At 71.3% G+C, this 55,268-nt stretch carries 51 protein-coding genes (2 of these 51 only partly in view); 24 read left to right on the top strand and 27 right to left on the bottom strand.

All coding sequences use genetic code 11. The features are described 5' to 3' along the window. The 3 genes from ACQPWZ_RS07490 to ACQPWZ_RS07480 all read left to right on the top strand — a co-directional run. Positions 1–1,358 carry the 3' portion of a DNA polymerase III subunit alpha gene (locus ACQPWZ_RS07490; RefSeq protein WP_433570939.1) on the top strand. 2,074 nt of this gene lie to the left of the window's left edge, so 1,358 of the gene's 3,432 nt are visible here — the last part of the coding sequence; its start codon lies beyond the left edge, outside the window; it ends in the stop codon at positions 1,356–1,358. After that, a complete protein-coding gene (locus ACQPWZ_RS07485; RefSeq protein ID WP_340472297.1) occupies positions 1,355–2,410 on the top strand; it encodes a DNA polymerase Y family protein in 1,056 nt (351 codons plus the stop codon). The genes ACQPWZ_RS07490 and ACQPWZ_RS07485 overlap by 4 nt, the downstream gene beginning before the upstream one ends. A gap of 351 nt (positions 2,411–2,761) precedes the next feature. Further along, on the top strand, positions 2,762–3,649 hold the full coding sequence (locus ACQPWZ_RS07480) for a lipase family alpha/beta hydrolase (RefSeq protein ID WP_433570938.1): 888 nt from the start codon (positions 2,762–2,764) through the stop codon (positions 3,647–3,649). Between the two features lie 47 nt (positions 3,650–3,696). Here ACQPWZ_RS07480 and ACQPWZ_RS07475 read toward each other — a convergent pair whose 3' ends face one another. Then, a complete protein-coding gene (locus ACQPWZ_RS07475) occupies positions 3,697–4,743 on the bottom strand; it encodes a lytic polysaccharide monooxygenase auxiliary activity family 9 protein (protein ID WP_356704894.1) in 1,047 nt (348 codons plus the stop codon). Between the two features lie 508 nt (positions 4,744–5,251). On the opposite strand from ACQPWZ_RS07475, the gene ACQPWZ_RS07470 reads away from it, so the two are divergent. Then, entirely contained in the window at positions 5,252–5,884 is a 633-nt protein-coding gene (locus ACQPWZ_RS07470) for a hypothetical protein (protein ID WP_433570937.1), read from the top strand. Positions 5,885–6,104: 220 nt separating this feature from the next. Continuing rightward, complete coding sequence (locus ACQPWZ_RS07465) at positions 6,105–6,533, top strand: pyridoxamine 5'-phosphate oxidase family protein (protein ID WP_340472293.1); 429 nt, start codon at positions 6,105–6,107, stop codon at positions 6,531–6,533. 202 nt (positions 6,534–6,735) lie between these two features. On the opposite strand, the gene ACQPWZ_RS07460 is transcribed toward ACQPWZ_RS07465, so the two are convergent. Continuing rightward, on the bottom strand, positions 6,736–7,422 hold the full coding sequence (locus tag ACQPWZ_RS07460) for a response regulator (protein ID WP_433573779.1): 687 nt from the start codon (positions 7,420–7,422) through the stop codon (positions 6,736–6,738). A gap of 127 nt (positions 7,423–7,549) precedes the next feature. Here ACQPWZ_RS07460 and ACQPWZ_RS07455 point away from each other — a divergent pair, with 127 nt between their 5' ends. Genes ACQPWZ_RS07455 through ACQPWZ_RS07445 form a run of 3 tightly spaced genes read left to right on the top strand, consistent with a single transcriptional unit; the run spans position 7,550 to position 10,557 of the window. Next, positions 7,550–8,533, top strand: a complete 984-nt coding sequence (locus tag ACQPWZ_RS07455) for a Bug family tripartite tricarboxylate transporter substrate binding protein (RefSeq protein ID WP_340472292.1) — start codon at positions 7,550–7,552, stop codon at positions 8,531–8,533. Then, positions 8,530–9,060, top strand: coding sequence for a tripartite tricarboxylate transporter TctB family protein (locus tag ACQPWZ_RS07450; protein ID WP_340472291.1), 531 nt, complete (start codon positions 8,530–8,532; stop codon positions 9,058–9,060). Before ACQPWZ_RS07455 ends, ACQPWZ_RS07450 begins: the two co-directional genes overlap by 4 nt. Then, positions 9,061–10,557 (top strand): tripartite tricarboxylate transporter permease, encoded by a 1,497-nt coding sequence (locus ACQPWZ_RS07445; RefSeq protein WP_340472290.1) that lies wholly within the window; start codon positions 9,061–9,063, stop codon positions 10,555–10,557. It begins immediately after the preceding gene. Between the two features lie 57 nt (positions 10,558–10,614). Here ACQPWZ_RS07445 and ACQPWZ_RS07440 read toward each other — a convergent pair whose 3' ends face one another. Both ACQPWZ_RS07440 and ACQPWZ_RS07435 read right to left on the bottom strand, forming a co-directional pair. Further along, positions 10,615–11,112, bottom strand: coding sequence for a DUF402 domain-containing protein (locus tag ACQPWZ_RS07440; protein WP_340472289.1), 498 nt, complete (start codon positions 11,110–11,112; stop codon positions 10,615–10,617). Then, positions 11,093–12,013 carry an N-acetyltransferase family protein gene (locus ACQPWZ_RS07435; protein ID WP_433570936.1) on the bottom strand — a complete coding sequence of 307 codons (921 nt, stop codon included), beginning with the start codon at positions 12,011–12,013 and terminating at the stop codon, positions 11,093–11,095. Before ACQPWZ_RS07435 ends, ACQPWZ_RS07440 begins: the two co-directional genes overlap by 20 nt. Positions 12,014–12,084: 71 nt before the next feature. Here ACQPWZ_RS07435 and ACQPWZ_RS07430 point away from each other — a divergent pair, with 71 nt between their 5' ends. After that, positions 12,085–12,459, top strand: a complete 375-nt coding sequence (locus ACQPWZ_RS07430) for a GntR family transcriptional regulator (protein WP_340472287.1) — start codon at positions 12,085–12,087, stop codon at positions 12,457–12,459. A 43-nt stretch (positions 12,460–12,502) separates the two neighbouring features. Here the strand turns inward: ACQPWZ_RS07430 and ACQPWZ_RS07425 are convergent, their stop codons facing one another. From ACQPWZ_RS07425 to ACQPWZ_RS07405, 5 genes are all read right to left on the bottom strand, one after another. After that, positions 12,503–13,594: a DUF5925 domain-containing protein gene (locus ACQPWZ_RS07425; protein ID WP_340472286.1), complete on the bottom strand. Its 1,092-nt coding sequence runs from the start codon at positions 13,592–13,594 to the stop codon at positions 12,503–12,505. A gap of 86 nt (positions 13,595–13,680) precedes the next feature. After that, on the bottom strand, positions 13,681–14,460 hold the full coding sequence (locus ACQPWZ_RS07420) for a polysaccharide deacetylase family protein (protein ID WP_356704949.1): 780 nt from the start codon (positions 14,458–14,460) through the stop codon (positions 13,681–13,683). A 20-nt stretch (positions 14,461–14,480) separates the two neighbouring features. Then, the gene (locus ACQPWZ_RS07415; RefSeq protein WP_433570935.1) at positions 14,481–15,638 is read right to left on the bottom strand and encodes a glycosyltransferase family 2 protein; all 1,158 of its coding nucleotides are present in this window, start codon (positions 15,636–15,638) and stop codon (positions 14,481–14,483) included. Next, a complete protein-coding gene (locus ACQPWZ_RS07410) occupies positions 15,635–16,474 on the bottom strand; it encodes a glycosyltransferase family 2 protein (protein WP_340472284.1) in 840 nt (279 codons plus the stop codon). The genes ACQPWZ_RS07415 and ACQPWZ_RS07410 overlap by 4 nt, the downstream gene beginning before the upstream one ends. A gap of 336 nt (positions 16,475–16,810) precedes the next feature. Next, positions 16,811–17,356, bottom strand: a complete 546-nt coding sequence (locus ACQPWZ_RS07405) for a hypothetical protein (RefSeq protein ID WP_433570934.1) — start codon at positions 17,354–17,356, stop codon at positions 16,811–16,813. Between the two features lie 84 nt (positions 17,357–17,440). On the opposite strand from ACQPWZ_RS07405, the gene ACQPWZ_RS07400 reads away from it, so the two are divergent. Then, positions 17,441–18,250 (top strand): SGNH/GDSL hydrolase family protein, encoded by an 810-nt coding sequence (locus tag ACQPWZ_RS07400; RefSeq protein ID WP_356704902.1) that lies wholly within the window; start codon positions 17,441–17,443, stop codon positions 18,248–18,250. On the opposite strand, the gene ACQPWZ_RS07395 is transcribed toward ACQPWZ_RS07400, so the two are convergent. From ACQPWZ_RS07395 to ACQPWZ_RS07380, 4 genes are all read right to left on the bottom strand, one after another. Continuing rightward, positions 18,234–19,991 (bottom strand): serine/threonine-protein kinase, encoded by a 1,758-nt coding sequence (locus tag ACQPWZ_RS07395; RefSeq protein ID WP_433570933.1) that lies wholly within the window; start codon positions 19,989–19,991, stop codon positions 18,234–18,236. The two genes, ACQPWZ_RS07400 and ACQPWZ_RS07395, sit on opposite strands and share 17 nt — an antisense overlap. A 43-nt stretch (positions 19,992–20,034) precedes the next feature. Continuing rightward, positions 20,035–21,600, bottom strand: coding sequence for an urease accessory protein UreH domain-containing protein (locus ACQPWZ_RS07390; RefSeq protein WP_433570932.1), 1,566 nt, complete (start codon positions 21,598–21,600; stop codon positions 20,035–20,037). After that, positions 21,597–22,937 carry a tetratricopeptide repeat protein gene (locus ACQPWZ_RS07385; RefSeq protein WP_433570931.1) on the bottom strand — a complete coding sequence of 447 codons (1,341 nt, stop codon included), beginning with the start codon at positions 22,935–22,937 and terminating at the stop codon, positions 21,597–21,599. Before ACQPWZ_RS07385 ends, ACQPWZ_RS07390 begins: the two co-directional genes overlap by 4 nt. 198 nt (positions 22,938–23,135) lie before the next feature. Next, positions 23,136–24,677 carry a DUF4331 domain-containing protein gene (locus ACQPWZ_RS07380; protein ID WP_433570930.1) on the bottom strand — a complete coding sequence of 514 codons (1,542 nt, stop codon included), beginning with the start codon at positions 24,675–24,677 and terminating at the stop codon, positions 23,136–23,138. A 244-nt stretch (positions 24,678–24,921) separates the two neighbouring features. Here ACQPWZ_RS07380 and ACQPWZ_RS07375 point away from each other — a divergent pair, with 244 nt between their 5' ends. After that, positions 24,922–25,185 carry a hypothetical protein gene (locus ACQPWZ_RS07375; RefSeq protein WP_313947246.1) on the top strand — a complete coding sequence of 88 codons (264 nt, stop codon included), beginning with the start codon at positions 24,922–24,924 and terminating at the stop codon, positions 25,183–25,185. 38 nt (positions 25,186–25,223) lie between these two features. Here ACQPWZ_RS07375 and ACQPWZ_RS07370 read toward each other — a convergent pair whose 3' ends face one another. The 4 genes from ACQPWZ_RS07370 to hmgA form a co-directional block, all read right to left on the bottom strand. Then, positions 25,224–26,420: a CaiB/BaiF CoA transferase family protein gene (locus ACQPWZ_RS07370; protein ID WP_433570929.1), complete on the bottom strand. Its 1,197-nt coding sequence runs from the start codon at positions 26,418–26,420 to the stop codon at positions 25,224–25,226. Positions 26,421–26,514: 94 nt separating this feature from the next. After that, positions 26,515–27,678: a type ISP restriction/modification enzyme gene (locus tag ACQPWZ_RS07365; RefSeq protein WP_433570928.1), complete on the bottom strand. Its 1,164-nt coding sequence runs from the start codon at positions 27,676–27,678 to the stop codon at positions 26,515–26,517. A 71-nt stretch (positions 27,679–27,749) separates the two neighbouring features. Then, positions 27,750–28,499: a GntR family transcriptional regulator gene (locus tag ACQPWZ_RS07360; protein WP_340472276.1), complete on the bottom strand. Its 750-nt coding sequence runs from the start codon at positions 28,497–28,499 to the stop codon at positions 27,750–27,752. 12 nt (positions 28,500–28,511) lie between these two features. Continuing rightward, positions 28,512–29,831: a homogentisate 1,2-dioxygenase gene (hmgA, locus tag ACQPWZ_RS07355; RefSeq protein ID WP_340472275.1), complete on the bottom strand. Its 1,320-nt coding sequence runs from the start codon at positions 29,829–29,831 to the stop codon at positions 28,512–28,514. 90 nt (positions 29,832–29,921) lie between these two features. Between hmgA and ACQPWZ_RS07350 the strand changes: the two genes are divergently transcribed. From ACQPWZ_RS07350 to ACQPWZ_RS07315, 8 genes are all read left to right on the top strand, one after another. Then, complete coding sequence (locus ACQPWZ_RS07350) at positions 29,922–30,536, top strand: TetR family transcriptional regulator (RefSeq protein WP_433573778.1); 615 nt, start codon at positions 29,922–29,924, stop codon at positions 30,534–30,536. A gap of 125 nt (positions 30,537–30,661) precedes the next feature. Next, positions 30,662–32,923 (top strand): molybdopterin oxidoreductase family protein, encoded by a 2,262-nt coding sequence (locus ACQPWZ_RS07345; protein ID WP_433570927.1) that lies wholly within the window; start codon positions 30,662–30,664, stop codon positions 32,921–32,923. A 120-nt stretch (positions 32,924–33,043) separates the two neighbouring features. Then, entirely contained in the window at positions 33,044–34,486 is a 1,443-nt protein-coding gene (locus tag ACQPWZ_RS07340; protein ID WP_340472272.1) for a CitMHS family transporter, read from the top strand. Then, positions 34,483–35,763: an MFS transporter gene (locus ACQPWZ_RS07335; protein ID WP_433573777.1), complete on the top strand. Its 1,281-nt coding sequence runs from the start codon at positions 34,483–34,485 to the stop codon at positions 35,761–35,763. Before ACQPWZ_RS07340 ends, ACQPWZ_RS07335 begins: the two co-directional genes overlap by 4 nt. A gap of 52 nt (positions 35,764–35,815) precedes the next feature. After that, entirely contained in the window at positions 35,816–37,156 is a 1,341-nt protein-coding gene (locus ACQPWZ_RS07330) for an ABC transporter ATP-binding protein (RefSeq protein WP_340472271.1), read from the top strand. 200 nt (positions 37,157–37,356) lie between these two features. Next, positions 37,357–38,751, top strand: a complete 1,395-nt coding sequence (locus ACQPWZ_RS07325) for an aldehyde dehydrogenase family protein (protein WP_356704914.1) — start codon at positions 37,357–37,359, stop codon at positions 38,749–38,751. A gap of 16 nt (positions 38,752–38,767) precedes the next feature. Continuing rightward, entirely contained in the window at positions 38,768–39,856 is a 1,089-nt protein-coding gene (locus tag ACQPWZ_RS07320) for a Zn-dependent alcohol dehydrogenase (protein WP_313947254.1), read from the top strand. Between the two features lie 192 nt (positions 39,857–40,048). Continuing rightward, entirely contained in the window at positions 40,049–41,383 is a 1,335-nt protein-coding gene (locus ACQPWZ_RS07315) for an MFS transporter (protein ID WP_433570926.1), read from the top strand. On the opposite strand, the gene ACQPWZ_RS07310 is transcribed toward ACQPWZ_RS07315, so the two are convergent. From ACQPWZ_RS07310 to ACQPWZ_RS07300, 3 genes are all read right to left on the bottom strand, one after another. Continuing rightward, positions 41,346–42,347, bottom strand: coding sequence for a DMT family transporter (locus ACQPWZ_RS07310; protein ID WP_356704915.1), 1,002 nt, complete (start codon positions 42,345–42,347; stop codon positions 41,346–41,348). The genes ACQPWZ_RS07315 and ACQPWZ_RS07310 overlap by 38 nt on opposite strands. A 32-nt stretch (positions 42,348–42,379) precedes the next feature. Further along, positions 42,380–43,078 carry an ArsR/SmtB family transcription factor gene (locus ACQPWZ_RS07305; protein WP_433570925.1) on the bottom strand — a complete coding sequence of 233 codons (699 nt, stop codon included), beginning with the start codon at positions 43,076–43,078 and terminating at the stop codon, positions 42,380–42,382. Positions 43,079–43,321: 243 nt separating this feature from the next. After that, positions 43,322–43,966, bottom strand: a complete 645-nt coding sequence (locus tag ACQPWZ_RS07300) for a TetR/AcrR family transcriptional regulator (protein ID WP_340472265.1) — start codon at positions 43,964–43,966, stop codon at positions 43,322–43,324. Between the two features lie 64 nt (positions 43,967–44,030). Here ACQPWZ_RS07300 and ACQPWZ_RS07295 point away from each other — a divergent pair, with 64 nt between their 5' ends. The 3 genes from ACQPWZ_RS07295 (at position 44,031) to ACQPWZ_RS07285 (ending at position 46,262) form a co-directional block, all read left to right on the top strand. Next, a complete protein-coding gene (locus tag ACQPWZ_RS07295) occupies positions 44,031–45,182 on the top strand; it encodes an acyl-CoA dehydrogenase family protein (protein WP_433570924.1) in 1,152 nt (383 codons plus the stop codon). A gap of 86 nt (positions 45,183–45,268) precedes the next feature. Next, positions 45,269–45,556 (top strand): YiaA/YiaB family inner membrane protein, encoded by a 288-nt coding sequence (locus tag ACQPWZ_RS07290; RefSeq protein ID WP_340472263.1) that lies wholly within the window; start codon positions 45,269–45,271, stop codon positions 45,554–45,556. Positions 45,557–45,638: 82 nt separating this feature from the next. After that, on the top strand, positions 45,639–46,262 hold the full coding sequence (locus tag ACQPWZ_RS07285; protein WP_340472262.1) for a TetR/AcrR family transcriptional regulator: 624 nt from the start codon (positions 45,639–45,641) through the stop codon (positions 46,260–46,262). A 58-nt stretch (positions 46,263–46,320) separates the two neighbouring features. Here the strand turns inward: ACQPWZ_RS07285 and ACQPWZ_RS07280 are convergent, their stop codons facing one another. Continuing rightward, complete coding sequence (locus ACQPWZ_RS07280) at positions 46,321–46,782, bottom strand: MaoC family dehydratase (protein WP_313947262.1); 462 nt, start codon at positions 46,780–46,782, stop codon at positions 46,321–46,323. Positions 46,783–46,888: 106 nt separating this feature from the next. Here ACQPWZ_RS07280 and soxR point away from each other — a divergent pair, with 106 nt between their 5' ends. Beyond that, complete coding sequence (gene soxR / locus ACQPWZ_RS07275) at positions 46,889–47,365, top strand: redox-sensitive transcriptional activator SoxR (RefSeq protein ID WP_340472261.1); 477 nt, start codon at positions 46,889–46,891, stop codon at positions 47,363–47,365. Positions 47,366–47,533: 168 nt separating this feature from the next. Here soxR and ACQPWZ_RS07270 read toward each other — a convergent pair whose 3' ends face one another. The 6 genes from ACQPWZ_RS07270 to ACQPWZ_RS07245 form a co-directional block, all read right to left on the bottom strand. After that, positions 47,534–48,601, bottom strand: a complete 1,068-nt coding sequence (locus ACQPWZ_RS07270) for an RNA ligase (ATP) (RefSeq protein WP_433570923.1) — start codon at positions 48,599–48,601, stop codon at positions 47,534–47,536. Positions 48,602–48,692: 91 nt separating this feature from the next. Continuing rightward, positions 48,693–49,424, bottom strand: a complete 732-nt coding sequence (locus ACQPWZ_RS07265) for a 3-keto-5-aminohexanoate cleavage protein (RefSeq protein ID WP_433573776.1) — start codon at positions 49,422–49,424, stop codon at positions 48,693–48,695. A gap of 75 nt (positions 49,425–49,499) precedes the next feature. Next, positions 49,500–50,111: a hypothetical protein gene (locus tag ACQPWZ_RS07260; RefSeq protein WP_340472259.1), complete on the bottom strand. Its 612-nt coding sequence runs from the start codon at positions 50,109–50,111 to the stop codon at positions 49,500–49,502. A 267-nt stretch (positions 50,112–50,378) separates the two neighbouring features. Beyond that, positions 50,379–51,722, bottom strand: coding sequence for a serine-threonine protein kinase (locus ACQPWZ_RS07255; RefSeq protein WP_433573775.1), 1,344 nt, complete (start codon positions 51,720–51,722; stop codon positions 50,379–50,381). A gap of 140 nt (positions 51,723–51,862) precedes the next feature. Beyond that, positions 51,863–53,206: an erythromycin esterase family protein gene (locus ACQPWZ_RS07250; protein ID WP_433570922.1), complete on the bottom strand. Its 1,344-nt coding sequence runs from the start codon at positions 53,204–53,206 to the stop codon at positions 51,863–51,865. Positions 53,207–53,341: 135 nt separating this feature from the next. Then, positions 53,342–54,595: an exo-beta-N-acetylmuramidase NamZ family protein gene (locus tag ACQPWZ_RS07245; RefSeq protein WP_340472257.1), complete on the bottom strand. Its 1,254-nt coding sequence runs from the start codon at positions 54,593–54,595 to the stop codon at positions 53,342–53,344. Between the two features lie 178 nt (positions 54,596–54,773). On the opposite strand from ACQPWZ_RS07245, the gene ACQPWZ_RS07240 reads away from it, so the two are divergent. Continuing rightward, positions 54,774–55,268: the 5' portion of an SDR family oxidoreductase gene (locus tag ACQPWZ_RS07240; protein ID WP_356704923.1), read on the top strand. It continues 270 nt past the right edge of the window; 495 of the gene's 765 nt are visible here — the first part of the coding sequence; its start codon is at positions 54,774–54,776; its stop codon lies off the right edge, out of view.

Raw genomic sequence — 55,268 nt, 5'->3', positions numbered from 1 at the left:
ACGGAGTCGTCGTCTTCCACGAGCAGATCATCGAGATGCTGGACATCATGACCGGCTGCGGGCGGGACGAGGCCGACCGGGTGCGGCGCGGGCTGTCCCACCCCGAGTCGCAGGGAGCGATCAAGGTCTGGTTCGCCCGGCAGGCGGCGGCCAGGGACTACACCCCCGACGTGATCGCCCGCACCTGGGAGATCATCGAGGCCTTCGGCTCGTACGGCTTCTGCAAGGCGCACGCGGTGGCCTTCGCCGTGCCGACCTATCAGTCGGCATGGCTCAAGGCGCACCACCCGGCGGCCTTCTTCGCCGGGCTGCTCACCCATGACCCGGGGATGTACCCGAAGCGGCTGCTGCTGGCGGACGCACGGCGGCGCGGAGTCCCCGTACTGCCGTTGGACGTGAACCGGTCGGCAGTCGCTCATCAAATCGAACTGGTGTCTGAAGAGGGGCGGGAGGCCTGGGGGTTGAGGCTCGCCCTCTCGGACGTCCATGGCATCAGCGAGGCCGAGGCGGAGCGCATCGCGAACGGCCGGCCCTACTCCTCACTGCTGGACTTCTGGCAGCGCGCCCGCCCGGGCCGCCCGGTCGCCGAACGGCTCGCCCAGGTCGGCGCGCTGGACGCCTTCGGCGCGAACCGGCGCGACCTGCTGCTGCATCTCGCCGAACTCCACCGCGGACAGCGCGGCAAGGGGTCCTACGGCAGTCAACTCCCGCTCGGGCAGGGGGAGAAGACCGCCCCCGTCGGGCTGCCCGACCTCGGTGACGCGGAACGCCTCAGTGCTGAGCTCGGCGTCCTCGGCATGGACGCCTCCCGGCATCTGATGGGTGATCACCACTCCTTCCTGAAGGAGCTGGGAGTGCTCTCGGCCCAGCAACTGCGCTCGGCGAAGCACGGGCAGACCGTGCTGGTCGCGGGCGCGAAGGCGGCCACCCAGACACCGCCGATCCGGTCCGGGCGCCGGGTCATCTTCAGCACGCTCGACGACGGCACCGGCCTGGTCGACCTCGCCTTCTTCGACGACAGTCACGCCGCATGCGCCTACACCGTCTTCCACTCCTGGCTGCTGCTGGTGCGCGGGGTGGTGCAGCGGCGCGGTCCGCGCAGCCTCAGCGTGGTCGGCGCGGCCGCCTGGAACCTCGCCGAACTGGCGGAACTGCGGCGCACGGGAGGGCTCGACGCGGTCGCGGCACGGCTGACCGCTCCCGTGGAGGGCGACGGGGCCCCCGCCGACAACGGGCGCCGGATCCAGCTGTCGACGGGCTACGAACTCAACCCCTGGGCGGACCTTCAGCCGCCCGGTGAGCAACAGGCGGCAACGGGGAGGAAGTTGTGGCACCAGAGTCCCGGGAGCGCCGGATGAACCAGAATCCCCCGAGCCCCGACCGGCCGGATGCAGGACGGGGAGCCGGAGCCGGCGGACTGTACGACCGTGCGGCGAGCGTCCTGCATGTGCGCTGCGCCCCGGCGCTTCCCGAGGACGAGTACCGGGCGGTGCTGGAGCTGCTGCGGGAGTTCTCTCCCGTCGTCCAGGCCATCCCGCCCTCGGCCGCGCTGGTGCAGGCCCGGGGAGCGCAGCGGTACTTCGGCGCGGACGCCGTGCGGATCGCGGAGATCGTGCGGTTGCGCGCGGTGGCCCGGCTGGGCACGGACGTACGGATCGGGGTGGCCGGCACCTGGGCGGTGGCGGCGATGGCCTCAGCCCGGGTACCGGAACCCGGCGGCATCGTGGCCGTGCCCGAGGGCGCGGTGGACGACTTCCTCGCGCCGCTGCCGGTGGAGGCGCTGCACGGCATCGGCTCCCGGCAGGCCGAGGCGCTGCACGCGTACGGCCTGCACACCGTCGGCGCACTGGCCGCCGTCCCGCAGGGCGTCGTCGAACGGATCCTGGGCCGGCGGGCGGGACGGCAGGCCGCGGAGCGCGCCCGCGGTGTCGACCCACGTCCCGTCACGCCCAAGGATCTGCCGCCCGCGGCCGCCGTCCGGCACCGGTTCACCGGGCACGAGCTCGACGGTGCCCTGGTCAGGGCCGCGCTTCTCGATCTGGTGGTACGGCTGGGCGCGACCCTGCGCGACCGCCGTCAGGCCGCCCGGGCGCTGTCCTTGAAGCTCCAGTTCGCCGGTGGCACGCACTGGGAGAAGACCCGGCGGCTCCCCGAGCCGTCCGGCCACGACGAGGATCTGCGGACCGCGGCGTACCGGATGATGGACGCCGCCGGACTCCAGCGGGCCCGGCTGACGGGCATGGTGCTGCGCGCCGAGGACCTCACCGCGGCCGAGCGGGTGTCCCGGCAGATCTCGCTCGACCCGGTGCGGGAATCCCGTCTCACGGCGGAGGTGGCTGTCGACCGGGCGAACGCGCGGTTCGGCGCCGGCACGGTGCGGCCGGCGGCCACGTTCCGCAGGGCGTCGTAGGGGCGAGCGGGGAGCGCGGGGCGTCGTAGCGGCGGGCCGGGAGCGCGGGGCGGAGCGGGTGCCGGCGGGCAACCTCCAGCGCTGACAGCGGACTTCTCCGCGCTGCCCGTGCCCACCGACCCGGACCCGGGCCCCGGGCGGCTCGAAGGTGCCGCCGGAGCGGATGGTGTACACCGCTGTGCCCGCCCGCCGTGCCGCGTGCCGCCGCTGACCGGCGGAGATCGCCTATTGACACAAGTTCAGTTTTTACCGACGCGTAACTTCCCAGTCGCGGTTACTCGTGCGTAGTTTTGTCGTGGGCACCACAAATCCAGCCATCGCTACTCCCTTGAGCCGCAAGGAGATTGCCCGATGCTGCCCTGGAAACGTGCACTGAGACCCCTTGCCGCCCTGCTGTTGGCCGCCGCCGTCAGCCTGACTCCCGCAGCCGCCGCTCACGCCGATTCGGTCACCGCCGACACCGCCACCGCATCGGCACCCCACAGCGGTTGGAACAACTACAGCTGCAAGCCCTCCGCCACCCATCCCCGCCCCGTCGTTCTCGTCCACGGAACCTTCGGGAACTCGATCGACAACTGGCTCAGCCTCGCTCCGTACCTGGTCAAGCGTGGCTACTGCGTCTTCTCACTCGACTACGGGCAGCTCCCCGGCGTGCCCTTCTTCCACGGCCTCGGCCCCATCGACAAGTCCGCGGAGCAACTCGACACCTATGTCGACAAGGTGCTCGCCGCGACCGGCGCGTCCGAGGCGGACCTCGTCGGCCACTCCCAGGGCGGCATGATGCCGCGCTACTACCTCAAGTTCCTCGGCGGCGCCGACAAGGTGAACGCCCTCGTCGGCCTGGCGCCCGACAATCACGGCACCACGCTGTCCGGCCTCACCGCGCTTCTGCCGTACTTCCCCGGAGCCGAGGACCTGCTCAGCGCCGCCACCCCGGGGCTCGCCGACCAGATCGTCGGCTCCGCCTTCCTGACCAAACTCAACGCGGGCGGCGACACCGTGCCCGGCGTGCGCTACACCGTCATCTCCACCCGCTACGACCAGGTGGTCACGCCCTACCGCTCGCAGTACCTGGACGGCCCGGGCGTCAAGAACGTCCTGGTCCAGGACCTGTGCCCGGTGAACCTGTCGGAGCATCTCGCCATCGGGCTGTTCGACCGGATCGCGTACCACGAGGTGGCCAACGCCCTTGACCCGGCGAACGCCCGACGCACGACCTGCGCGTCCGTCTTCAGCTGACACCGAAGAACGGACGCGCAGTTTCGCCACCCGGCGACGAGGGTTGCTCAGCGGCCGTGACGGCCGCCGGCCGTCGCCCTGCGCCGGGCCGTGCCGAACAGTGCGGCCGCACCGAGAGCGAGGGCGGCGGCACCCCCGATGGCGATGTACGGGGTGCTGCTGTCACCACCGGTCTCGGCGAGGTTCTCGCTGCCCGAGGTGCCCGGGGCAGCGGCGCTGTTCGGCTCGGGGGCGTTGTCCCCGGCCTGCTCGGCCTCCTCGCCGGCGGCCTGGTCCGCGGGCTTTTCGCCGGCCTCCTCGCCGGCCGCTTCCGTGCCCTTCTGCTCGGAGCCCTTGCCCGCCTCGTCGTGCCCGTCGCCGCCGTGACCGTTGTGGTCCACGGTCGACTGGTCGGCACCGTCGGCTATCTCCTCCTCGGAGGGCGCAGCGGCGGTCGGGGCGTTGCCCGCGCCACCGTTGTCCTGCCCGAACACCACGTCGGAACAGGTGTAGAAGGCCTCGGGGGAGTCCGAACGCTGCCAGATGGAGTAGACGAGGTGGCGGCCGGACTTGTTCGGGACGACACCGTCGAAGACGTACTCACCGTTGACCAGCTTCGGGTCGGTGACCTTCGCGAACGGCTTGGCCTCCAGGTCCGACCACTTCAGCGGCTTCGTCGGGTCGTACCCGTCCTTGGTCAGGTACAGCTCGAAGGAACCCTTGTGGGGCGCGGTCGCCTTGTAGTGGAAGGTGCGGTTGCCGGCCGACATCTTGCTGGAAGGCCAGTCACCACGGGGCAGATCGAGCCCCTTGTACTTGTCGCGGCCCGCGCTGCACAGCTTGCCGTCCGGGATCAACTGCTGGTGATTGCCCGCGGCGTTGGCGATGTTGACTTCGTTCCAGTCGTACAGGGGCTGCGTACCGCCGGCCGCGACCGCAGCCTTGCACGCCGCGGAGACCGGACTCTCCGGCCCCTCGGCGAAGCAGGCGGACACCCGGCTGACCGGGTCCGTCATCGAGCCGTGGGCGAAGGCCGGAGCGGCGGAAAGCCCGGCGATCACGATCGGCGCGACGCCGAGTGCGGCGAGCGTGGTGACCTTACGGCGAGCGGTCATGGTGACGTTCTCCTCAAGACGGACACATGGGGGGATCCCAGGGCGGGCCCGAACGGGCGGCACAACCCCCCGTGGCTCAGCGGCACCGACAGTCCGAACCAGCCCCGGCGATCAGCAAGCTAGCCCTTCGACGAGCCGAAATCGCCTGCTGGGAGGGGATGGAGGGCATCCTTATGCTCGCTTTAAGGGCGGGGTAAGGGGGAGCACAGGAAGGCTGCGGAGCGCGCATGGCCGAGCACCTGTTTCCTCCACACGCGCACGAGGTGTTCGTGCAGTTGCGTCCCTCAGGGCCGCTCGGGACGACAACAGGCTTCACGTCTGCGGACCGCGACGGCCGTACTACGCCGAGCGGACTGCTCTGCGCGGCGATCGGGTGACGTGGCCGTTCCTTCCGTAATCCGGCCACCCGGCCAGGCGTTCCCCGGTGAGCAGCCGCATAGGTGGTGCTTCGGCGTTCCTGCAGGGAAGCCCATCCACGTGGCGATTCACCGACGCAACAGGAGAATCAATGGCAAAGCAGCGGTTGAGGCGGCGGGTGGCCACATGGGCCGCAGTGATCGGAACGGGTGTCGTGCTGCCGTTCGCTTCGGGCGCGACGCCGGCGTTCGCCGCGCCGGTCCTCTCCCTCGAGAAGTTCCACTCGGGAGACTTCGCGCAGGGTGAGCAAGGCGAGTACCAGTTCCAGGTGACCAATCAGGGTTCGGACCCGACCACCGGCACGGTGACCCTCACGGACGTCGTGCCCGCAGGGCTCACCGTGGTCGGTACCTCGGGCCACGTCTCGTGGGACTGCACCGTCACCACAGCGTCCATCTCCTGCACAAACGACACTGCGGTGGGGCCGATCGAGAGCTACCCGGCCCTGACCCTGATCGTGCAGGTCGCCGAAGACGCCCCGTGCACCGTCACCAACAGCGCCACCATCTCCGGCGGTGGCAGTCTGGTCGACTCGGACAGTGACCCCACGACCATCACCGGCGGTGACTGCGACGACAACGGAGGCGGCGGCGGGGGTTCGATTCTGCCGATCAACCTCAACGGCGTCATCCCCCTGTTCAACAACATCAGCACCCAGAGCAACATCCACAGTCCGGGCGCCATCAACACCAGCACCCAGGACTTCGGGCTGAACGCGCCCTGAACCCGCGTGCGAGCGGTGCGGGCCACGTGCATGGCCCGCACCGCTCGCACATGGCGCCGGCCATGCGGCGTGACCAGCGGCCGTCGGCGGATCATGGGCGAGGGGATCCGGACAACCCGGTCCTCGTGCCCCGACACCCCGCGCGAGTGCCATCCCGCAGACGGTCCCGGCGTCCTAGGCTCGGGCAGCAGGAGTAGACGCCGAGCAGAAGGAGCCGTCCGTGGCCTTGAGCCGTGAAGAGCGTGAGCAGTTCCTCGCCGAGCCCCATGTCGCGGCGCTGGCCGTGGACGAGGGGGAGAAGGGGCGGGCGCCCCTGACCGTGCCGATCTGGTACCAGTACGCGCCCGGTGGTGACCTCTGGATCATGACGGGGCGCGACTCCCGGAAGGGGCGGGCCATCGCGCAGGCGGGGCGGTTCTGCCTGATGATCGACCGCTTGGAGCCCACCATCCGGTACGTCTCCGTCGAAGGGCCCGTCACCGAGACGATCCCCGCCACCCGGGAGCTTCTTCAGGAGATCTCGGCACGTTATCTGCCGGCCGACAAGGTTGACGCCTACGTCGACATGGCCTGGAAGAGCCACGGCGAGCAGGTGGTCATCCACATGCAGCCGCAGCGCTGGGTCAGCTCGGACCTCGGCGCACTCTGACCGATCGGGCGGAGGACCCTCGGGTCCCCCGTCGGCGGGATCGCCTGCCCGGGCGCGCATCGTCCGGGCGGGCGAGGTCCCGCGCAGAGTCCGCGCGGGCGACCGGCGCACGGTCCGGGCAGCGGCCCCGGCCTCAGCCGCCGGTCAGGCGGTACCGCCGTCCAAGCCTCAGCCGCCACTCCGCCTCAGCCGCCACTCCGCCTCAGCCGCCGGTCAGGCGGTACCGCCGCTCCGGGCGCCCCGTGCCGCCGTAGCGCAGCGTGACCTCGGCCCGGCCGACGGCGGCGAAGTACTCCAGATACCGGCGCGCGCTCACTCGCGACAGCGAGCCCGCCTCCGCGCACTCGGACGCCGACAGATCGCCCGCGTGCTCCCGCAGGATCCGCTCGACCAGTTCGGCGGTGTGCGGGGCCAGCCCTTTGGGCAGTTCGCGTGAACCGGGCGGCCGGGTGCCGAAGATCTGGTCGACGTCCTCCTGCCGCGCCTCGCCCAGCCGGTCGAAGCGGGACCGCAGCGATGCCACGTGCCGCAGCTGCTCCTGAAGTGCCGCCTGGTTGAACGGCTTGATCAGATAGTGCAGCGCCCCCGCGCGCAGCGCCGCCCGCACCAGACCGGCGTCCCGGGCGGCCGTGATGAACAGCGCGTCCACGTTTCCCCGCGTCTCGTCCCGTTCCTCGGCCGCCCGCAGCTCGCGCAGCACCGTGATCCCGTCCATGTCCGGGAGATAGATGTCGAGGAGCACGAGTTCGGGCCGCAGACGCTCGGCCGCGCGCAGCGCTTCGGCGCCGCTGTGGGCCACACCGACGACCGTGAAGCCTTCCGTCGCGGACACATAGCGGCTGTGCAGCTTGGCGACCATGAAGTCGTCGTCCACCACCAGCACGTTCATCACGCCGTCACGGTAGGACGTGACCACAAGGACCACAACGTCCGTTGATTGCGGAAGGGAGACAGCTTCTCAACGCGCAGGCAACATGTGGGCCACTTCACACTCCCACCACCGAGAGGCGGCTCCCGTGCGATTGCGCACTCCCCTCGCCCTGCTCGGGGCAGCGTTGCTGGTGCTCGTGGGGCCGCCGCTGCTCTCCGCCGGGAAGGGTTCCGACACCGGTACCCACATCCCGGGCCTGCGCTTCATGGTCCCGAACACACCCGGCGGCGGTTACGACATCACTGCCCGTACGGCGGCCAAGAACGCCGAGGACGCCGAACTCACCCACAATGTCGAGGTGTTCAACCTGCCCGGCGCGGGCGGCACGGTCGGACTGACCCGGCTCGTCGGCGAACGCGGCAACGGCAGGCTCGCCATGTCCATGGGCCTGGGCGTCGTCGGCGCCGTTCACACCAACAAGTCGCCCAAGACACTGGCCGACACCACCCCGATCGCCCGGCTCACCGAGGAGCCGGACATCGTCGTCGTCTCCAAGGACTCCCCGTACAAGACGATCCAGGATCTGCTCGCCGCCTGGAAGAAGAACCCGGGCAAACTGCCGGTCGGCGGGGGTTCGTCTCCCGGCGGACCCGACCATCTCGCGCCGATGCTGATGGCGCAGGCGGCCGGGATCGCGCCCCGGACCGTCAACTACGTCCCCTTCGACGGCGGCGGCGAACTGCTCGCCTCGATCCTCGGGAACAAGGTCGCCTTCGGCGTCTCGGGTGTCGGGGAGTACCTCGACCAGATCAAGGCCGGTGAGCTGCGGCTGCTCGCCGTCACCGGACCGAAGCGGGTCCCCGGACTGGACGCGCCCACGCTGCGCGAGGCCGGACTGGACACGGAGTTCACCAACTGGCGCGGCATCGTCGCCCCGCCCGGCCTGTCCGACGCCGAGCGCGACAAACTCGTCGCCCTGATCAGCGAACTCCACGACTCCGAGCAGTGGAAGGAGTCGATGAAGAAGAACGGCTGGGACGACGCGTTCCTCCCCGGGGAGAAGTTCGGCGACTTCCTCGACGCGCAGGACAAGAGCGTCGATTCGGTGCTGAAGGAGCTGGGACTGTGACCACCACGGACACCACACAGGCACCGGAGCCCCGCCGCTCCTGGCTGCGCGATCACTCCGAGCTGGGCGTCGGCGTCCTGCTGCTGGCCATCGGTGTGCTCGTCCTCACCGACGCGCTGACCATGGACGTCGACATCGCCCAGCGCGGACCCGTCGGACCCAAGACCGTGCCGCTCGTCGTCGGCATCGGCCTGGTGCTCGTCGCCGTACTGCTCACCGTCGACGTCCTGCGCGGCGGACGCGGGGAGGCGGAGGGCGGCGAGGACATCGATCTGAGCGAACCGAGCGACTGGCGCACGGTACTGCTGCTCGCGGGAGTCTTCCTCGCCTTCGCCGTGCTCATCGGGCCGATCGGCTTCCCCATAGCCGGAGCACTGCTGTTCTGGGGCGCCGCTTTCGCCCTCGGCAGCAGGCACCTCGACCGCGACCCGCTGATCGCCGCGGTCCTCTCCCTCCTCACGTACGTCGTGTTCAACAACATGCTCGGTGTCCCGCTGCCGGGCGGTCCGCTGATGGAGGTGCTGTAGATGGACTCCCTCAACTCGCTCCTCGACGGCTTCGGCACCGCGCTCACCCCGATCAATCTGCTCTGGGCCGCGATAGGCGTGCTGCTCGGCACCGCGATCGGAGTGCTGCCCGGCATCGGACCGGCGATGGCGGTGGCCCTGCTGCTGCCCGTGACGTACGGGCTGGAGCCCACCGGCGCGTTCATCATGTTCGCGGGCATCTACTACGGCGCGATGTTCGGTGGCTCCACCACCTCGATCCTGCTGAACACCCCCGGCGAGAGCGCCGCCGTCGTCGCCGCCATCGAAGGCAATCCGATGGCCAAGGCGGGCCGCGGCGCACAGGCACTGGCGGCAGCGGCCGTCGGCCACTTCGCCGGCGGCATGATCGGCACCATCCTGCTCGTCGTGCTCGCGCCGACCGTCGCCGAACTCGCGGTGGACATCGGCGCACCCGACTACTTCGCCATCATGGTGCTGGCGTTCATCGCGGTCACGTCCGTCCTCGGCTCCTCCCGCATCCGCGGTCTGGCCTCGCTGCTGATCGGCCTCACGCTCGGACTCGTCGGCCTGGACCAGATGACCGGACAGCAGCGGCTCACCTTCGGATCGCTCCAACTCGCCGACGGCATCGACGTCGTCATCGTCGCCGTCGGACTCTTCGCCATCGGCGAGGCCCTGTGGGTCGCCGCCCATCTGCGCCGCAGCAGCGGCGAACCCATCCCGGTCGGCCGGCCCTGGCTCGGCAGGTCGGACGTCCGGCGCACCTGGAAGTCATGGCTGCGCGGACCCGTCATCGGCTTCCCGTTCGGTGCGATCCCGGCCGGTGGAGCGGAGATCCCGACCTTCCTGTCGTACGTCACCGAGAAGCGGCTGTCCCGGCACAAGGAGGAGTTCGGCAAGGGCGCCATCGAAGGTGTCGCGGGGCCGGAGTCGGCGGCCTCGGCGTCGGCCGCGGGCACCCTGGTGTCGATGCTGACGCTGGGCCTGCCGACCACCGCGGTCGCCGCCGTGATGCTGGCCGCGTTCCAGCAGTACGGGATCCAGCCCGGCCCGCTGCTCTTCGAGCGTGAGCCCGACCTGGTGTGGGGTCTGATCGCCTCGCTCTTCGTCGGCATGGTGCTGCTGCTCGCGCTGAACCTGCCGCTGGCGCCCCTGTGGGCGAAGCTGCTGCGCATCCCGCGCCCGTACCTGTACGCCGGCATCCTGTTCTTCGCCGGTGTCGGCGCGTACGCGGTCGGCGGCGAGGCACTCGACCTGGTCATCCTGCTGATCATCGGCCTGATCGGCTTCGGGATGCGGCGGTACGGACTTCCCGTGCTGCCGGCGGTGATCGGTGTGATCCTCGGCCCGGCCGCCGAACAGCAACTGCGCCGCGCGCTCCAGATCAGCGACGGCAGCGTCACCGGCCTGGTCAACACGCCGTTCTCGGTGACGGTGTACGCCGTGATCGTGATCCTGCTGGCGTGGCCGCTGATCAGGAAGGTGATCCCCGGGCGCGGTCGCACGACGGCATGACGGAACGGATGCGCCCCGCCCCAGCCGTGTCGACGGTGGGGCGGGGCGCATCGCCGTTCACACCTCGCCGTACCGGGCCGACAGCTCGGCCAAAGCGCCCTGCCGCGCGAGGAGTTCGAGCTCGTCGAGCGCTCTGACGGCCTGCGCGGCGGCCTCCGGGTCGCTCTCGGTGAGCCCGCTCTCCGCGAACTCGTCCTCGTCCAGCCGCAGAATCGCCGATCCGTCGGCCGACACCCACAGGTCGAGATCCAGGTCCTCCACGCTCAGCTCGCCGCCCACGAGCCGTGCGGGCCTGGTCACATCGCAGTACCAGCCCTTGAACGCGCCGTCGCCGGTGCGGACCTCCTTCACCGCGTACCACCGGTCGCGCCAGTAGTGCTCGGTGAACACGTCGCCCGGCTCGAAGCGGATGAAGCCGAAGTCACGGACCCCGCTGGAAACGTAGTCGGCGCGGACCACGAGATGGGTGCCGTCGTCGGCGATCACGTCCGCCGGGTAGCGCATCTTGGTCGCACCCGCCTTGATGAGCCGTACCTCAACCGAGCCCTCGGACATGCCGTACCTCCGTCGCACAGATCTCATAGCCGAACCAGGTGTTGACCGCCAGCATCGGTCCGTTGCCGGCGTCGTTGCTGGTGAACGCCTCCGTGTAGCCCGCGGCCAGGGCCCTGCGCAGCGAATCGGACTTGGCGAGCTTGGCGAAACCGCGCCCGCGGTGGGCGCGCAGCGTGCCGGTCATGCCGGAGAGATAGCGCGTACCGCCGTCCGACTGGGCGGCGGTGAACGCGGCGACCTCGCCGTCCACCATCACGACCGTGCTGAGCTCGTGGTCCAGCAGCGGATGGTGCCAGGTGTGGTTGAGCCAGTCGTCGTAGTCGTCGAAGTCGACGGAGACGTCGCCCGGCTCGTCGGATGTCGTCTCCGCGTCGGCCCGGAACATCGGCCGCGGGTCGGCCGCGAAGTCCGCGACCGTACGCAGCTCGACGCCCGCCGGCAGCGGGGGCAGCGGCGGCAGTGTGCCGTTCGCCAGGTCCAGCCGCTGGAAGTGCGCCGAGCGGGACGGCCGGTAGCCCCGTTGCTCGGCGAAGGCGCGCGAGGCAGCTTCGTCGGCCACCCAGGCGTACACCGTGGCCGCGCCGACGCCGGCCAGATGCTCCTCGGCGGTGCGCAGCAGCAGGCCCCCGACGCCCTGACCACGGTGCCCGGGCAGGACCAGCGGCGCGACGGACGACACCCCCGGCTCCGTCGCGTCGTACGCCACGGCCGCCGAAGCCGTGCCGACGAGCTCGCCGTCCCGCTCGGCGACCAACAGCCGGTGATGCTTCGCGGGATTGGCCCTCTCCACGTCGAACACGACGGCCTCGGGTGTCGTCACCTCGTACGGCAGCACTCCACGCGCCACCCGGCACACCGCGGAGGCGTCCTCGCGGCGGAAATCACGGACGATCACAGTCATGGTCGCCGACGCTACGCGCGGACCCGGACGTGTCGCCTCCCCATTTCCGCCGGTGGGGGAGAATCGGAAGGGTGACCTTGAAGATCGCCATCGACGCGGACTCCGCGACCGCCCCGTACGAACAACTGCGCGCGCAGATCTCTGCCCGGGCCCGGTCCGGGCGGCTGCCCGTCGGGTACAAGCTGCCCACCGTGCGCGGGCTGGCGGAGGAGCTGGGGCTGGCGGCGAACACGGTCGCCAAGGCGTACCGCGCGCTGGAGGGGGACGGGGTGATCGAGACGCGCGGGCGGAACGGGACGTTCGTGGCGGCGGCGGGGGACGCCGCCGAGCGGCGGGCCGCCGTGGCGGCGGGGGAGTACGCGGCGGAGGCACGGCGCCTCGGACTCACGCGGGCCGCGGCGGAGGCCGCCGTCGCGGACGCACTGCGCGCGGCGTACGGCAACTGAGGACCGCGGCGGCGCGTCCGCAATGTCCGCGACGCCGGTCCGGCTACAGGTACAGCCCCGCGTCCACGCCCTGCTGGGTCGGAACCGACGCCGGGCTGTGACCGCGGCGCAGGGCGTACAGCTCGGCCAGGGTCGCGCCCTCGCGGCCCACGCCCTCTTCCGTGCCCAGCCAGTTCACCGCCTCCTTGCGGGTCAGCGAGCCCACCTCGATACGGGCCAGACACCGGCCCGGGCGGACCACCGCCGGGTGGAGGCGTTCCAGGTCCTCGTTGGTCGTCACTCCCACCAGGACGTTCCGGCCCTGTCCGAGCAGCCCATCCGTGAGGTTGAGCAGCCGGGACAATGCCTGGCCCGCCGTGTGCTTGGCCTCGCCGCGGATCAGCTCGTCGCAGTCCTCCAGGAGCAGCAGCCGCCAGCGTCCCTTGGCGGTGCCGTCGTCCTCGCCGATCGCGATGTCCATCAGATAGCCGACGTCGTTGAACAGCCGCTCCGGGTCCAGCACACAGTCGACCTGGCACCAGTCCCGCCAGGACCGGGCCAGCGTGCGCAGCGCGGACGTCTTGCCCGTGCCCGGCGGGCCGTGCAGCAGAAGCAGCCGGCCCGCGATGTCGTCGGGCGTGACCTTCATCAGCCGGTCCATCGCGTCGGCCACCGGCGCCGTGTAGTTGGACCGCACCTCGTCCCAGGTGCCGGCGGCGATCTGGCGGGTCGTGCGGTGCGGGCCGCGCCGCGGGGAGACGTACCAGAACCCCATCGTCACGTTCTCCGGCTGCGGCTCGGGCTCGTCCTCCGCGCCGTCCGTCGTCGCCTTGAGGATCTTCTCCGCCAGCTCTTCGCTGACCGCGGTCACCGTGACATCGGCCCCGCGGTTCCAGCGGGACACCAGCAGGGTCCAGCCCTCGCCCTCGGCGAGCACGGCACTGCGGTCGTCGTCGCGGGCCGAGCGCAGCACGGTGGCCGACGGCGGCAGGAGGGTGGCCCCGGACTTGACGCGGTCGATGGAGGAGCTGTGGGAGTGCGGCTGCTCGCCCGTCGCGAAACGGCCGAGGAACAGCGCGTCGACGACATCCGACGGCGAATCGCTGTCATCGACGTTGAGCCGGATCGGCAGTGCGTCTTGAGGCTGTGCGGACATGGGGCCCATGATCCGTCACCGAACCTGTCCGCGCACGGTGTTTTGACCGGTGGCGCGTCCCGGTGGGGCCGCGCCCGGTGGTGGCATCAGGTGCGGGCCTCCCGCAGCAGTGTCACGGCCCGGCGTGTCCTGCGCACGACGGCGTAGCCCTTGGTGAGGGCACGGTCCCTGGCGAAGTTCCTGGCGACGGCCCGCCCTTCGATCAACTGCTCGAACTCCGCGATGTCCGTGCTGCGCCGTACGGTCACGCGTTCCAGGGCGTACGGCCCCTGGGCGCGGCGGGCGAGTGCGTTGCCCACGGCGAGCGACTGGGTGAAGCCCACCTCCCGGACCGTCCGCCGTACCCGGCGGCTCGAGTAGCCGTACGGGTAGGCGAAGGAGACGGGCGGCTCGCCCAGTTCACCGGCGATGATGTCGCGGCACCGGACGGTCTCGTACCGCAGCCGCTCGTCGTCGAGCTGGTCCATCTGGGGATGGGTGTGGGTGTGGCCGCCGATCTCCGTGCCCGCGGCGGCCAGTTCACGCACCTGGTCCCAGTCGAGCATGGTGTCGAGCGCGCCGCCCTCGTCGTGTTCACCGCGCAGCCAGCCGGTCGAGACGAACAGCGTCGAGGTGAATCCGTGTCCGGCGAGGACGGGAAGGGCGTGCCGGTGCACGCCCTCGTAGCCGTCGTCGAAGGTGATCAGCACCGGCCGGTGCGGCAGCGGACGGCTGCCGCCCGACCGCCAGGCACCGGCCAGCTCCGACGTCGTCACCGGCGTGAACCCGCGCTTGTCGAGCAGGTCGAGCTGCTCGGCGAAGGCGTCGGGGGTGACCGAGAGACCGAGCGTCTCGTCGGCCGGCCGGTGCGCGACGGCGTGGTACATCAGGATGGGGACGGGCCGGTTCAACCGCTGTGACCTCCTGCCGTGGAGGCCGCGGAGGCTCTGGACACGGACGGCGCGGGTGACTCGGACGGTACGGGTGACTCGGACGGTACGGGCGCCGCGAGCGAAGCGTCCGGCACGGGTGACTCTCCCGGCACCGGCCCGCTCGACACGGGCGCGATCGGACCCGACGAGAAGGTGACTGTGCCGCGGCGGGCCCGGGCGCTGCCCACGGCATAGCCGCCGGCCGCCGCCGCGACACCGGCGACGATCGCGCCGGCCCGGCCCGCGCCACCCGGCCGGCCGAGCACGGCGTCCCGCAGTCCGCGCACCACTCCCGCGGGCAGAACCCGTGTGGTGTAACGGCGTTCGGACTCCAGTCCCTTGCCCGCGCCCACACTCCGGGCCACCAGCGCCTTGGAGAGCCCCTCGGCGTAGGAGCGGGTACGGAAGTAGGCGAATCGTTCGCGGACGGCGGGGACCTTGTGGTGGATCACCGCGCGGTCGTCGATGAGGAGGACCGCTTCCGGCAGCGCTTCGGCGAGCCGGATGCAGAGCTCGGTCTCCTCGCAGCCCAGCGGCCGTTTGTCGCCGTCGCGGCCGATTCCGGTGGCGAAGCCGCCGGAGGCGTCGAACGCGCCGCGCCGGAACGAGGCGTTGCCGCCCAGCACGTTGCGGACCCGCACCTTGCCCGGCGGCAGCCCGCGGTAGGTGCAGCCGACGACCCAGTCGAACTCCTCCGGGAACCACCGCGGCCTGCGTCCCGACGCCCAGGCGGCCGTGGTCCGGCCACCGACCGCCATGACCCGCGGGTCGTCGTACCCCTCGGCGAAGTACCGCAGCCAGTCGCGCTCGGCCACGGCGTCGTCGTCGAGGAAGGCGACGAACTCACCGCGGGCCACGGCGATGCCGGTGTTGCGGCCCGCGGAGAGGCCGCGGGGGCCCGCGTTGGCGAGCACCCGCACCTCCTCACCTTCCGCGGCGGACCCGCCGTGCGCGCCGAACTCCTTGTACTCCTCGGAGAGCCGGTCGAGCAGGGCGGGATTGTGGTCCACCACGAGCAGCGTCTCGAGAGCCGGCAGCGACTGCGTCCGCACCGAGTCGACGGCCGCGAGGATGTCCTCCCAGCGGTCCTCGGTGTAGACGCAGATCACCACCGAGAACCGACGGTCGCTCAAGACGTCTCTCCCCGGGGGACCGTCGCGTCGGGCGCCGCCGCGTGGCGGGTGCGCTGCGCGCGGCGCGCACCCTTCTCCTTGAGGATCACCTTGAGCACACGGAGGCCGTCCCGGACGGCGCGCAGATTGCTGACGCCGTGGATGCGCAGGTACTCGTGGCTGGGAACCTCCTGGACCCGCAGACCGGCCTTGACGACGCGGATGTTCATCAGGGTCTCGATCTCGAACCCGGTGCAGTCGAGGTCGATGTCGCCGAGGCAGTGTTTCCAGAAGGCGTTGTAGCCGTAGCAGAGGTCGGTGTATCTCGCCCCGAACTTGGCATTGACGACGGCGCACAGGATCCGGTTGCCGAGCTTGCGGATCGGTGTCATGTCGTCGGTGCCGCCGCCGTTGGCGAAACGCGAACCCTTGGCGAAGTCGGCTCCCGAGACGAGCGCCGAGACATAGGAGACGATCTCGTTTCCGTCGGCCGACCCGTCCGCGTCGACCATGACGATGATGTCGCCGGTGCAGGCGGCGAATCCGCTGATCAGGGCATCCCCTTTGCCCTTGCCGGCCTGTTTCACGACCTTGACGTCCGGCCACAGTTCGCGGGCGACCTCGACGGTGTTGTCACTGGAATTGCCGTCGACCAGCACGACTTCGTGAATCCAGTGCGGAAGTGTCTTGAAGACGTACGGCAGATTCTCCGCCTCGTTCATTGCGGGAATCACGACGCTGACCGGCGGTGTGATGGCGAGATGGGACGAGATCGGCCGGTAGACGGCAGATATGCGGCTCACTTCGTTCACCGACGGATCTTGCCCCGGAGCGGCCGGGTGCAGGACTGAGCTCATGATGCAGTTTTCCCTCTCCACCGGTGGACCGCCCGCCCCACGGGCGATCCGGATGAGTGTCCGGTTTGAAAGGGGGGTTTACTTCTCACCCGCCAATGCCGAATAACCCTCCGTACCTTTGGGTGAGTTGCAGAACATGGCCGCGCGGCAATACGACTCGGTTAAGAGCACGAAAACCGAGCACGGCACCCCCCTACCGCGCCTCCCGCTCCGAAGCCATCGCGACGCTTGAGCCCTCCCCTAGTGCCGCTTGCGTGATGGACCGTTGCGGGTGGATGTACGACGGTATTGATGAATAGGACTGTATGGCAAGACCTGGACCCCGGTCTCGCTTTTTTACTTTTTGGCACCGAATCGTATGGAGAACGCAGTGCTTCCTGATCGAATTTTCTTGATCGCTTTCAGGAATTGATCACTCGGTGTGCTTGACCCCGGATTCCGCATTCGGCGCGCGGGCGCCCACAGAAAGAGCAGGGCGGTGATCACCGCGACGGCGACGACCCCACCGCCGACGTCGAGGATGTGCAGGGACGAGGCCGGCAGGGCGGCGAGCAGGCCGATGCCGACGGCTCCGGCGGCGGCAACGGCCGCACGGACGGCGGGGTCGAACCCGGACAGTGCGGCGAACAGTCCGCAGGCGGGCCCCGCGAAGAGGAAGAAGAGCACGAACGGCGCGCGCAGCGGCGACTGGACGTCCGCGAGCGTCAGCACGACGCCCACACCCGACACGGCGAACGCCGCGCCGGCGAGCACCGGGAGAAGATCCGCCCCGGCCGGTGGTGGCTTGTTCTTGATGGTCTGCATGGCCGACTGGACCCCCCCAGGCGTCGGATGCGAGGCCCTCATGCTGACCAGCACGCATGGTGGCGTCAAGACGACCATAGGAATTTTTGGCATGGACACTTCCGGTGAAGTATGGGCCCTGCTACGAAAGTTGAGGCAGAGATCCTGCTAAAGGGAGGTTCCATGAAACTGTCCCGAATCGCGGCATTCTCATCCTCACTCCTCCTCGGCGCCGTTCTCGCTCTCACCGGAGCGGGCCAGGCGCAGGCCGACGACAGAGCCCTCGCCCTTGACTACGTGGCGCTGGGCGACTCCTACTCATCCGGACTCGGAGCCGGCAGCTACGACAGCGCCAGCGGCAACTGCAAGCGCAGCACCCGCGCCTACCCCAAGCTCTGGGCCGCCGCCCATTCACCCTCGTCGTTCGCGTTCACCGCTTGCTCGGGCGCTCGTACGGGTGATGTTCTCTCCGGTCAGCTCGCCCCCGTCAACTCCGCCACCGACCTGGTCTCCATCACCATCGGCGGCAACGACGCCGGCTTCTCCGACGTGATGACCACGTGCGTCCTCCAGTCGGAGGCCACCTGCATCAACCGCATCAACCAGGCACGCTCGTACGTCAACACGACCCTGCCCGGACAACTCGACTCCGTGTACACGGCCATCAGCTCCCGGGCCCCTTCGGCCCAGGTCGTCGTCCTCGGCTACCCCCGCTTCTACAAGCTGGGCGGCAGCTGCCTCGCCGGACTCAGCGAGAACGAACGGTCCGCGATCAACTCGGCCGCCGACTACCTCAACGCCGCCATCGCGAAGCGCGCTGCCGACCACGGCTACGACTTCGCCGATGTCGTCCCCGCCTTCACCGGGCACGAGATCTGCTCCGGCTCGGCGTGGCTGCACAGCGTGAACTGGCTCAACATCGGCGAGTCGTACCACCCCACCGCCGCCGGGCAGTCCGGCGGCTATCTGCCCAGCTTCACCTCTCGCGTGTGAGCCCGGTCCGTCCGACCGCGGCAGCAGCGCTGTCCACCGGGTCCACCGGGTCCGCCGTGTCCGCGCCGCCTCCGGTGTCGGGCGAGTAGGACTCCCCGTCCGGCGAAGAGTCCCCGCCCGACGGGGACTCCTCGTCGCAGGTGACCGAGAAGTCGACCCAACCGGACCGTGCCTCGACCGGTTTCCGGATCTCCACGCGGATCCGGTCGTGGTACGTGTCGCCCTCGGCGTAGTTCCGATAGTTCCGTTCGATGTGGTTGACCTCCCGCTGCTTTCCGTCCGCCGAGCCGAACCGCAGGGTCTTCCAGCCCGTGTCGGAACCCTTGCCGCTCTCGGTTGCCCAGCGGTACTCGACGGCGGCGGGCACCCGGCCGACCGTGATGGTCGCCCGGAAGGCCGGAGCCTCTGCTTCCGGCGGCGGGCAGGTGCCCTTGTAGCTGTCGTGCACGGTCCTGATGTGGACCGAGACGCTCTGCGGACGATCGTGCGTCGACGCGCCGTTGCCTCCCCTCGCACCGCCGTCACCGCCGCCGTCCGTCTCCGTGCCGGTGTCGCCACCGGTGTCGTCGGGCGAACTGCCGGTGCCCGCGGTACCCGCGGTCGCGGCGCCGGGAGTTGTGGTGCCGCCCCCGTCGTCGCCCGCGTTCGTGCCGTTGCCCTTGCCGTTCCCGACCAGCGCCCAGGCCAGGCCGCCGGCAGCGAGCAGCAGGACCGCGATGCCCGCGGCCAGCACCACCTTCGCCCGACGGGGATGGCCCTGCCGCGGAGCGGGAGTCGGCGCCGTGGTCCCCATGCCCGCCGTCGTCGTCGGCACCGGCCGTCCCGGTCCGGTGGGCGGGGGAGTGCCCGGCGACGTGGACGTCATCGTCGGGCTGTACGGACCGGACACCGGCGGTACGGACGTACGCGCCGTCCCGCCCGCGCCCACCACCCGCAGCATCCGCTCGGCCTCGTCCGCCGGGAGCCGGTCCGCCGGGTCCTTGCGCAGCAGCCCGGCGATCACCGGTGCCAGCTCACCGGCCCGGCGGGGCGGCGGCAACTCCTCGTCCACCACGGCCCGCAGCGTGCTCAGCGGAGTGTTCTGGCGGAACGGGGTGATGCCCTCGACCGCCGCGTACAGCAGGACGCCGAGGGACCAGAGGTCGGACTCGGGGCCTGGGTTGCGGCCGAGCGCCCGCTCGGGTGCGAGGAACTCGGGCGAGCCGATCAGCTCGCCCGTCATCGTGAGGTTGGAGGTGCCCTCGACCGTCGCGATACCGAAGTCGGTGAGCACCACCCGTCCGTCGTTGGCGACCAGGACGTTCCCCGGCTTCACATCACGGTGCAGCACCCCCGCCTCGTGCGCGGCACGCAGCGCGGCGAGCACCTCGGCGCCGACGTGGGCCGCACGCTGTGGGCTGAGCGGGCCCTCCGCATCCAGGACGTCGGACAGGGCGAGCCCGCGGACCAGTTCCATCACGATCCATGGGCGGCCGTCCTCGGTGGCCACGTCGTAGACGGTGACCACGTTGCGGTGCGAGATCCGGCCCGCGGCCCACGCCTCCCGCTCCAGGCGCTGGTAGAGCCGGCGTTCGTCCGCGGTGCCCAGACCGGCGGGCGCCCGCACCTCCTTGACCGCGACCTCGCGGGCCAGCACTTCGTCGCGGGCGCGCCACACCACACCCATGCCGCCTTCGCCCAGCGGGCTCAGCAGTCGGTAACGCCCGGCGATCAGTTGATTCTCGGGCACGCGAGCCCCCATCCGTTGCAGCACGGCATCTCGGTGGAAACCACTCAAAGCTAGCTCAACTCCAGGCTGCTGCGGCCCCCCTGAACACCAGTCCGCATCCCAGGACGAACACCACGCACGCCGTACCGAGGGGAGCGGCCCGATGGGCCAGGGCGAGGACCCTGCCGCCAGGGCGTCTGCGTTCCGCGAGACGCTTCGCCGCCCCCGCGCCGACGCGCACGACGAGGAATCCGGCGGCGGCCAGCGTCAGGGCGAGGCCCGCGCCATAGGCGAGGACGAGCAGGAAGCCGAACCAGGCATGGCCCAGGGCGGCCGCGCCGACGAGGACGACGACGGCGGAGGGGCTCGGCACCATGCCTCCGGCGAACCCGAGGAGCAGGGTGCCGCGCAGCCCGCGGCGCTTCTCGCCCGGCAGGCCGTGCGCGTGGTCATGGGAGTGGCTGTGGCTGTGATGTGCGTGGCCGTGTGAGTGCCCTGGGGAGTGCGCGTGCCCGTGGTCGTGGCCAGGTGCATCCGTGCCGCCGTGGTCATGCGCATGGCCGTGACCGTGGTGATGGTGATGGGGCGGTCCGCCACGGCGACGCCATGCCCGCAGGACGAGCGCGGCCCCGGCCAGCGCGACCAGCGCGCCGCTCGCCACACCCAGCCAGGCGACGACCGACGGCGCCGCCGCCGAGCCGGCCGCCACCAGCGCCCCCAGCGCGAACACCCCGAGGGTGTGGGTGACGGTGACCGAGATGCCGAGCGTGAGCACCTCACGTACCGAGTTGCGCCCGCCGGCCGCCGCCGCGGCGGCCATCAGCGTCTTGCCGTGGCCGGGAGCCAGCGCGTGCATCGCGCCCAGCGCGATCGCCGTCGCCAGAGCGAGGGCGGCGAACGGCAGGGTGAGATCGCGCCGCTCGACCAGCCCGGTCAGGGCCTGCGTCCACCGGTCCGCGCCCCGCGGCAGTACGGAGGCGGGGCCCGCGCCCCGCTCGTCGCCGTCGGCGGCCAGGGCGGGGCCACCGGGCACCACCCTGAGCGCGGCCTTCGTACGGTCCGGGGGAGACGCCAGCCGGTCCTCCGGGTACGTGGAGAGCCGCCGGGACAGCGACTCCCGCGGCGCGTCGGACTCCGCAAGGGTCATCCGGTCGCCGCGCGCCGTGACCTCCCGCCAGCCCGGCCCCCCGTCGCCGCCCGGGGCCCGGAAGGAGACGGCCGCTTCGCCGTCCGGCAGGGCGGCCGTCAGCTCGCACTCCAGCCGCAGCGTCGCCAGACCGGCCTGCCCGGGGCGTATTTCGGCGCGGCTCGCGCCGGCCCTGAGCGCCACCGCGCGGCCGTTCACCTCCGCGCGGCCCTCGCGCGCCGCGGTCGCACAGCGCGCATCCGCCCAGGCGGGAAGCTTCTCGGGCGTCCGCGCAGCCGGATCGATCTGGGCGGTCGGGATCTCCGCCAGGTCCTCGACGTGGTCGACCCTCAACTCACCCCGGGCGACCACCAGTCCGTCGTAACGGTTGACGGTGAAGTTGCCGAGCGGGTGGGCGGCTGCCGTCCCCGCGAAGACGAGGAACAGTCCGGCGACCAGCGTGCCGACGACGGCGATGCGCTTCCTCAGGGTCCGTGCGCTGCTCACCGTGCTCATGACGTCTCCTTGGCGCTGTTCTTCAGGGTGCGCCGGATCTCGGCCGGAGCGAGCGGCGAGAAACCGGGGTTGAGCGACAGGGCCCGGGTGAGGGAGCGGCGGGCGGGCGCCTTCGCACCGGCCGCCTGCTCGACCATCCCCAGGTGGTAGAGGAACACGGCGTTGCGGTAGCCGGTCGCCGTGGCCCTGCGGGCGTACGGCAGCGCGTCCTTCGCACGGCCGTTGCGGTACAGCGCCCAGCCGAGCGCGTCGGCCGTGTGCACGGTCCGGCGCCGCTGCCATTCGGCCTGCGCGGCCTTGAGGGCGACCGCCTTGTCACCGTGGTCGGCGGCGGCGAGCGCGGTGTCCAGATCCGGGTTCACCCCGCCCGCGCGGGCGAGCGACGTCCAGGTGCCGATCAGCGCGTACTGCCGGCGGGCCTCGGCGTCCTTCCCGGCGGCCTCGTACAGCTCGCCGAGCGCGACGAGTTGGCCGGGGAGCGGATAGCGGGCGACGATCGCCTCGTACTCACGGATCGCCTCGGCCGTCTTGCCCTGCGCCGCATGTGTCCGGGCCCGGCACTCCTGCGCCGCGATGTTCCTGGGCTGGGCGCGCAGCGCGGTGGCGCAGTGCTTCAGCGCGGTGTCGTACTGCCCCTGGGACCAGGTGAGCTGGCCGAGCGCGGTGGCGACGTAGGCGATGTCGCCGGGGGCGGTGGCGGACGTCATGGCCAGGGTCAGGACGCGGTTCGCGCCCTGGGTGTCGCCGCGCAGTTCGAGGACGTAGGCGAGACGCGTGAAGGCGGGTATGCCGGGACGCTTGAGGTCCGCCTCCTCGGCCGCCTTCAACGCCTGGTCGTAGCGGCCGAGTTCGACGAGCGCGTCGATGCGCACGGCCAGCGCCTGTTCGCTGTAGGGATTGACCGCCAGCGCCTGCCCGGCGTCCCGCAGCGCGCCGGTGAAGTCGTGCCGGGCCGCCGCCAGCGCGGCCCGGCCGGCGAGCGCCGCGTCATTGCCCTCGCGGCGCAGCTTCAGGGACCGTTCGAAGGCGTCGGCGGCGCGCGGGTAGCCGGCCGGGTCGCCGGAGGTCCGGGCCTCCTCGACGCGGGCCGAACCGAGCGTCGCCCAGCCCCGGTCGTCCTTGGGCCGGCTCTTCAGATGGGCTTCGAGGGCCCGTACGTCCGCCCCGATCACGGCGGCCCCGCCGAGAGGTGCCGCCGGCTCCTGCCCGTCGCCGCCCATCACGACGGCGCCCGCGCTGATCGCCAGCGCCACCCCGACGGCTCCCAGCCCGACGGCAAACCGCCGCCGGAGGCCGCCCCGGGGTGCCTGGGGGGCTTCGCTGGTCTGCTGAGACATCTTCGGTCCTCTCGGGGCCGGGCCCGGTGATGGGGGCCCTGATCTGATCGGTGGAGCGGACGGGGGCGGGGCACGGTGTGCCCGGCCCCCGTCTCGAAGGGCGGGTCGGGCCGCCTGGGGTCTTTCGTCCGGGTCAGGCCGGATCAGCGCGCGTGCCTGCCAGGGCACGCGAGCCCGGCAAGATCCAGACGAGAGGCCCTAGATGTAGCTCGTCGTCCGCCTGCGCCTGCGCCACCAGGTCAGGGCCGTGGCGATCAGCAGCACACCCGCCACGGCGCCGCCCGCGGAGGCGATCAGCAGGGTCCTGTTGTCGTCGGAGGAGGACGACAGGCCCGCTCCGCCGTTCAGCGCGTTGCGCGCCGTCGCGCCCTCGGCCGTGGGGCCGCGCGAGCCGGCGGTCGGCAGCGCGACGTAGGGGAAACTCGCCTCGAACTTCGCGTCGTTGGCGTCGACCGCGTCGCCCAGGTCGTTCTTCGAGCCGACGAGCTCGCCCTCGACCACCTGGAGCGCGATGTCCAGGACGTCGTCGGTCAGCCTGCGGCCGTTGGGGAAGCCGGCGTTGTCGCCGTCGAGTACGCCCAGCCTCTTCGGCTCGGCCGTGGGCTTGATGGACGTGTTCAGCCGCAGGGCCTCCGCGGGCTTCACCCCGGGCGGCTGGTTGAGGTCCTTCACACCGGTCAGGAAGACCGACACGAGGTCGTTGCGCGGCTCCGCCGGAGCCTTGATCTTGTAGATGCCCTCGATCAGCTTGGGCAGCTCCGGGTTGGTCACCGACGGCAGGAAGTCGGCGTCGTTCCACGGCGAGGACGCGTTGAACTTGTCCTTGTCCTTGAGGGGCAGGACGACCTCGTTGACCAGCGGCATCCCGAGTCGCGAGACCTGGGTCCAGTGGCCGCTCGCGCTCTTGCGCTGGGTCGTCGACCAGATGCCGACGACCGGCTGTTCGGCCGACTGCTGTATGTAGTGCGTCGGCACCTGGAGCGCGAGGGTGTTGACGTTGTAGCCCTTGAGCGTGTCGTTGCCGACCTCGGAGAGGTCACCGCCGTACAGCAGGTCGAAGACCCGCAGGTCCAGGAAGAACGGGTCGTCGGCCTGGCCGGCGAAGGTGGTGAGACCGCTCGGCAGTTGGTGCACCGCCTGCTTGCGCAGCACGCTGTAGTCCGGCATGGACGCCTTGCCCACGTTGGACGGCGCCACCGGGACATCGTCCGCGATCTTGTGGGTGGAGGCCACCTTCTGGTCCTTCAGACGCAGCAGGTCGATGTCGTACGTCTGTGTGAAGTTGAGGTCCGGGTCGTCGAGGCTGGTGACGGGACCGGTGTTGTAGAGGAACGTCTTGTCGTTCTTCAGGTGTTCCTTGAACGTCCAGCGGTAGAGCAGATCGCCCTGCGCGTCGCCGTTGCTGTCGATGTGGATGTCGTACTGGGCGTCGCTGGCGAACTTGTAGAAGTTCGGGCCGCCCGCCGGGTCCTCGAACGGCAGCCAGTTGGCCACCAGCGTCGTGGTGTCCGGCTTGTCCGGGCTGACGAAGGCGTACACGTCGGTGTTGTCGAACTGGGGCTGGCCCGAGATCAGCGGGGCCTCCCGGTGACTGGAGGCGCTGGCCGCCTCCGGCGTCAGTGCGGCCACGCCGCCGGCGGCGAGCGCCCCGGCAGCCAGAGCACCACAGGTGAGCGCGGCGAGACTCCTGCGCCCCCGGAAAGTTCCGGGCCCCCACCCGCTCCTGTTGATTGCGGTCATTGCGTCCGTCCGTTCTGAGCAACGAGGTTCGGTTGCCTTGCGCGTGCCATTCGGGGCCGCGCGACGGATGGATTGGTGGAGATTCGAAAGTGTCCAACTCGCCCTGGAAACTCATGGATTCGGTGAGTGGTCGTCAACTCGCGTACAGGTGTGGTGAATCCTGCGCCCGGGATACACGAGTGTGATGCCGGGGCGATAGGGTTAACCTGCCCGGGCCGGGTGCGTCGTACGGGTGGGGAGTGACATGGATCAGATAGCAGTGCGGAGCAGGGCACGAGTGCCTGCCATCACATGTGGGAGCAGCGCGACCAGTTCGCGTCTTGACCGGCATCTTTCGGTGCTGGGCGGCCCTGCCGTCCCGCAGCGCGAGACGGTCGAGGCGACCTCGCTGATGCGCGAGCTCACCACGCGTGATGTGGCGCACAGCCGCAGGAGCAAGAGCGCGCGTGTCTCGCTCTTCGCCCCCCTGCGCAGGCTGCGCCGCTCGCTGTTCGGCAGCCGGAGCTGATCCGGCCGCCTTCGCATCGCGACCCCGCGACCGCGCGCTCAGGCGACCACACCGTCCCGGCGCAGCGCTGCTGTCCCCTCGTCCGTCATTCCCAGGGACCTCAGCAGCGCGTCGGTGTGCTCGCCGAGCGCGGGGACCGCACCCATCCGTACCTCCGGTCCGCCCGGCAGGGTGATCGGCGGCAGCAGTGCCTTCAGCGGACCGACCGGTGAACCGACCTCCCGCCACCGGTCACGCGCCGCGAGCTGCGGATGTCCGGCCACATCCGTCACATCGTTGAGCCGCGCACAGGCGATGCCCGCGGCCTCCAGCCGGTCGACGGCCTCCTGGGTGCCCAGCTTCCCGAGCGCCAGGCCCACCGCCGCGTCCGTCCTCGCGCGATTCGCCGTACGGGCCGTGTTGGTGGCGAAGTGCGGATCGCTGCCGAGGCCGGGCAGTTCCAGCACCTGTTCGGCCAGTCGCCGCCATTCCCGGTCGTTCTGCACCGACAGCAGCACCTGCCCGCCGTCCGCGGTGGTGTAGGCGTCGTACGGTGCGATGACGGCGTGCGCGAGACCCGTGCGCGCCGGGGGCTGACCCCCGTGCATCCCGTAGTGCAGCGGATGTCCCATCCACTCGGCGAGCGACTCCAGCATCGAGATCTCCACCGGTCCGCCGCGGCCCGAGACACCCCGGCGCAGCAGCGCGGCCAGCACCCCGGAGAAGGCGTACATGGCAGCGGCGATGTCGGCCGCCGGAACACCGGCCTTCACCGGCCGCTCGGCGGTCCCGGTGACGGAGACCAGGCCGGCCTCGCACTGCACGAGCATGTCGTAGGCCCGTTTGTGGGCGTACGGGCCTTCGGCGCCGTAACCCGAGATGTCCACGGCGACCAGCCGGGGGTGCGCGGCGCACAGGGTGGCCGCGTCCAGACCGAGGCGGGCCGCCGCACCCTGGGCGAGGTTCTGCACGAACACGTCGGCGTCCGCGACGAGCCGCTGCACGATCTCCAGCCCGCGCGGGTCCTTGAGGTCGACGGCGATGGACTCCTTGCCGTAGTTGCACCACACGAAGTGCGAGGCGAGTCCGTGGGCGGCCGTGTCGTAGTCGCGGGCGAAGTCCCCGCCGTCCGGACGCTCGATCTTGATGACACGGGCGCCGAGATCGGCGAGCTGGCGGGTGGCGAACGGGGCCGATACGGCCTGCTCGACGGCGACGACGGTGACCCCGTCGAGCGGCAGTGGCTGAGTGCTCATGACAGCCGTACCTATCGCGTACGCAGGGCATCTGTCATCTCGACGGGCGGCCGTGCGCCGGCCCGAGAGGCGCGGGGTGCCCCGGTTGCCGCCCTCAGAGCAGGGCGAACTGGCCCTCCGGGCCTTCCTCGTGGTGGTCGAGTACGGAGGCGGGACGACGGGCCGTGTCCGGCGGCGGCAGCACGCTCCCGACGTCGGTGATCTCGGCTCCGGTCTTCAACTCGGCCCGCCGCTCGGTCAGTTCTCCGAAGAGGGCGAGGACGGTGATCAGCTCCAGCAGCTCCGAGGTCCACTCCTGCGGCCAGGCCCCGGGCCGGATCGCCTCCAGGGTGCCCGACTCGGGTTGGGTGGTCCGGCGTGCGAACCAGGCCTCCAGCACCCGGGTACCGGCCACGTGGACGTCCCAGGCGGCGGGCGGCACCGGGGAGATGCGTCCCTCGCCGACGCTCAGCACCTCCTCCTCGGCGTCGTACGCGATCGCGTCGGGGCGGGCGGGCACGGCGGCTCGGACGTAGGGGCGCCGCCCGCCGGGCAGCCGGGGCTTCGCGCCGCCGCGCGCGCCGCGGAGCTGGACGTCGAGCAGGGTCCGCCCCAGGTCCACGCCCGTGAGCCACACCTGGGGGTCGGCGGGCAGCGGGACGAGGCAGCCGGCGGGAGACGGCTCGGACGCCGCGGCGATCCAGGCGAGCACGTCCTCGGGGGCGACCGTCCGCCCGTAGTGGCTTTCCAGAAGGGGCAGCAGACCGGGCGCGAGATTGGGCTCGTCGCCGCCCGGACGTCGGTACAGCGGCCGGATGCGGCCGGGCCGTCCGGCGGGGGAGTACCCGTCGGGAAGCAGCGCGGACATCAGGACGGCGGGGCCGGCGGCGTCCCCGGTCCAGCCCTGTTCGACGGCGAAGATCTGCCGGTCGTCGGCGACCCGCCACAGTTCGGGGCGGGCGACATCGAGGAGACGGTGGTCGGGGATCAGCCACTGTTCGTCGAAGGCACCGTGCGCGATCCGCACCGGCTCGGGGCAGCGGCCGTCCTCACGGACGAACCGGCCCGTCCCGCCGGCCTGCCCGGGCAGCTGGCCCACCGCGGTCCGGGGGGTGCGGGCGCGGGTGCACCCGAACAGCGCGTCCTGCGCCGGCCCCTTTGCCCGCACCACCGCGTCCCAGCGCGCGGTCAGCGATACGGTGTCCGGCGCGATCACCCAGGAGCGTCCCGGCCGCAGGGGCCGCACGCCCCACGGCATGAGCGCATCGAGCATCGGCATGCGGACATCCTCCCCCTCGCCACGGGCTCGTACCGCCGGAATGTTAGTCATCCACACGCAGCAGGCCGACGTCAGTCCGCCTCGACCGTGACCGAGAAGGAGAACCGGTCGCCCCGGTAGTGGATCCGTGCGACGTCCACCACCCGGCCGTCGCCGTCGTACGTCACACCCGTGTAGTGCAGGATCGGACTCAGCAGCGGCACCTCCAGCAGCTCCGCCGTACGCGGGTCCGCCAGCCGGGCCTCCACGGTGTCCGTGATCCGGCTGATCCGCACACCGACCGCGTCCCGCAGCACCTTGGTCATCGGCCAGCGCTCCAGATCCGCGAGATCCAGCCCGGCCGCGATGTCCGGACGGACCGCGTTCTCCGCCCAGTTGGTCGGCTCGCCGCTCTCCCCGTCGCAGCGCAGCCTGCGGTACGTCACGACCTCGGCGATGTCCGGGAAGTACTCGGCCAGTTCGGCGGGCACCGGACCGGGACCGTGCCCGAGGATCGTCGTCCGCTCGCCCGACTGCTGGGCCACGATCGCGTCGATCGAGCCCAGCAGCCGGCGCGGCGCCCCCCGCCGGGCCCCCGGTTCGATGAAGGTGCCGCGCCGGCGGTGCCGGCTGATCAGCCCCTCCGCCTCCAGCTCCTTGAGCGCCTGCCGCATGGTCAGCACGCTCACGCCGTAGTGCGCGGCGAGCTGCTCCTCGGTGGGCAGCCGCAGCGACGCCTCGGGCGCCCGGCCGAGTATCGAGGCGCGCAGCGACTGCGAGACCTGGTACCACAGCGGCAGCTTGCGGTTCAGGACCAGCGAGTCGGGGGCGAAGGAGGTCACGGCATCTCCGTACTACGACCTGAAGTGGCGCTCAAGACCCTGCCACACGTTGTCGTAGCCCTTCTGCAGATGGTCCGCGCCCGCCGCCTGCTCCGTCGCGGTCACCGGCCAGCGCGTCTCGAACATGAACGCCAGCCCGTCGTCGATCTTCTGCGGCTTGAGCTCGGCCGCGCTCGCCCGGTCGAACGTGTCCCGGTCCGGCCCGTGCGCCGACATCATGTTGTGCAGCGAGCCGCCGCCGGGCACGAAGCCCTCCGCCTTCGCGTCGTACGCGCCCTCGATCAGGCCCATGTACTCGCTCATCACGTTGCGGTGGAAGTAGGGCGGCCGGAAGGTGTTCTCGCCGACCAGCCAGCGGGGTGCGAAGACCACGAAGTCGACGCCCGCCAGGCCCGGGGTGTCGGACGGCGAGGTCAGCACGGTGAAGATCGACGGGTCCGGGTGGTCGTAGCTGATGGTGCCGATGACGTTGAACCGGCGCAGGTCGTAGACGTACGGCAGGTGGTTGCCGTGCCAGGCGACCACGTCGAGCGGGGAGTGGTCGTACGTCGCCGCCCAGAGGTTGCCGCAGAACTTGTTGACCACCTCGACCGGGCGCTCCACGTCCTCGAAGGACGCCACCGGAGCCATGAAGTCACGGGCGTTGGCGAGGCCGTTGGCGCCGATCGGGCCGAGGTCGGGGAGCTGGAAGGGCTGACCGTAGTTCTCGCACACATAGCCGCGGGCGCTGTCGTCGAGCAGTTCCACGCGGAAACGGATGCCGCGCGGGATCAGGGCCACCTCGCCGGGGCGGGCCGCGAGCATGCCGAACTCCGTGACCAGCAGCAGGCCACCGTGCTCGGGGACGATCAGCAGCTCGCCGTCGGCGTCGCTGAACACCCGGTCCGTCATGGACGCGTTGGCGTGGTAGAGGTGCACGGCCATGCCGGTGCGCTGGGTGGTGTCGCCGTTCCCGCCGAGCGTCCACAGACCGGCCAGCCAGTCGGTTCCCGGCGCCGGCTCCGGCAGCGGGTTCCAGCGCAGCCGGTTGGGGTCGGGGACGGTCTCGGTGAACGGCGCGCTGCGCAGGCCGCCGTTGCCGACACGGACGAACGGCGGGTGAGCCGCCGAGGGACGGATGCGGTAGAGCCACGAGCGGCGGTTGTGGACACGCGGCTCGGTGAACGCCGAACCGCTCAGCTGCTCCGCGTACAGCCCGAGCGGGGCCCGCTGCGGTGAGTTGCGCCCGAGCGGAAGTGCGCCCGGCACGGCCTCCGAGCTGTGCTCGTTGCCGAACCCGGGGGAGTACCCCAGGGACTCGGCCGTCTTCCGCGCCTGCTCGATGCCGCTCATCGCCCGCTCCCGGTGCTGAAGGAATCCTGGAATCCTATGGACTACCGTAGGATTGCGGAGCGCCCCCGTCAACGGCATCCGGACGGCATGATGGAGCGCGTGTCCCACGCCCCCTTACGACGTGAGCCCGTGCAGCGGCGCAGCGCCGAGCGGCTCGCCCGGATTCTGGACGCCTGCGCCGAACTTCTCGACGAGACCGGATACGAGGAACTGTCCACGCGTGCGGTGGCGGTGAGGGCCGGGGTGCCGATCGGTTCGGTCTACCGGTTCTTCGGCAACAAGCGTGCTCTCGCCGACGCGCTGGCCGAACGCAATCTGGACAGATATACGGACCGCATCGCGGTCCGGCTCACCGGTCTCGCCGGAGGCGACTGGCGTGGACTGCTCGATGTGGTGCTCGGCGAGTACGTGGCGATGAAACGCACGGTCCCCGGCTTCTCGCTGATCGACTTCGGCAACCAGATCCCGGTGGGCTCCCCGGCGGCCGGCGCGAACCACCAGGTGGCCGACCGCCTGGTGGGGCTGCTGGCGGCGCAGGTGGGCCGGGAGCCGGACGAGGTGCTGCGGCGCGCCGCGCTGGTCGCGGTGGAGGCCGCGGATGCCCTGCTCCAACTGGCGTTCCGGGTGGACCCGTCGGGCGACGAGGCGATCGTGGGGGAGACGCGGGAGCTGCTGCGGTCGTATCTGGCGCGGGTACTGGACTGAGGTCCCTGCGGGTGCCGGCCTGACGCTTTCCGCAACCGGACCCCCGCAGGGACTCCCGCCCATGCATACCGGTCGGTATGCTCGGCCTGAACCGAGCGACACCGACGCCGCCCCGGGGAGGGCCCATGTCCCGCACAGCTGCCGCCCGTACCGCACCGACGGGCGGCGACGGAGCCGAACCGGCCGGAGAGACACGCACCGCCCTGCGGATCTGCCCGCTCTGCGAGGCCACCTGCGGTCTCACCCTCACCATCGAGGGCACCCGTGTCGTCTCCGCGCGCGGCGACCGCGACGACGTCTTCAGCCGCGGCTTCATCTGTCCGAAGGGCGCCTCCTTCGGAGAGCTCGACGCCGACCCCGACCGGCTGCGCACCCCGCTCGTCCGCAAGGACGGCGAACTGCGCGACGCCACCTGGGCCGAGGCCTTCGACGCGATCGCCGCCCGGGTCAGGCCGCTGATCGAGGAACACGGGGCGAACGCCGTCGGCGTGGTCCTCGGCAACCCGAATGTGCACACCATGGCCGGCGCGCTCTACCCGCCGGTGCTGCTGTCCGTACTGCGCAGCCGCAACCTCTTCACCGCCAGCACCCTCGACCAGATGCCCAAGCACGTCTCCAGCGGACTGCTGTTCGGGGACGCCGTCGCCATCCCCGTCCCCGACCTGGACCGTACCGACCATCTGCTGCTGCTCGGCGCCAACCCGCTGGAGTCCAACGGCAGCCTCTGCACCGCCGCCGACTTCCCCGGCAAGCTCAAGGCGCTGCGCAGGCGCGGCGGCACACTGACCGTCGTCGACCCCCGCCGTACGCGCACCGCCCAGCTCGCCGACCGCCATGTGCCCATCCGCCCCGGCACCGACGCCCTGCTGCTCGCCGCGCTCACCCACGTCCTCTTCGAGGAGCGGCTGACCGACCTCGGCCGGCTCGCCGACCACGTCGAGCACCTGCGCGACGTCGAGGCGGCCGTCGCGGAGTTCACCCCCGAAGCCGTCGCCGCCGCGTGCGACATGGACGCCGGCGAGATCCGCACGATCGCCCGCGAACTGGCGACCGCACCCACCGCCGCCGTCTACGGCCGCATCGGCAGCTGCACCGTGGAGTACGGCACCCTCGCCAACTGGCTGGTGGACGTGCTCAATGTGCTCACCGGCAATCTCGACCGCCCCGGCGGCGCGCTCTTCCCGCTCTCGGCCACGGCGCCCGCGCCCCGCCCCGCCGGTCCCGGCAGGGGCTTCGCGCTCGGTCGCTGGACGAGCCGGGTCAGTGAGCTGCCCGAGGCCAAGAGCGAACTGCCGATGGCCGTACTCGCGGAGGAGATCGACACCCCCGGCGAGGGCCGGATCCGCGCGCTGATCTCCATCGCCGCCAATCCCGTGCTCTCCGCGCCCGACGGCGACCGCCTCGACCGCGCGCTGGAACAGCTCGACTTCATGGTCAGTGTCGACCCCTATCTCAACGAGACCTCCCGGCACGCCGACGTGGTGCTGCCCCCGCCGCCGCCCTCCCAGAGCTCCCACTTCGACTTCGCCTTCAACGCCTTCGCGGTGCACAACCAGGCCCGCTACACCCCGGCCGCCGTGCCCCTGGAGGACGGCCGCATGGACGAGTGCGAGATCCACGCCCGCCTGGTCCTGGCCGTCGGCGGCATGCACGGCGCGCCCCCGGAGGCCGTCGACGACATGGTCATCGAGAAGGCCCTCTCCAAGGCCGTCGCCGAGGCGCACTCTCCCGTCCACGGCCAGGACGTCAAGGAGCTGACCGCTCAGCTGTCCGGCCGTACGGGACCCGAGCGCCGCCTCGACATGATGCTGCGCACCGGCCCGTACGACCTCACCCTCGACAAGCTCCTGGAGAACCCGCACGGCGTCGACCTCGGCCCCCTCCAGCCCCGCGTCCCCGAGGTGCTCAGGACCCGCAGCGGCCGGATCGAGCTGCTGCCCGGGCCGATCGCCGACGATCTGCCCAGGCTGCGCAGCGCCCTGGACGAGCGGCCCGAGGCCCTGGTGCTGGTCGGCCGCCGCCATCTGCGCTCCAACAACAGCTGGCTGCACAATGTGCCCGCACTCAACGGCGGCTCCAACCGCTGCACCCTCCAGATCCACCCCGACGACGCGGCCCGGCTCGGGCTCCACGACGGCGAGCAGGTGCGCATCGCGGCGGACGGTGGTCAGGTCGAGGCGCCCGTGGAGATCACCGACACGGTGCGCACCGGCGTGGTCAGCCTTCCGCACGGCTGGGGGCACAGCCGCCCGGGTGTGCGGATGTCGGTGGCCGCGTCCCGCCCCGGCGTCAATGTGAACCAGCTGCTCGACGGCTCGCGGCTGGACCCGCTGTCCGGCACCGCGGTGCTCAACGGATTCCCCGTGGAACTCAACGCAACTCGATGACCTGGGGTTTTGCTCGTATTGCTCACACGTCAACATCTTGTTAACGGCATTTGACGCCACCTAACGTCGTCCGGACCGCCGCACCGGTGGGAGTTCAAGGATGAACGTTAGGTGTCCCCCATGCTGACAATCCTCGGCTTCGCCATGATCGCGACCTTCCTGGTCCTGATCATGATGAAGAAGATGTCGCCGATCGCGGCTCTGGTCCTCATCCCCGCGCTCTTCTGCGTGATCGTCGGGAAGGGCGCGCACCTCGGGGACTACGTCCTCGAGGGCGTCGGCCAGCTCGCGCCCACCGCGGCGATGCTGATGTTCGCGATCGTCTACTTCGGCGTGATGATCGACGTCGGGCTCTTCGACCCGATCGTCCGTGCCATCCTGCGGTTCTGCAAGGCGGACCCCATGCGGATCGTGGTCGGCACGGCCGTGCTGGCGGCGATCGTGTCGCTGGACGGTGACGGCTCCACCACCTTCATGATCACGGTCTCGGCGATGTATCCGCTCTACAAGCGCCTCAAGATGAGCCTGGTCGTGCTGACGGGTGTCGCCGCCACCGCGAACGGCGTGATGAACACCCTTCCCTGGGGCGGCCCCACCGCCCGTGCGGCGACCGCCCTGAAGCTCGACGCCGCCGACATCTTCGTCCCGATGATCCCGGCGCTCGCCGTCGGACTGCTCTTCGTCTTCGTCCTCGCCTACGTCCTCGGCCGCCGTGAGCGCACGCGACTCGGCTACCTCTCCCTGGACGAGGTGCTGGTGACGGAGAACGAGACGGTACTGGTCGGCGCGGGTGGCACGGACGCGACCCGCACTCCGGGCGGCGCGGGCGCCGGTACGGCCGCGGGCCTCGGCGCCGGCGACGGGGACAGTGCCGCGGACAAGGCCGCCCACGATGTGGCGGACGACACCGACGACGAGAGCTTCCAGGGCCTCGACCCCCACCGGGAGACCCTGCGCCCCCGGCTCTACTGGTTCAACGCCGGTCTCACCGTGGCCCTTCTCGCTGCGATGATCATGGAGCTGCTGCCCATCCCGGTGCTGTTCCTCATCGGCGCGGCCCTCGCGCTGACCGTCAACTTCCCCAAGATGACGGAGCAGAAGGCCCGGATCGCCGCCCACGCCGACAACGTCCTCAACGTCTCCGGCATGGTCTTCGCCGCCGCCGTGTTCACCGGCGTCCTCACCGGCACCGGCATGGTCGAGCACATGGCGGACTGGCTCGTCGGCGCCATCCCCGAGGGCATGGGCCCGCACATGGGCATCGTCACCGGAGTGCTGAGCCTGCCGCTCACCTACTTCATGTCGAACGACGGCTTCTACTTCGGCGTCCTGCCGGTCCTCGCCGAAGCGGGCTCCGCCCACGGCGTCTCCTCGCTGGAGATCGCCCGCGCCTCCCTCGTCGGCCAGCCGCTGCACATGTCGAGCCCGCTCGTCCCCGCCGTCTACGTCCTGGTCGGCATGGCCAAGGTCGAGTTCGGCGACCACACCAAGTTCACGGTCAAGTGGGCAGCGCTCACCTGTCTGGTGGTGCTCGGCGCCGGAATCCTCTTCGGGATCATCTGACCGTGACCGGATCCCGGAGTTGGCTGCTGCGTCTCGTCATCGCCTTCGGCTTCGCGCAGGCGGCGGTGTCGATGGCGCGGCCCGCCGTCTCCTACCGGGCGCTGTCGCTCGGTGCGGACGAGCGCGCGGTCGGTGTGATCGCCGGCGTGTACGCGCTCCTCCCCCTGTTCGCCGCCGTACCGCTGGGGCGCAGGACGGACCACGGGCGGTGTGCACCCCTGCTGCCCGTCGGTGTCGTCCTGATCTCCGGCGGGTGTGCCTTCAGCGGTACGGCGGGCTCGCTCGCGGCGATGGCCGCGTGGAGCGGAGTGATGGGCCTCGGCCATCTCTGCTTCGTCATCGGCGCGCAGTCGATCGTCGCCCGCCAGTCCGCACCGGACGAACAGGACCGCAACTTCGGCCACTTCACCATCGGCGCCTCGTTCGGGCAGCTGGTGGGGCCCGTCGCCGCCGGGTTCCTCGTCTCGGGCGAGGACGGCGCCATGGGCCGTACGAGCGCGCTCGCCCTGGTCGTCTCGGCGGCCGTCGGCGCGGTGTCCCTCACCTCGCTGTGGCGCATCGAGCACCGTACGAGCGGAGCACCGGCCCGCGAACGCCCACAGAAGGTGCCCGTCCGCCGGATACTCGGCGCCCGGGGCGTGCCCGCCGGGATCTTCATCAGCCTCGCCGTGCTCTCCGCCACCGACATCCTCACCGCCTATCTCCCGGTGATCGGCGAGCAGCGCGGCATCGCACCCGCGACCGTCGGCCTGTTGCTGAGCCTGCGAGCGGCCACCACCATCGCCTGCCGTCTGGTGATGACCCCGATGATCCGGCTGCTCGGCCGCACGGCCCTGATGGCCGTGACCTGCCTGCTCGGTGCGCTGCTCTGCGGCGGTATCGCGCTGCCGGTCCCCGTCTGGGCGCTCGCGGTGATGCTCGCCGCCCTCGGCTTCTGCCTGGGCGTGGGGCAGCCGCTGTCCATGACGACGGTCGTACAGGCTGCCCCGGCCGGTGCGCGGTCAACCGCCCTCGCTCTGCGGCTGACCGGAAACCGCCTCGGCCAGGTCGCGGCTCCCGCCTCCGCCGGTGTGATCGCCGGGGTCGCGGGACCCGCCGCGCCGTTCGCGATGCTGGGCCTTCTGCTGCTGGTCGCGGCGGGGTTGGGGATGCGGACCCCGACTCCTCCCGGCGGTACGGGCGTTCGGCCCACCGGGGGAGGGACCCCCGCCTTCCCCGGCACCGTACAAAAACCTCAGCCCCAACATTCGCCCGAATCATTCCCTGACCGGGAGTAGTCGGCTAGTTTCGGCGTCCGCACCGCTCCTCCTCATCCCTGGGCGGAACCCCATGACGCGCGCCATTTCCCTGCACAGTGTCAGCAAGCGGTACGGACGGGGCGCCCGCGCCGTCGACCGTTTCAGCCTGGACATCGAGCCCGGCGAGTTCGTGGTCCTGCTCGGTCCGTCGGGCTGCGGCAAGTCGACCGTGCTCCGCATGATCGCGGGTCTGGAGGAGATCACCGAGGGCGAACTGCTGCTGGACGGCGAGCTCTCCAACCATGTGCCGCCCCGCGACCGGGCGATGGCAATGGTCTTCCAGAACTTCGCCCTCTATCCGAGCATGACCAACCGCGAGAACATCGGCTTCCCGCTGCGGCTGGAGAACCCCCGTCTGGACCGTGCGCCACGGGTCGAGGCCACCGCCCGGATGCTCGGCATCGAGGACGTCCTGGACCGCTATCCCAGTCAGCTCTCCGGCGGTGAACGGCAGCGGGTCGCCATGGGCCGGGCCATCTCGCGCAGGCCCTCCGTCTTCCTGATGGACGAGCCGCTGTCCAACCTCGACGCGAAACTGCGCAACCATCTGCGGGCCGAAATAGCCCAGCTCACCCGGGAGTTGGGGGTCACCACGGTCTATGTCACACACGACCAGGCCGAGGCGATGTCGCTGGGCGACCGGGTCGCCGTGATGCGCGGCGGTGTGCTCCAGCAGGTGAGCACCCCGCGCGAGACCTACGCCATGCCCGCCAATGTCTTCGTCGCGGCGTTCATCGGCACGCCCCGTATCAACCTCCTCCAGGCCGTCGTCTACGCGCCGCTCGACGGGCGGATGTCGATCAACCTCGGCAAGCAGCGGCTCCCGCTGCCCGAACCGCTCAGCGTGGACCACCAGTTGCTCCGGATCCAGCAGGGCCGCGACATCATCGTCGGACTGCGCTCCGAGTCCACCCGTATCGCGCCGCCCAGCCAGGCCCGCCCCGGCGAGGTCGCCCTGACCGGCATCGTCGAGCACATGGAGTACCAGGGGCACGAGGCGCTGGTGCACTTCAACACGGGGTCGCGGCCCGCCGTGGTCGCCGAGCTGGAGTCGCCCCGGCCGCGGCCCCCGGTGCGCCGGCGCAGGAGCAGGAGCGGCGGTCCGGGCGTGCTCACCCGGATCAGGGAGCGTGCGGTCGCGCAGGTCGCCGGTCCCGTAGTCGCGCTCGACGACCCGGAGCCCGTGCCGTTCGCGACGGAGCGCCCGGCCACCGCGCCGAGCGACCTCGTCGTACGGACGGGACCCGACGTACGGCTGCGGACCGGCGCCCAGGTGCCGCTCCTGGTGGACCTTGCGCATCTGTACGTCTTCGACCACCAGGGTCAGCGGATCTGCCCCGCGCCCCCGGACCTGCTCGGCCTGGACGCCTGACGCGGTACGCGGCGCCTGATCCGGCGCACTGCGCCTGATCCGGAGCATGGGCCCGACCCGGCACACCGCGCCTGACCCGGCACACCGGGCCTGCGTCAGCGGGTCGGCCCTGGCCCGATCGGCACGGTCGCCCCTGGCGTCAGAAAACTAACACCGCTAGTTTGGGTCGCACGACTGCCGGCAGGTTCTGGAGGAGTGCGATGAAGGCCCACGACGGGATGTACATCGGCGGCCGGTGGCGGCCCGCCGCCGGACAGGACACCATCCCGGTGGTGAATCCGGCGGACGAGCAGGTCATCGCCCATGTCCCGGCCGGTGGACCCGAGGACGTCGACGCCGCCGTACGGGCCGCCCGTGAGGCGTTCCCCGGCTGGGCCGCGACACCGCCCGCCGAGCGCGCGGCCGCGATCGGCGCCCTGCGCGACGCCCTGGTGGCCCGCCAGGAGGAGATCGCCGAGACCGTGACCGCCGAGCTCGGATCGCCGCTGGCACTCTCGCAGGCCGTCCACGCGAGCCTGCCGGTGATGGTTGCCGGCTCGTACGCCGAACTGGCCGCCTCGTACGCCTTCGAAGAGAAGATCGGCACCTCCACCGTCCTGCTGGAGCCCGTCGGTGTGGTCGGTGCGATCACGCCCTGGAACTATCCGCTGCACCAGGTCGTCGCCAAGGTGGCGCCGGCCCTCGCCGCGGGCTGCACCGTCGTCCTCAAGCCCGCCGAGGACACCCCGCTGACCGCCCAGCTCTTCGCCGACGCCGTGCACGAGGCCGGGCTGCCCGCCGGCGTCTTCAACCTGGTGACCGGCCTCGGCCCGGTGGCCGGACAGGCGCTCGCCGCGCACGAGGGCGTCGACCTCGTCTCCTTCACCGGCTCCACCGCGGTCGGCCGGCAGATCGGCGCGACCGCGGGGGCCGCCGTCAAGCGGGTCGCCCTGGAACTCGGCGGCAAGTCCGCCAATGTGATCCTGCCGGGAGCCGACCTCGCGAAGGCCGTCAACGTCGGCATCGCCAACGTCATGTCCAACTCCGGCCAGACCTGCAGCGCCTGGACCCGGATGCTGGTCCACCGGGACCAGTACGACGAGGCCGTCGCCCTCGCGGCCACCGCGGTCGCCAAGTACGTCCCCGGGGAGCGCGTCGGACCGCTCGTCAGCGCCAAGCAGCAGCAGCGCGTGCGCGGTTACATCGAGAAGGGCGTCGCCGAGGGGGCCCGGCTGGTCGCCGGCGGCCCCGACGCCCCGAAGGAGACCGGCTACTACGTCAGCCCCACCGTCTTCGCCGACGTCGCCCCCGAGATGACCATCGCGCAGGAGGAGATCTTCGGCCCGGTCGTCGCGCTGCTCAGGTACGAGGACGAGGACGACGCCCTGCGGATCGCCAACGGCACGGTCTACGGACTCGGGGGAGCGGTGTGGGCCGCGGACGACGCCACGGCCGTCGCCTTCGCCCGCCGGATGGACACCGGACAGGTCGACATCAACGGCGGACGCTTCAATCCCCTCGCGCCCTTCGGCGGGTACAAGCAGTCGGGCGTCGGGCGCGAGCTCGGTCCGCACGGTCTGTCGGAGTACCTCCAGACCAAGTCCCTCCAGTTCTGAGACGGAGATTCCCACCGTGGTCCGCGCCGCAGTACTGCCCGCCGTCGGCTCTCCTCTGGAGATCACCGACATCGAACTTCCCGAGCCCGGCCCCGGCCGGGTCAGGGTCCGTCTCACCGCCGCCGGGGTCTGCCACTCCGATCTGTCCCTGTCCGACGGCACGATGCGCGTGCCGGTACCCGCCGTCCTCGGCCACGAAGGGGCCGGGACGGTCGTCTCGGTCGGCGAGGGCGTCACCCATGTCGCTCCGGGGGACGGAGTCGTCCTCAACTGGGCGCCCTCCTGCGGCACCTGTCACCACTGCGGCATCGGCGAGGTGTGGCTGTGTGCCAACGCGCTCGCCGGAGCGGCGGACATCCACGCCCGCACGGCAGACGGCCGGGAGCTGCACCCCGGTCTCAACGTCGCCGCCTTCGCCGAGGAGACGGTGGTGGCCGCCGGCTGCGTCATCCCCGCCCCGGAGGGCATCCCCCTCACCGAGGCGGCCCTGCTGGGCTGCGCGGTCCTCACGGGCTGGGGCGCCGTGCACCACTCCGCCCGGGTGCGCGAGGGTGAGTCCGTGGCCGTCTTCGGCGCGGGCGGAGTGGGGCTCGCCACGCTCCAGTCGGCGCGGATCGCCGGGGCCTCCACCATCGTCGCCGTCGACGTCTCGCCCGAGAAGGAGCAACTGGCCCGGGACGCCGGTGCGACGGAGTTCGTCCTCGCGTCCGACACCACCGCGAAGGAGATCCGCAGACTCACGGGCGGTCAGGGCGCGGACGTCGCGATCGAGTGCGTCGGCCGGGCCACGACCATCCGTACGGCCTGGGAGTCCACCCGGCGCGGCGGCCGCACCACGGTCGTCGGCATCGGCGGCAAGGACCAGCAGGTGACCTTCAACGCCCTGGAGATCTTCCACTGGGGCCGGACCCTGTCGGGCTGTGTCTACGGCAACAGCGACCCCGCGCGGGATCTGCCGGTTCTGGCCGGGCACGCGCGGGCCGGCCGTCTCGACCTGGCCGGTCTGGTGACGGACCGGATCGGTCTCGAGGACATCGCGTCGGCCTTCGACAACATGCGGACGGGGCGCGGGGGCAGGGCGCTGATTCTGTTCGGTCAGGAGTGAGGATGCTCGTCCTGTCTCCGTAACCGGGCCGGGAAAAGCCCAGCTCGGCGGGTGTGTGCCCGCCGGGCGGTCCGGGCTGTCCAGGCTCCCCGCATGGCCGAAAAACAACTGCTGCGTACCCCGTTGACGCCATACCCACCGGTCGGTACGTTCCCCGCACTCCCCGTCCCCCGCACCACGGAGTGTGCACACATGGACACCGCACCCCCTTCCCCCCGGGCCGGAACCGCACCGGTGGACACCCCGGCGGCCCCCAACCGCCGCCGCGTCGCGACCGCGGCCGCCCTCGCCTCGGCCGTCGAGTGGTACGACTACTTCGTCTTCGGCATCGCCGCCGCCCTGGTGCTCGGCGATCTGTACTTCCCCTCCGGCAGCTCATCGGCGGGCGTGCTCGCCGCGTTCGCCACCTTCGCGGTCGGCTTCCTCGCCCGGCCGGTCGGCGGCATCATCGCGGGCCAGCTCGGCGACAAGCGCGGCCGCAAGCCGATGCTCGTCCTGGCCCTGACGCTGATGGGCACCGCCACCGCGGGCATCGGTCTGCTGCCGACGTACGAGACGATCGGCATCGCCGCCCCCGTACTCCTCGTGCTGCTGCGGGTCGTCCAGGGCATCGCCGTCGGCGCCCAGTGGGGCGGCGCGATGCTGATGGCCACCGAATACGCCCCCGAGGGCAAGCGCGGGCTCTACGGCAGCCTCGTCCAACTCGGTGTCCCCATCGGCGTGGTGAGCGCCAACACCGTGTTCCTCGTCGCAGGCGCCGTCACCAGCGACTCCACCTTCGCCGCCTGGGGATGGCGCGTCCCCTTCTTCGTCGGCTTCCTCGTCCTCGGCCTCGCCTGGTACATCCATACGCAGGTCGAGGAGACGCCCGAGTTCCGCGAGGCGGAGAAGGCACTCGCCGAGAAGGAGAAGGGCGAGGCCCGTTCACCGCTGCGCACCATCCTGCGCGAGCACCTCGGCACGGTGTTCCTGGCCGGTGGCTCGTTCGCGGTGAACACCGCGACCTTCTACATCATCATCACCGGTGTCCTCGACTACGCGACCCGCGAACTCGACATGAAGCGCAGCGCCGTGCTGGCGGTCTCCCTCTGCGTGAGCCTCACCCAACTGGTGCTGATCCCCGCGGCTGCGGCCCTGTCCGACCGCATCGGCCGGCTGCGGATCTACGCCGCCGGAGCGGTCGGCCTGCTGGTCTGGGCGGTCCCGATGTTCCTGCTGATCGACACCGAGTCGCTGCTCTGGCTCGCCGTCGGCACCTTCGTCACCAGCTGCTTCCTCAGCATCATGTACGGGCCGCAGGCGGCCCTGTTCGCCGAGCTGTTCACCGCCGAGATGCGCTACACCGGCGCCTCGCTCGGCTACCAGATCGCGGCGGTGTTCGGCGGCGGGCTCGCGCCGTTCATGATGGTGCTGCTGCTGGAGGCGACGGGAACGTCCATGGCGGTGTCCGCCTACATCATCGGACTCGCCGTCATCGCCCTCGTCTCCATCAGGATCCTGGCTTCGAGGGCGGCCGCTCGCGAGTAGGGGCTGTCGTTCGGATCGCGTCCGGGCGGCCGCCCACCACTTCCCCGGAGGGGGCGGCCGTCACCGCGCGGGCCCGGGAGCGCGAGACCGCGACGCCCGCGAGGCACAGCGCACCGCCCGCCATCGTCAGCCACCCCGGGATCTCGTCCAGCGCCAGCCACGACATCAGCACCACCAGGGCCGGTACGGCGTAGGTCGTCGCGCCCATGCGTCCCGCGGTCGTGCGGGCCAGGGCGTACGCCCAGGTCGTGAACGCCAGGGCGGTCGGGAAGACGCCCAGGTACACCATGTTCAGCGTCGCCGAGGCCGGCGCGCGGGCCGCCTGGTCGACCAGCTGCCCGATGAACGGCAGACACGCCACCGCCCCGACCAGACAGCCGAAGGTCGTCACCTGAAGGGCGCTCGCATGCGCCAGCGCCGGCTTCTGGGCGACGACCCCGCCCGCGTACCCGACCGCGGCCAGCAGACACAGCAGGACGCCCAGCGTGGAGGCGCTGCCCTCGCCGGACATCGACAGTCCCACCGTCACCGCTCCCGCGAAGGAGACGGCCATCCCCGCGAGCAGCCGCGGCGGCAGCGCCTCGCCCAGCAGCCTGGCGCCGAGGAGCGCGATGAGCACCGGCCCGATGTTCACCACCATCGCGGCCGTGCCCGCGTCGACCTCCTGCTCGCCCCAGTTGAGCACCACCATGTAGACGCCGAACCAGAGCAGCCCGGAGACGGCGATCCCCGGCCAGGCGGCCCGCGGCGGCAGTCCCTCCCGCCGTACGAGCAGCACGCAGCCGAGCGCGAGCGAACCGGCGAGGAGCCGCCCGAGCGCCAGCGCACCGGGGGAGTACGCCTCACCGGCGCTGCGGATCGACACGAACGCGGAGGCCCACAACACGACGGTGACACCCGCAGCGACGAGGGCGGGCCAGTGCGCGCGGCGAGAGGAGGGCGGGGAGGTGTCCACGGGGCTCATGCTCCGACCGTACGACTCCGACGGTTCGGCGTTCACCGCAATATCTCCGGCTCGATGCCGAGCAGCTCGGCGAACGCACGCTCGCCGTCCGCGGTCACTTTCACCGCGCGCTCCGACCCGATCCGTACGCACCAGCCGGAGTCCAGCGCGTGCCGGCACAGCGCGGCCCCGGCGACGCCCGCGAGATGCGGCTTGCGCTCGGTCCAGTCGAGGCACGACCGTACGAGCGGACGTCTGCCGCGCGGTTGCAGTCCGAGGCCCAACGCGCCGAACCAGCCGACCCCTTGAGGGGTGAGCGCGAAGCCGGTGTCCTGACGCAGCAGGCCGCGCGCGGTCATGGCCTCGGTGACCGCGATGCCCAGCCGCCCGGCGAGATGGTCGTAGCAGGTACGCCCGCGGGCCATCGCGCTCGCGGCGCCGGCGGCACGCAGGGTCCGCGGCGGCGGCCCGTTGCCGGGAGCGGTGTACCCGGCGAGCTCCTCGACCAGGTGCGCCACCCGGTCGTCGGAGAGCCGCACGTACCGGTGCCGACCCTGACGCTCCTCGGTGAGCAGCCCGCCCGCGACGAGCTTGCCGAGATGCTCGCTGGTGGTCGACGGCGCGACGCGGGCATGGCGGGCGAGTTCTCCCGCGGTCCAGGCGCGCCCGTCGAGCAGGGCGAGGAGGAAGGAGGCACGGGTCTCGTCGGCGAGCAGCGCGGCGAGGGCGGCGAGATCGCGGGAGGAGGTCATGTCCCCAGGATGCGCCGACCACGGTTCGGTGACGGCCGAAGGGTGCCGGCGGGCCGGCTACGTGACGGCCGAAAGGCGCCGGGGGCGCGGGTCCTGCTTCCCTCGTGGACCGGCTCGCGCTCCTCCGCGGGTCGTGCGTCCCCGGTGGACCGGCCCGTGAATCCTCCGCGGGTCGTGCGTCCCCGGTGGACCGGCTCGCGCATCCTCCGCGGACCGGCCCGCGCCGCCCGTTCCCGCGTCCTGTCAGGCGCGCACCATGGCCGCGTACTGCACCGCCAGGCCGTCGACGAGCGCCCGCAGCCCCGTCTCGAACGCGCCCTCGTCCACCTTCTGCTGCCGGTCGGCCAGCAGGTGGGCCTGGCCCAGATGCGGATAGTCGGCCGGGTCGTACGCCGTCTCGTCGTCCACGAAGCCGCGCGCGAACGACCCGAGGGCGGAGCCGGTGATGAAGTACCGCATCAGCGCCCCGATGTAGGTCGCCTGGGCCGGTGGCCAGCCCGAGCGGACCATCGCGCCGAACACCGCGTCCGCCACCCGCAGACCGGCCGGACGCCGTCCCGGTCCCCGGGCGAGCACCGGGACGATGTTCGGGTGCTCGGTGAGGGCCGCGCGGTAGGAGACGGCCCAGTCGTGCAGCGCCGTGCTCCAGTCGCGGCCGTCGCCCTCGTCGAACATCGACAGATCGACCTGGGCGCTGACCGCGTCGGCGACGGCGTCGAGGATCTCGTCCTTGTTGCGGAAGTGGTTGTAGAGCGACGGACCGCTGACACCGAGTTCGGCGGCGAGGCGCCGGGTGGAGACCGCCTCCAGGCCCTCGGCGTCCACGAGCACGCTCGCCGTCTCGACGATGCGTTCTCTGCTGAGGAGGGGCTTGCGCGGTCGGGCCATGCGGCACATAGTAGGGCCTGCCGACAAGAAACTAGCAGTGATAGTTAAAAGTGGGGTGTGGCGCATGGACCTGGAGCTGAGCGAGGAGCAGGCGGCGGTACGACAGCTGGCCGAGGACTTCGTGGCCCGTGATGTCACCCCCTACGCGGCCGAGTGGGACCGGGCCGAGAGCGTCGACCGGTCGATCGTGAAGAAGCTCGGCTCGCTGGGCTTCCTCGGTCTCACCGTCGATGAGGAGTACGGCGGCTCGGGCGGCGACCACTTCGCGTACTGCCTGGTCACCGAGGAGCTCGGGCGCGGGGACTCCTCGGTGCGCGGCATCGTCTCCGTCTCTCTGGGGCTGGTGGCCAAGACCATCGCGGCCTGGGGCGACGAGGAGCAGAAGCGCCGCTGGCTGCCCGGGCTCACCAGCGGCGACGCGCTCGGCTGCTTCGGGCTCACCGAACCCGGCACCGGTTCCGACGCCGGGAATCTCACCACGCGCGCCGTGCGCGACGGCGACGACTGGGTCGTCAGCGGTTCCAAGATGTTCATCACCAACGGCACCTGGGCCGATGTGGTGCTTCTCTTCGCCCGGACCAACGATGCTCCCGGACACCGCGGTGTCTCCGCCTTCCTGGTGCCGACGGACAGCCCGGGCCTGACCCGGCACACCGTCCACGGCAAGCTGGGGCTGCGCGGTCAGGCCACCGCCGAGCTCGTCCTCGACGCCGTACGGGTACCGGGGGACGCGCTGCTCGGCCCGGAGGGCAAGGGCTTCTCGATCGCCATGTCCGCCCTCGCCAAGGGCCGGATGTCGGTCGCGGCCGGATGTGTCGGTATCGGCCAGGCCGCACTGGACGCGGCCGTCGCCTACGCGGGCGAGCGGGAGCAGTTCGGCAAGTCGATCGCCTCGTACCAGCTGGTCCAGGAGCTGATCAGCGACATTGCCGTCGACGTGACGGCGGCCCGGATGCTGACCTGGCGCGTCGCCGACCTCGTCGACCGCGGCCGGGACTTCGCCACCGCCGCGTCCCAGGCCAAGCTCTTCGCCTCCGAGGCGGCCGTCCGCGCGGCCAACAACGCCTTGCAGGTGTACGGCGGTTACGGCTACATCGACGAGTACCCCGTCGGGAAGCTGGTCCGCGACGCCCGCGTGATGACGCTCTACGAGGGCACCAGTCAGATCCAGAAGCTGATCATCGGCCGTGCGCTGACCGGAGTCTCCGCGTTCTGACCCGCCCCGGGACGGCGGCGGGTTGAGTACACCGCTGAGTAGCAGCGCCCATGTGGCCCCGGCCGTCGGCCACGAAGCTGTGGCCCATGAGTGAGACACAGGTCAAGCAGCAGAACACCGCCGCGTACTACGGGCAGGCCGTCGCCTCCTTCGCCATCGCGCTCGGCGCCGTGGCGATCGGCATCTACACCATGGACGCCGACCGCTGGGTGCGCGCGTTCCTGGCCATCGCCGTCCTCTATCTCACGACGTCCGCCTTCACCCTGGCCAAGGTCGTCAGGGACCGTCAGGAGGCCGGGCAGATCGTCAGCCGTGTGGACCAGGCCCGGCTGGAGAAGCTGCTCGCCGAGCACGACCCGTTCCAGAAGCTGTGAGGGCCCTGGAGGCGGCGAAGGTCTAAGCGCTTGCTCACCCTCGGGGTATGGTGTTCCCGCTGCTGAGCGGAAGGGGCGAGCGATGAGTACGGCGGAGGACATGACCGGCGAGGACATGCCGTGGGGCGAGGTCGCGCCCGAAGCGGCGAGGAAGCTGCTGGTCGCCGCCGTCGAGGCCTTCGCCGAGCGTGGCTATCACGCGACGACGACGCGCGACATCGCCGGCCGCGCGGGCATGAGCCCCGCCGCGCTCTACATCCATTACAAGACCAAGGAAGAGCTGCTTCACCGGATCAGCCGAATCGGCCACGACCGGGCGCTGGAGGTGCTGTCCGCGGCGTCCGCGCGCGGCACCACCCCCGGTGAGCGGCTCGCCGCCGCCGTGAGCTCCTTCGTGCGCTGGCACGCCGGCCGCCACAACACCGCCCGGGTGGTGCAGTACGAGCTCGACGCCCTCTCCGAGGAGCACCGCACCGAGATCGTGGAGCTGCGCCGCCGCAGCGACGCGGTCGTACGCGAGATCCTGCACGACGGGGTGGCGGCGGGGGAGTTCGACGTCCCGGACGTGCCGGGCACCACGCTGGCGGTCCTGTCCCTGTGCATCGATGTCGCGCGGTGGTTCAACACCGGCGGGACCAGGACGCCCGAGGAGGTCGGCGATCTCTACGCCGACCTCGTCCTGCGCATGGTCTCCGCGCGCACGTAGCTCCGGATGCCCCGCGGCGCCAAGGCGCCACGGGGCGTCGAACCCCGCGGAACGTGACTCAGAAGAAGTAGCGGGACACCGACTCGGCGACGCACACCGGCTTGTCGCCGCCCTCGCGCTCGACCGTGACCAGGGCGGTCACCTGTACACCGCCGCCCGCCTCCTCGACGCTCTGCAGGACGGCCGTCGCGCGCAGACGCGAGCCCACCGGTACGGGAGCGGGGAAGCGGACCTTGTTGGTCCCGTAGTTGATGCCCATCTTCATGCCCTCGACGCGCAGCACCTGCGGCACGAGGGCCGGCAGCAGCGACAGGGTGAGATAGCCGTGCGCGATCGTCGTGCCGAAGGGGCCGCCCGCCGCGCGCTCGGGGTCCACATGGATCCACTGGTGGTCACCGGTCGCGTCGGCGAAGAGATCGATCCGCTTCTGGTCGACCTCCAGCCAGTCGCTGTGCCCCAGCTGCTCGCCGACGCCGGCGCGCAGCTCGTCGGGGGAGGTGAAGATCCTCGGCTCGGCCATGTCCCTGGTCCCTGCCTCTCACGCACGGAAACGATTGTCTAAGCGCTTGCTCAGCATGGTCGGGCGGGCGCGCTCCTGTCAACGATCGACGAGTAGCCTTCGGGGAGTGCCACAGATTCCCGAGAAGATTCATGAGCTCACGGTCGGCCAGTTGTCCGCGCGCAGCGGCGCTGCCGTGTCCGCCCTGCACTTCTACGAGTCCAAGGGCCTCATCAGCAGCCGCAGGACCACCGGCAATCAGCGCCGCTACAGCAGGGACGCGCTGCGCAGGGTCGCGTTCGTGCGGGCGGCGCAGCGCGTCGGCATCCCGCTCGCCACGATCAGGGACGCGCTCGCCGAACTGCCAGAGGAGCGCACGCCCGACCGCGAGGACTGGGCGCGGCTCTCCCGGGCCTGGCGGAGCGAACTGGACGAACGCATCCAGCAGTTGGGGCGGCTGCGCGACCACCTCACCGACTGCATCGGCTGCGGGTGTCTCTCGCTGGAGAACTGCGTCCTGTCCAACCCGGACGACGTCTTCGGCGAGCGCCTGACGGGTTCCCGGCTGCTCCCCGAGCGCAGCCGCGCGAAGGACAACGGCTGACCCGGCCGCGTTGCCGACCTGCTGGTGCTTCTGACACGCCCGCGTTCCAGACCTGCCCGTGCTCCTGACCTGGCGCCTTTTTGGGCCGGACACGGATGAGGGCGGGCCCGCACCCCCGTGTCGGGCCCGCCCTCACTCCGCCACCCCCCCAAGAGCGGCCGGTGCCTGTTACTCGTACTCCGTGCCGCCCTTGCGGGTCAGATACGCCGGGCTCACCGCCTTGGCGATCGCCCGGCCGCCCACCACGGGGCTGTAGCGCTCGGTCACCGGACGGATGACGACGCCCTCCCGCAGGTGCAGTTCGCGGCCGGAGACCGTTTCCCGGCCGCTCGCCAGCCCCAGGACCGTCTCGACGTCGTACGGACCCTCGTACAGCCGTGGCACCAGGGGCAGTTCACCGTCGAGCAGTGCGGCCGGGTCCAGCCAACGGACCTGGCCGTCGATCTGAGCCGACAGATCGAAGACCGCGTAACCGAGCGCCTCCGAACGGCCGTCGGCGCCGTAGGCGAGGTCCTGCACCCCCGCGCCGTACACCTCGCCGAAGATGCCGACGCGGGTCGCACCCAGCTTCTCGGCGATACGCGCGGCGACCGCGGGAACGTCGTGGCCGAGCACCGCGCGCCAGTACAGATTGCGCGGATCCTCCTTCAGCGCGAGGCCCTTGGACCCGAAGCCCTTGGAGGAGACCTGGACCCTGCCGTCCGCGGCCGCGTAGGTGACCAGGCAGGCCGTGCCGTGCAGCTTCTCGGTCAGGACGACCGGCTCGCCGGGCTCGAAGATCTCCGGGTACCGCTGGATGTTCTCGATGTCGACCCAGGGCAGCAGATCGGGAGCCCGTTCGACCTCGCCGTTCATGGTCGGCGGGATCGGCGGCGACCACTTGGTGATCGAGAGCCGCTCGGCGAAATCGGTCTCCTCCGCCACCGCTCGGCGCAGATCGACGTCGGCGAGCGCCCGCGGCACACACACGATGCCCTGCGACAGCTCACCGCGCAGACGCACCGCCTTGACACGGTCGGACGCCTTTCCGGCCAGCCTGCCGGTCAGCCCCAGCTCCTCGATCAAGGGCGCCGGGAGCACGGCCTGTTCCGGGATGTAGACGGCGATGTCACCACTGCGGTACGCACCCTTGGCGACGACGGCGCGGTACAGGCCCACCTGGGCCAGTTCGAGGGCGTCGGCGTTGGGATGCTCATGGATCGTCAGCAGTTCGGCGGTGACGCGCAGCGTCGACATGTCAGGCTCCTCGGTCGTGTCTCATCGCCTCCACTCTCCGGGGAGCAATTGCGGTGGGGCCAGTGATTTTGTGTCTGCTACGGTCGCCGGTTCACCCCGGGCTGCGGGCAGCATCCGGGCCGAAGGCCCGGGCGCAGGACACCAGTTGGGCATTGGACGCGGCCGCGCTGCCGTCGGGGAGCACCAGGACGTCCTCCAGGCCCACACGGGTGTCCAGGCCCAGCCCGCCCGCCAGCCGCAGCACCGGCCAGGCGCCGCCGTCCTCGCCGTGCAGCAGCACCGGCAGACCATGGGTGCCGTCCAGTTCGTCCAGAAGGGCGCCGGCCGTCGCGCGTGCCGTCGACGCGTCCGTGTCCGTCACCTCCGCGAGCACGCGCAGCACCCGCGGGGCCAGAGCGGACGAACGGAAGCGCGACGCTCCGGGCGTGCCGGACCAGATGCCCGCCTCCACGCCCACGCCGCGCTCCAGAAGCGCGGCCGCGACCTCCTCGGCGCCTTCCTCGTGCCAGTTCACCGAGGCGTGGTCGGGCAGCACCGTCCAGTCACGGATCCGCTGCACCCGGCGCGCCGGGTCCGGTTCCGCCCAGGCGCCCGTCGTCACGCCGACCGGCACGCCGACCACGGACCGGATCGCGGTGAGCACCTCGGCCACCACCCGGGGCGACATGGTGTCGTCGCCGCACGGCGTCTTCGGATGCACATGCACATCGGCCGCGCCCGCGGCGACGGCAAGGGCCGCGGACTCGGCCAGGGCGGCCGGGGTCAGCGGCACGGCGGCGCCGTCGGCTGCCGACCGGCTCCCGTTCAGACAGACCTGGATCATGCGGTCCATGGTGCCGGGCACCACTGACAACGACCCGCGGGGGCGGTACGACGCCGAAGCCCGCCCCCACGCCCCTCAGGCCACGGATGCCAGTTCCTGCCGTCCCGCCCGCTTGGCCGCCGCGACGGCATCGGACGTCAGAACGGGCTGCGGCACCACGATGCCGCAGCCCGCACACACCGGCCCGAACCACGGCTCGTTCGCCAGATCCTGCCGCCAGACGATATGGGTCTCCTCGCAGACCGGGCAGGCGGCACGGGGGCCGTCCTCCAGCGCCGAGATCAGCCGGCGGAGCACCTCGTCCAGGGGGGCCGAGGGATGGGCTCCCGGGCTGTCGCAGCGCGCCACCCCGTTCCCGCCCCAGGTCCGCCGGTGCCAGTCGTCGATGGCGGCCGGCCGCCGCAGTCCGTCGTGCTTCTCACGCTTCCTGCGGTCCGCGAAACCTTCCTCGTACGCGAGCCAGACCGCCCGCGCCTGTTCCAGTTCGTCGAGCGCGGCCACCAGCCGCGCCGGATCGGGCGCCCGGTCCTCGGGCTCGATACTGTGCCGTGCGCACAGGTGATCCCAGGTCGCCCGGTGCCCATAAGGGGCAAAACGCTCAAGGCACTTCCGCAGTGAGTAGCGCCGTAGCGCCAGATCACACCGCGTGTCGCGCACCTGTCTCGCAAGACTCCGGAAACCGGCCATCGCACTGCCACCTCCGTCGCTGGTACATCGGCGTTGAGGAATGGACGTACGAGTGCCCGATCCGGCTCCATCGAAAATCGAATGGCGGCCATCAGTGGGGCTTTCCCGACGGTTCCGGCCAGGGCCCCCGAGCGGCCCCGGCCTCCGCCCGACCCCTTCGTTGCCGCAGTCGACGCCGGGATCGAGGCGATCGGCGCGGGTCGGGGCGGTCGGAATCCCGGCTTGTTTTCTCCCCCTTCTGTGTTCGAGAACACGGCATCCGTCGTCTCAGCGTTCGAGACGGCCCGCCGCCAGGACCACCCCCGCCAGCTCCCGGTGGCAGATGTCGCTGTGCGCGCCCGACGGCGGTCCGCCGCGGCGCACGACGGCCGCCGTGTCCACACTCACGCAGCCGGAAGCGGGTACGCCCCGCGCCAGCGCCTCGTCCAGAGTGAGCCGGGCCGAGGACCGCACGCCCTGTATGCCGTCGTGCCCGAGCGCCCACCAGCGCTTGTCGAGACCGGCCACGGTCGCGTCGTCCCCGGCGAGGCGCGACGCCAGCGGATAGATCACCCCCAGAGCGCTGTCGTGCCGGGAGTAGCAGGCCACCACCGGACCGTCGACGCGCTCCTCCATGGTGCGCAGCGCACCCGAGTTCTGCGGCGCGTGCGGCAGGCTCGGGGCGAACGCGTAGTGGGAGAAGGCTCCTTGGAGGAGGGTCACCGACTTCACGTTGTCGGCGCCGTCGGGCAGGCCGCGCAGCGCGAACGCGACGAGCCGGGCGCCCTGGCTGTGACCGACGAGATGGACGCGCACCTCGGGGGAGGTGCGGGCGAGCTGTCCGAGCAGGGGCCCGAGCCCCAGCTCTCCCACGGTCCCCGCGCGCCGTTTCATGGCGTAGTACGTCGTCTGGCGCAGCAGCTCCTTCGCGCCCTTCCATACCTTCGTCAGCCCGCCCCCGAGGGCGAAGGTGGCGGCCGCGGCCTCCTTGTCCGCCACCAGCTCCGTCTCCTCCAGCGCCAGGGTGAACTGCCGGCACAGCGACAGCGCGTCCTCGTACAGCACGGCCGCGGGCCCTCGTTCGTCCTTCGGCAGGTCCTCCGTGAAGCCGGCCTCCAGTCCGCCGGCGGGCACCTCGGCCAACTGCCGTGCCAGCCTGCCGAACTCGGCGAAGGCGGCTTCCGACTCGGGCTGCTCGTCGAGGAGTTGCGCGAGGCGTGCCACGGTCGCCTCGTGCCCGGGGAAGAGACCGGTCAGGGCCTGCTGTGTCGCCGCGTCGAGCGCCACCGCACCCGGGCCGACCCGTCCCGGGACGGCCTCCACCGGTCCGGAGACGGTCTCCATCGGTCCCGCGACGGCCGACGGGCCGAAGTCGGGCACCGGCTCATCGGTGAACCTCATCGAGGGCCAGACGACCCCCGCGTACCCCAGCCGCGCCGAAGGGGCCGCGAGCTCCGGAAAGGGCGCGAAGAAGGCCGAACAGAGCCTGCGCGCCACGGACGGTGTGTTGTTCCAGCCGTGCGCCAACATCACCAGATCGGTGACGTTCATGGCCCTCAGCCGGTCGCGCTGTGCGGCGTCGACATCGCCGTCCTGGTCGAAGGTGATGTCCTGATACGGCCCCACGCTCATGTCCGGCATGACTGCCCCTCCCCGTTAAATCCGCTTCTGCCAGAAGCATCCTGCGCACGGGGAGGGACGGCCATACCCGGGACGCGGCCGACCGCACCTGAAAGCGGTCGATCGCCTGGAGTCTTCCGCTGCCGTGCCCGTCAGAGCAGGCCGGCCGCGGTCACCCGGTGGAGATGGATCAGCACATCGTACGAGCTGACGAGCCGCACCTGCTCCGGTTCCGCCGGCCAGGCGTTGCCGATGTTCCGGGTCGGGCGGGCGACGCCCAGCCAGGTCCGTGCCGCGGTCGGTGCGCTGCGCAGGTCGAGGTAGTAGTCCTTGACCGACACCCGTTCCAGGACGGCCTCGTTGCTGCCCGGAGCCGGCGGTCCCACCGAGAACGTCCGCATCGGCTCGGCGGGATCCGTGACGTCCAGCGCGTTGAACGACCCCTGCCCGAAGGTGAATCCGGCGCTGACGTAGTCCGTCCCCACCATGTCCCGCAGGAACGCGCCCTGAAGCTTCGGATACTGCGCCGGGTTGCTCGTCTCGTAGCCGACATGGCCGTTGTGCGCGGAGAGCACGATCCGGTGCCCGGTCCGGCGCTGCCACCACACGGTGTTCTCTGCCATGGTCCGGTCGCGGTAGAGCATGGCGTCCGCGATCTCCTTCTCGTCGAAGAAGTCGAACGTGTACTGGGTCCCGGTCTGCGCGATCGCCCGTGCGTGCTGAAGCATCCAGGCGTGCTGCTCCCGGTCCGGCCCCGGCTTCTGCCGCTCCAGGAGGGTCAGCGCCCGCCCCACGTCCGCGGCCATCGCCCTTCGCTCGGCGATGGGCCGGTGCAGATACGCCGTCATCGTCTCGTCCACCGAGGCCGTCGGCCGCGACGCCCGGTAGAGGCGGCTGATCTCCGGCAGCAGCGCCGGGTACCGCTTTGCGACCCAGCCCGTGACGGTGTCGAAGAGTTCCGGCCCCGCGTAGGCGGTGTCGTTGCCCATGAACTGCACGGGCCGCTGCGGATGCCGCACGTTGTACTGGCGCATCCACCGGATCAGGTCCAGGTACTCGCGGGTGTTCCACAGGGCGTAGGAGTTCTGGAACTCCTCCCGCATGATCCGCCGCGGATCGCCTTTGCCGTGCAGCACATACGCGTTGAGCCGCAGCCCGGTGCTCCAGGGGGCCTCCAGCGCGAAGGCCGTGAAGCCCTTGCGCTCCACGAGGTCCCGGAAGACGCGGTGCTTGGCCGTGAAGAACTCGGCGGAGTTGTGGGTGGCCTCGCCGACGCCCACGATCGTCGCGGTGCCGATCATGCGCTCCAGCGGCCGCAGATCGGACAGCGGGTGGGCCGCCCGGGCCAGCGCGGGCACGGGGTCCTGGGCGGCGGGCGAGGAGGCGGCGGGAGAGGTGGAGGGCTGTGCGCGTACGGGCCCGGCGACGACGAGCGAGCCGAGGGCGAGCACGAGCACCAGCACCTGCTGTAACCGGTGTCGGGTGGTTGCGTCCATGGATCAAGCCTGTCGGCGCATCGCGGGCCCGGACCACCCTGCGGGCACCCCTGTCGATGGTGGGGCCGGCCCCCGTACTGCCGGACCGGCCCTCCACTGCACGGAGATCTCGCGGCCGTATCCCGACTGCCGTGCTCAGTACCGCAGATACCTCTTGCGGACCGCCCGGAACGCCGCCAGCTCACCGCGCCAGGCGCCCACCACCTCGTCCGTCCCGGCCCCCGCGTCGATCAGCGTACGGACCTTGGTCGAGCCCGTGAGCTTGTCGATCCAGTTGTCGGGACGCCAGGCGAAGCCGCTCCAGCTCCGCTTCGCCGTCACCAGCAGACCGATACCGGTGCGCACGGGGTCGAACGACTCCCGGTCGTGGACGTGCAGTTGGACCCCGCCGATCGTCTTCCCCTGGAACTTGGAGAACGTCGGCGCGAAGTACGCCTCACGGAACCGCACACCGGGCAGGTCCAGACCGTTCGCCGCCTCGGCCCAGCCGCGGCCGATCCCCTCGGCGCCCAGCAGCTCGAACGGACGGGTCGTGCCGCGTCCCTCCGACAGGTTCGTGCCCTCGAAGAGGCAGGTGCCCGAGTACACCAGCGCGGTCTCGGGTGTGGGCATGTTGGGGCTCGGCGGCACCCACGGCAGCCCCGTCTCGTCGAAGAAGTCGGAGCGGTCCCAGCCGGACATCCGGACGATCCGCAGATCCACCGGCGTCTGAAGGAACTCGCCGTTGAACAGCAGCGCGAGCTCGGCCACCGTCATGCCGTGCGCCTGGGAGATCGGCTCGCGCCCGACGAAGGTCGCGAACGCCTTGTCCAGTACGGGGCCGAGCGCCGCCCGTCCCGTCACCGGGTTGGGCCGGTCCAGGACGACGAAGCGCTTGCCGGCGAGCGCGGCCGACTGCATGCAGTCGAACAGCGTCCAGATGTAGGTGTAGAACCGCGCGCCCGCGTCCTGGATGTCGAAGACGATCGTCTCCACACCCGAGGTGGTGAAGATGTCGGCCAGCGGCTGTCCGCTCTTGAGGTAGGTGTCGTAGACGGGCAGCCCGGTCGCCGGGTCGTCGTAGCGCCCTTCGGAGCCGCCGGCCTGGGCCGTGCCGCGGAAGCCGTGCTCGGGGCCGAAGACGGCGGTCAGGTCCACCCGGTCGTCCGCGTGCATCACATCGACGATGTGCCGTACGTCCGGCGTGATGCCGGTCGGATTGGTGACCACGCCGACCCGCTGCCCGGAGAGCATCGCGTAGCCGTCGGCGGCGAGCCGGTCGAAGCCGGTGCGGACCCGGTGCCGCGTCGAGCGGGCGGCGGCGGGAGCCGCACTCGCCGCCGGCCCGGTCGCGGCCAGCGCGCCGGCCGCTCCTGTCGCGGCCAGCAGTCCCCGTCTGGACAGGCTCATCGGGCCACCTCCGTGATCGCTGTCTGTCATGGCCACGCACGCTAGCGCGCGCCGGGGGCGCGTGGAACGACCCGCGCACCGCGCTTCGTGCTTCCTTCCCTGCGCCCTGCCTCTTTCGTGTGACATACCGACCGGTTAGTCTGCCGTGACGGACCGGAGCGTGGAGAGGCGGATTTCGATGAGTTCGGTGCAGGGCGCTGGAGTGGTGGTCACGGGCGCGGGCGGCGGTATCGGTGCCGCGCTGGCCCGCAGGTTCGCGGCCGAGGGCGCTCGCGTCGTCGTCAACGACATCGACGCGGTCAAGGCCAAGGCGGTCGCCGAGGAGATCGGTGCCACCGCCGTGCCGGGCGATGCCTCCGCGATCGTGGAAGCCGCCCGCGACGCGCTCGACGGCACGGTGGACGTCTACTGCGCCAACGCCGGACTCGCCTCGCCCGGTGACGCGTTCGCCGACGAGGCGGTCTGGGCGGCCGCCTGGGACGTGAACGTCATGGCGCACGTCCGCGCGGTCCGCACCCTGCTGCCCGACTGGCTGGAGCGCGGCACGGGCCGCTTCGTCTCCACCGTCTCCGCGGCGGGACTGCTGACCATGGTGGGCGCGGCCCCCTACAGCGTCTCCAAGCACGGCGCGTACGCCTTCGCCGAGTGGCTCTCGCTCACCTACCGCCACCGC

The sequence above is a fragment of the Streptomyces sp. CA-251247 genome (genome assembly GCF_050952975.1).
GTDB classification, from domain to species: Bacteria; Actinomycetota; Actinomycetes; order Streptomycetales; family Streptomycetaceae; genus Streptomyces; species Streptomyces achmelvichensis.
This window is presented reverse-complemented; position numbering and strand designations above follow the sequence as displayed.

What these genes read in the sequence shown, in the direction of transcription:
- ACQPWZ_RS07365 (WP_433570928.1), bottom strand. Translation starts at nt 27,678, where the DNA reads ATGCCGATGCTCGATGCGCTCATGCCGTGGGGCGTGCGGCCCCTGCGG.
- ACQPWZ_RS07310 (WP_356704915.1), bottom strand. Translation starts at nt 42,347, where the DNA reads ATGAGCCCCGTGGACACCTCCCCGCCCTCCTCTCGCCGCGCGCACTGG.
- ACQPWZ_RS07460 (WP_433573779.1), bottom strand. Translation starts at nt 7,422, where the DNA reads ATGAACGTGCTGGTGGTGGACGACGACTTCATGGTCGCCAAGCTGCAC.
- ACQPWZ_RS07340 (WP_340472272.1), top strand. Translation starts at nt 33,044, where the DNA reads ATGCTGACAATCCTCGGCTTCGCCATGATCGCGACCTTCCTGGTCCTG.
- ACQPWZ_RS07405 (WP_433570934.1), bottom strand. Translation starts at nt 17,356, where the DNA reads ATGGTCGTCTTGACGCCACCATGCGTGCTGGTCAGCATGAGGGCCTCG.
- ACQPWZ_RS07425 (WP_340472286.1), bottom strand. Translation starts at nt 13,594, where the DNA reads ATGTCCGCACAGCCTCAAGACGCACTGCCGATCCGGCTCAACGTCGAT.
- ACQPWZ_RS07245 (WP_340472257.1), bottom strand. Translation starts at nt 54,595, where the DNA reads ATGAGCCTGTCCAGACGGGGACTGCTGGCCGCGACAGGAGCGGCCGGC.
- ACQPWZ_RS07470 (WP_433570937.1), top strand. Translation starts at nt 5,252, where the DNA reads ATGGCAAAGCAGCGGTTGAGGCGGCGGGTGGCCACATGGGCCGCAGTG.
- ACQPWZ_RS07325 (WP_356704914.1), top strand. Translation starts at nt 37,357, where the DNA reads ATGAAGGCCCACGACGGGATGTACATCGGCGGCCGGTGGCGGCCCGCC.
- ACQPWZ_RS07385 (WP_433570931.1), bottom strand. Translation starts at nt 22,937, where the DNA reads ATGTCTCAGCAGACCAGCGAAGCCCCCCAGGCACCCCGGGGCGGCCTC.
- ACQPWZ_RS07400 (WP_356704902.1), top strand. Translation starts at nt 17,441, where the DNA reads ATGAAACTGTCCCGAATCGCGGCATTCTCATCCTCACTCCTCCTCGGC.
- ACQPWZ_RS07480 (WP_433570938.1), top strand. Translation starts at nt 2,762, where the DNA reads ATGCTGCCCTGGAAACGTGCACTGAGACCCCTTGCCGCCCTGCTGTTG.
- ACQPWZ_RS07420 (WP_356704949.1), bottom strand. Translation starts at nt 14,460, where the DNA reads ATGTACCACGCCGTCGCGCACCGGCCGGCCGACGAGACGCTCGGTCTC.
- ACQPWZ_RS07435 (WP_433570936.1), bottom strand. Translation starts at nt 12,013, where the DNA reads ATGACTGTGATCGTCCGTGATTTCCGCCGCGAGGACGCCTCCGCGGTG.
- ACQPWZ_RS07255 (WP_433573775.1), bottom strand. Translation starts at nt 51,722, where the DNA reads ATGAGCGTGGGGCCGTATCAGGACATCACCTTCGACCAGGACGGCGAT.
- ACQPWZ_RS07260 (WP_340472259.1), bottom strand. Translation starts at nt 50,111, where the DNA reads ATGGCCGGTTTCCGGAGTCTTGCGAGACAGGTGCGCGACACGCGGTGT.
- ACQPWZ_RS07330 (WP_340472271.1), top strand. Translation starts at nt 35,816, where the DNA reads ATGACGCGCGCCATTTCCCTGCACAGTGTCAGCAAGCGGTACGGACGG.
- ACQPWZ_RS07285 (WP_340472262.1), top strand. Translation starts at nt 45,639, where the DNA reads ATGAGTACGGCGGAGGACATGACCGGCGAGGACATGCCGTGGGGCGAG.
- ACQPWZ_RS07390 (WP_433570932.1), bottom strand. Translation starts at nt 21,600, where the DNA reads ATGAGCACGGTGAGCAGCGCACGGACCCTGAGGAAGCGCATCGCCGTC.
- ACQPWZ_RS07375 (WP_313947246.1), top strand. Translation starts at nt 24,922, where the DNA reads ATGGATCAGATAGCAGTGCGGAGCAGGGCACGAGTGCCTGCCATCACA.
- ACQPWZ_RS07475 (WP_356704894.1), bottom strand. Translation starts at nt 4,743, where the DNA reads ATGACCGCTCGCCGTAAGGTCACCACGCTCGCCGCACTCGGCGTCGCG.
- ACQPWZ_RS07295 (WP_433570924.1), top strand. Translation starts at nt 44,031, where the DNA reads ATGGACCTGGAGCTGAGCGAGGAGCAGGCGGCGGTACGACAGCTGGCC.
- ACQPWZ_RS07370 (WP_433570929.1), bottom strand. Translation starts at nt 26,420, where the DNA reads ATGAGCACTCAGCCACTGCCGCTCGACGGGGTCACCGTCGTCGCCGTC.
- ACQPWZ_RS07305 (WP_433570925.1), bottom strand. Translation starts at nt 43,078, where the DNA reads ATGACCTCCTCCCGCGATCTCGCCGCCCTCGCCGCGCTGCTCGCCGAC.
- hmgA (WP_340472275.1), bottom strand. Translation starts at nt 29,831, where the DNA reads ATGAGCGGCATCGAGCAGGCGCGGAAGACGGCCGAGTCCCTGGGGTAC.
- ACQPWZ_RS07290 (WP_340472263.1), top strand. Translation starts at nt 45,269, where the DNA reads ATGAGTGAGACACAGGTCAAGCAGCAGAACACCGCCGCGTACTACGGG.
- ACQPWZ_RS07300 (WP_340472265.1), bottom strand. Translation starts at nt 43,966, where the DNA reads ATGGCCCGACCGCGCAAGCCCCTCCTCAGCAGAGAACGCATCGTCGAG.
- ACQPWZ_RS07345 (WP_433570927.1), top strand. Translation starts at nt 30,662, where the DNA reads ATGTCCCGCACAGCTGCCGCCCGTACCGCACCGACGGGCGGCGACGGA.
- ACQPWZ_RS07485 (WP_340472297.1), top strand. Translation starts at nt 1,355, where the DNA reads ATGAACCAGAATCCCCCGAGCCCCGACCGGCCGGATGCAGGACGGGGA.
- ACQPWZ_RS07380 (WP_433570930.1), bottom strand. Translation starts at nt 24,677, where the DNA reads ATGACCGCAATCAACAGGAGCGGGTGGGGGCCCGGAACTTTCCGGGGG.
- ACQPWZ_RS07445 (WP_340472290.1), top strand. Translation starts at nt 9,061, where the DNA reads ATGGACTCCCTCAACTCGCTCCTCGACGGCTTCGGCACCGCGCTCACC.
- ACQPWZ_RS07395 (WP_433570933.1), bottom strand. Translation starts at nt 19,991, where the DNA reads ATGGGGGCTCGCGTGCCCGAGAATCAACTGATCGCCGGGCGTTACCGA.
- ACQPWZ_RS07250 (WP_433570922.1), bottom strand. Translation starts at nt 53,206, where the DNA reads ATGGACGCAACCACCCGACACCGGTTACAGCAGGTGCTGGTGCTCGTG.
- ACQPWZ_RS07350 (WP_433573778.1), top strand. Translation starts at nt 29,922, where the DNA reads ATGGAGCGCGTGTCCCACGCCCCCTTACGACGTGAGCCCGTGCAGCGG.
- ACQPWZ_RS07280 (WP_313947262.1), bottom strand. Translation starts at nt 46,782, where the DNA reads ATGGCCGAGCCGAGGATCTTCACCTCCCCCGACGAGCTGCGCGCCGGC.
- ACQPWZ_RS07265 (WP_433573776.1), bottom strand. Translation starts at nt 49,424, where the DNA reads ATGATCCAGGTCTGTCTGAACGGGAGCCGGTCGGCAGCCGACGGCGCC.
- ACQPWZ_RS07410 (WP_340472284.1), bottom strand. Translation starts at nt 16,474, where the DNA reads ATGAGCTCAGTCCTGCACCCGGCCGCTCCGGGGCAAGATCCGTCGGTG.
- ACQPWZ_RS07270 (WP_433570923.1), bottom strand. Translation starts at nt 48,601, where the DNA reads ATGTCGACGCTGCGCGTCACCGCCGAACTGCTGACGATCCATGAGCAT.
- ACQPWZ_RS07440 (WP_340472289.1), bottom strand. Translation starts at nt 11,112, where the DNA reads ATGTCCGAGGGCTCGGTTGAGGTACGGCTCATCAAGGCGGGTGCGACC.
- ACQPWZ_RS07315 (WP_433570926.1), top strand. Translation starts at nt 40,049, where the DNA reads ATGGACACCGCACCCCCTTCCCCCCGGGCCGGAACCGCACCGGTGGAC.